This is a genomic window from Haladaptatus sp. AB643, from assembly GCF_024136975.1.
In the GTDB taxonomy this organism is placed as follows: domain Archaea; phylum Halobacteriota; class Halobacteria; order Halobacteriales; family Haladaptataceae; genus Haladaptatus.
In genome coordinates, this window is record NZ_JAMYJW010000001.1 from 894,677 (window position 1) to 941,512 (window position 46,836).

The 46,836-nt window shown below is 62.0% G+C and carries 57 protein-coding genes and 2 tRNA genes (1 of these 59 running past the window's edge); 10 read left to right on the forward strand and 49 right to left on the reverse strand.

Annotated features, from left to right (window positions below; genetic code table 11):
- Positions 1 to 79, forward strand: the final stretch of a protein-coding gene (locus NKF25_RS04620) for an SDR family oxidoreductase (RefSeq protein WP_253225525.1). 620 nt of this gene lie to the left of the window's left edge; only the last 79 of its 699 coding nucleotides appear in the window; its start codon lies off the left edge, out of view; the stop codon is at positions 77 to 79.
- Between the two features lie 53 nt (positions 80 to 132).
- Here the strand turns inward: NKF25_RS04620 and NKF25_RS04625 are convergent, their stop codons facing one another.
- Positions 133 to 816 (reverse strand): DUF2071 domain-containing protein, encoded by a 684-nt coding sequence (locus NKF25_RS04625; RefSeq protein ID WP_253225526.1) that lies wholly within the window; start codon positions 814 to 816, stop codon positions 133 to 135.
- Between the two features lie 107 nt (positions 817 to 923).
- On the opposite strand from NKF25_RS04625, the gene NKF25_RS04630 reads away from it, so the two are divergent.
- Both NKF25_RS04630 and NKF25_RS04635 read left to right on the forward strand, forming a co-directional pair.
- A complete protein-coding gene (locus NKF25_RS04630) occupies positions 924 to 1,757 on the forward strand; it encodes a ZIP family metal transporter (protein WP_253225527.1) in 834 nt (277 codons plus the stop codon).
- A gap of 68 nt (positions 1,758 to 1,825) precedes the next feature.
- Positions 1,826 to 2,263: an acyl-CoA thioesterase gene (locus NKF25_RS04635; RefSeq protein ID WP_253225528.1), complete on the forward strand. Its 438-nt coding sequence runs from the start codon at positions 1,826 to 1,828 to the stop codon at positions 2,261 to 2,263.
- Between the two features lie 3 nt (positions 2,264 to 2,266).
- Here the strand turns inward: NKF25_RS04635 and NKF25_RS04640 are convergent, their stop codons facing one another.
- Positions 2,267 to 2,776 (reverse strand): hypothetical protein, encoded by a 510-nt coding sequence (locus NKF25_RS04640; RefSeq protein WP_253225529.1) that lies wholly within the window; start codon positions 2,774 to 2,776, stop codon positions 2,267 to 2,269.
- Between the two features lie 193 nt (positions 2,777 to 2,969).
- On the opposite strand from NKF25_RS04640, the gene NKF25_RS04645 reads away from it, so the two are divergent.
- Positions 2,970 to 4,535: a globin-coupled sensor protein gene (locus NKF25_RS04645; protein ID WP_253225530.1), complete on the forward strand. Its 1,566-nt coding sequence runs from the start codon at positions 2,970 to 2,972 to the stop codon at positions 4,533 to 4,535.
- 14 nt (positions 4,536 to 4,549) lie between these two features.
- Here the strand turns inward: NKF25_RS04645 and ppc are convergent, their stop codons facing one another.
- The 13 genes from ppc to NKF25_RS04710 form a co-directional block, all read right to left on the reverse strand.
- Positions 4,550 to 7,225, reverse strand: a complete 2,676-nt coding sequence (gene ppc / locus NKF25_RS04650) for a phosphoenolpyruvate carboxylase (RefSeq protein WP_253225531.1) — start codon at positions 7,223 to 7,225, stop codon at positions 4,550 to 4,552.
- Between the two features lie 74 nt (positions 7,226 to 7,299).
- The gene (locus NKF25_RS04655) at positions 7,300 to 7,629 is read right to left on the reverse strand and encodes a transcription factor S (protein ID WP_253225532.1); all 330 of its coding nucleotides are present in this window, start codon (positions 7,627 to 7,629) and stop codon (positions 7,300 to 7,302) included.
- A 159-nt stretch (positions 7,630 to 7,788) separates the two neighbouring features.
- Positions 7,789 to 8,205, reverse strand: coding sequence for a hypothetical protein (locus tag NKF25_RS04660; protein WP_253225533.1), 417 nt, complete (start codon positions 8,203 to 8,205; stop codon positions 7,789 to 7,791).
- Positions 8,202 to 9,074 (reverse strand): hypothetical protein, encoded by an 873-nt coding sequence (locus NKF25_RS04665; protein ID WP_253225534.1) that lies wholly within the window; start codon positions 9,072 to 9,074, stop codon positions 8,202 to 8,204. Before NKF25_RS04665 ends, NKF25_RS04660 begins: the two co-directional genes overlap by 4 nt.
- Positions 9,075 to 9,175: 101 nt before the next feature.
- Entirely contained in the window at positions 9,176 to 10,012 is an 837-nt protein-coding gene (locus NKF25_RS04670; RefSeq protein ID WP_253225535.1) for an HTR-like protein, read from the reverse strand.
- Between the two features lie 24 nt (positions 10,013 to 10,036).
- A complete protein-coding gene (locus NKF25_RS04675) occupies positions 10,037 to 11,017 on the reverse strand; it encodes a beta-ribofuranosylaminobenzene 5'-phosphate synthase family protein (protein ID WP_253225536.1) in 981 nt (326 codons plus the stop codon).
- A gap of 81 nt (positions 11,018 to 11,098) precedes the next feature.
- Positions 11,099 to 12,055, reverse strand: a complete 957-nt coding sequence (locus NKF25_RS04680; RefSeq protein WP_253225537.1) for a hypothetical protein — start codon at positions 12,053 to 12,055, stop codon at positions 11,099 to 11,101.
- Between the two features lie 411 nt (positions 12,056 to 12,466).
- Positions 12,467 to 12,537, reverse strand: a tRNA-Pro gene (locus NKF25_RS04685).
- 44 nt (positions 12,538 to 12,581) lie between these two features.
- A complete protein-coding gene (locus tag NKF25_RS04690; RefSeq protein WP_253225538.1) occupies positions 12,582 to 13,640 on the reverse strand; it encodes a succinylglutamate desuccinylase/aspartoacylase family protein in 1,059 nt (352 codons plus the stop codon).
- Between the two features lie 70 nt (positions 13,641 to 13,710).
- A complete protein-coding gene (locus NKF25_RS04695) occupies positions 13,711 to 14,583 on the reverse strand; it encodes an RNA-guided pseudouridylation complex pseudouridine synthase subunit Cbf5 (RefSeq protein ID WP_253225539.1) in 873 nt (290 codons plus the stop codon).
- Positions 14,583 to 15,161 carry a (d)CMP kinase gene (cmk, locus tag NKF25_RS04700; RefSeq protein ID WP_253225540.1) on the reverse strand — a complete coding sequence of 193 codons (579 nt, stop codon included), beginning with the start codon at positions 15,159 to 15,161 and terminating at the stop codon, positions 14,583 to 14,585. The genes NKF25_RS04695 and cmk overlap by 1 nt, the downstream gene beginning before the upstream one ends.
- A 39-nt stretch (positions 15,162 to 15,200) precedes the next feature.
- Positions 15,201 to 16,115, reverse strand: coding sequence for a DUF106 domain-containing protein (locus NKF25_RS04705; protein WP_253225541.1), 915 nt, complete (start codon positions 16,113 to 16,115; stop codon positions 15,201 to 15,203).
- Between the two features lie 204 nt (positions 16,116 to 16,319).
- Positions 16,320 to 16,937, reverse strand: a complete 618-nt coding sequence (locus tag NKF25_RS04710; RefSeq protein WP_253225542.1) for an adenylate kinase — start codon at positions 16,935 to 16,937, stop codon at positions 16,320 to 16,322.
- 87 nt (positions 16,938 to 17,024) lie between these two features.
- Here NKF25_RS04710 and NKF25_RS04715 point away from each other — a divergent pair, with 87 nt between their 5' ends.
- Entirely contained in the window at positions 17,025 to 17,441 is a 417-nt protein-coding gene (locus NKF25_RS04715) for a hypothetical protein (RefSeq protein ID WP_253225543.1), read from the forward strand.
- A 15-nt stretch (positions 17,442 to 17,456) separates the two neighbouring features.
- On the opposite strand, the gene NKF25_RS04720 is transcribed toward NKF25_RS04715, so the two are convergent.
- Positions 17,457 to 18,209 carry a TrkA C-terminal domain-containing protein gene (locus NKF25_RS04720; RefSeq protein ID WP_066141808.1) on the reverse strand — a complete coding sequence of 251 codons (753 nt, stop codon included), beginning with the start codon at positions 18,207 to 18,209 and terminating at the stop codon, positions 17,457 to 17,459.
- 176 nt (positions 18,210 to 18,385) lie between these two features.
- On the opposite strand from NKF25_RS04720, the gene NKF25_RS04725 reads away from it, so the two are divergent.
- Positions 18,386 to 19,414 carry a bifunctional oligoribonuclease/PAP phosphatase NrnA gene (locus tag NKF25_RS04725; RefSeq protein WP_253225544.1) on the forward strand — a complete coding sequence of 343 codons (1,029 nt, stop codon included), beginning with the start codon at positions 18,386 to 18,388 and terminating at the stop codon, positions 19,412 to 19,414.
- A 16-nt stretch (positions 19,415 to 19,430) separates the two neighbouring features.
- Here NKF25_RS04725 and NKF25_RS04730 read toward each other — a convergent pair whose 3' ends face one another.
- The 3 genes from NKF25_RS04730 to NKF25_RS04740 form a co-directional block, all read right to left on the reverse strand.
- Positions 19,431 to 21,842, reverse strand: a complete 2,412-nt coding sequence (locus NKF25_RS04730) for an amino acid permease (protein WP_253225545.1) — start codon at positions 21,840 to 21,842, stop codon at positions 19,431 to 19,433.
- A 176-nt stretch (positions 21,843 to 22,018) separates the two neighbouring features.
- Positions 22,019 to 22,225 carry a hypothetical protein gene (locus tag NKF25_RS04735; RefSeq protein ID WP_066141815.1) on the reverse strand — a complete coding sequence of 69 codons (207 nt, stop codon included), beginning with the start codon at positions 22,223 to 22,225 and terminating at the stop codon, positions 22,019 to 22,021.
- Between the two features lie 106 nt (positions 22,226 to 22,331).
- Positions 22,332 to 22,745: a hypothetical protein gene (locus NKF25_RS04740; RefSeq protein ID WP_253225546.1), complete on the reverse strand. Its 414-nt coding sequence runs from the start codon at positions 22,743 to 22,745 to the stop codon at positions 22,332 to 22,334.
- Between the two features lie 179 nt (positions 22,746 to 22,924).
- Here NKF25_RS04740 and NKF25_RS04745 point away from each other — a divergent pair, with 179 nt between their 5' ends.
- Positions 22,925 to 23,893 carry a succinylglutamate desuccinylase/aspartoacylase family protein gene (locus NKF25_RS04745; protein WP_253225547.1) on the forward strand — a complete coding sequence of 323 codons (969 nt, stop codon included), beginning with the start codon at positions 22,925 to 22,927 and terminating at the stop codon, positions 23,891 to 23,893.
- Here the strand turns inward: NKF25_RS04745 and NKF25_RS04750 are convergent.
- Complete coding sequence (locus NKF25_RS04750) at positions 23,825 to 24,508, reverse strand: S26 family signal peptidase (protein ID WP_253225548.1); 684 nt, start codon at positions 24,506 to 24,508, stop codon at positions 23,825 to 23,827. The two genes, NKF25_RS04745 and NKF25_RS04750, sit on opposite strands and share 69 nt — an antisense overlap.
- Before the next feature lie 249 nt (positions 24,509 to 24,757).
- Positions 24,758 to 25,729 carry an mRNA 3'-end processing factor gene (locus tag NKF25_RS04755; RefSeq protein ID WP_253225549.1) on the reverse strand — a complete coding sequence of 324 codons (972 nt, stop codon included), beginning with the start codon at positions 25,727 to 25,729 and terminating at the stop codon, positions 24,758 to 24,760.
- A 347-nt stretch (positions 25,730 to 26,076) separates the two neighbouring features.
- Here NKF25_RS04755 and NKF25_RS04760 point away from each other — a divergent pair, with 347 nt between their 5' ends.
- Together NKF25_RS04760 and NKF25_RS04765 are read left to right on the forward strand one after the other, a co-directional pair.
- Positions 26,077 to 26,781, forward strand: coding sequence for a 5-formyltetrahydrofolate cyclo-ligase (locus tag NKF25_RS04760; protein WP_253225550.1), 705 nt, complete (start codon positions 26,077 to 26,079; stop codon positions 26,779 to 26,781).
- Positions 26,782 to 26,877: 96 nt separating this feature from the next.
- Complete coding sequence (locus NKF25_RS04765) at positions 26,878 to 27,900, forward strand: NosD domain-containing protein (RefSeq protein ID WP_253225551.1); 1,023 nt, start codon at positions 26,878 to 26,880, stop codon at positions 27,898 to 27,900.
- 13 nt (positions 27,901 to 27,913) lie between these two features.
- Here NKF25_RS04765 and NKF25_RS04770 read toward each other — a convergent pair whose 3' ends face one another.
- From NKF25_RS04770 to NKF25_RS04905, 28 genes are all read right to left on the reverse strand, one after another.
- Positions 27,914 to 28,912: an AI-2E family transporter gene (locus tag NKF25_RS04770; protein ID WP_253225552.1), complete on the reverse strand. Its 999-nt coding sequence runs from the start codon at positions 28,910 to 28,912 to the stop codon at positions 27,914 to 27,916.
- Positions 28,913 to 28,984: 72 nt separating this feature from the next.
- Positions 28,985 to 31,516, reverse strand: a complete 2,532-nt coding sequence (locus tag NKF25_RS04775; RefSeq protein ID WP_253225553.1) for an N-6 DNA methylase — start codon at positions 31,514 to 31,516, stop codon at positions 28,985 to 28,987.
- Positions 31,513 to 31,713 carry a hypothetical protein gene (locus tag NKF25_RS04780; RefSeq protein WP_253225554.1) on the reverse strand — a complete coding sequence of 67 codons (201 nt, stop codon included), beginning with the start codon at positions 31,711 to 31,713 and terminating at the stop codon, positions 31,513 to 31,515. The genes NKF25_RS04775 and NKF25_RS04780 overlap by 4 nt, the downstream gene beginning before the upstream one ends.
- Before the next feature lie 115 nt (positions 31,714 to 31,828).
- Complete coding sequence (gene secY, locus NKF25_RS04785) at positions 31,829 to 33,295, reverse strand: preprotein translocase subunit SecY (RefSeq protein WP_253225555.1); 1,467 nt, start codon at positions 33,293 to 33,295, stop codon at positions 31,829 to 31,831.
- A 249-nt stretch (positions 33,296 to 33,544) separates the two neighbouring features.
- Positions 33,545 to 34,033, reverse strand: coding sequence for an uL15m family ribosomal protein (locus NKF25_RS04790; RefSeq protein WP_066141831.1), 489 nt, complete (start codon positions 34,031 to 34,033; stop codon positions 33,545 to 33,547).
- Between the two features lie 2 nt (positions 34,034 to 34,035).
- Entirely contained in the window at positions 34,036 to 34,500 is a 465-nt protein-coding gene (gene rpmD, locus NKF25_RS04795; protein ID WP_066141834.1) for a 50S ribosomal protein L30, read from the reverse strand.
- The gene (locus NKF25_RS04800) at positions 34,500 to 35,141 is read right to left on the reverse strand and encodes a 30S ribosomal protein S5 (protein WP_066141837.1); all 642 of its coding nucleotides are present in this window, start codon (positions 35,139 to 35,141) and stop codon (positions 34,500 to 34,502) included. The genes rpmD and NKF25_RS04800 overlap by 1 nt, the downstream gene beginning before the upstream one ends.
- A gap of 1 nt (position 35,142) precedes the next feature.
- Entirely contained in the window at positions 35,143 to 35,697 is a 555-nt protein-coding gene (locus NKF25_RS04805; protein ID WP_253225556.1) for a 50S ribosomal protein L18, read from the reverse strand.
- 2 nt (positions 35,698 to 35,699) lie between these two features.
- Positions 35,700 to 36,140 carry a 50S ribosomal protein L19e gene (locus NKF25_RS04810; RefSeq protein WP_253225557.1) on the reverse strand — a complete coding sequence of 147 codons (441 nt, stop codon included), beginning with the start codon at positions 36,138 to 36,140 and terminating at the stop codon, positions 35,700 to 35,702.
- Complete coding sequence (locus tag NKF25_RS04815) at positions 36,133 to 36,843, reverse strand: 50S ribosomal protein L32e (protein WP_253225558.1); 711 nt, start codon at positions 36,841 to 36,843, stop codon at positions 36,133 to 36,135. The genes NKF25_RS04810 and NKF25_RS04815 overlap by 8 nt, the downstream gene beginning before the upstream one ends.
- A 3-nt stretch (positions 36,844 to 36,846) precedes the next feature.
- Complete coding sequence (locus NKF25_RS04820) at positions 36,847 to 37,383, reverse strand: 50S ribosomal protein L6 (protein WP_066141849.1); 537 nt, start codon at positions 37,381 to 37,383, stop codon at positions 36,847 to 36,849.
- A 2-nt stretch (positions 37,384 to 37,385) separates the two neighbouring features.
- A complete protein-coding gene (locus tag NKF25_RS04825) occupies positions 37,386 to 37,778 on the reverse strand; it encodes a 30S ribosomal protein S8 (protein WP_066141852.1) in 393 nt (130 codons plus the stop codon).
- Positions 37,779 to 37,780: 2 nt separating this feature from the next.
- Positions 37,781 to 37,957, reverse strand: a complete 177-nt coding sequence (locus tag NKF25_RS04830) for a 30S ribosomal protein S14 (protein ID WP_066141855.1) — start codon at positions 37,955 to 37,957, stop codon at positions 37,781 to 37,783.
- A complete protein-coding gene (locus NKF25_RS04835) occupies positions 37,954 to 38,472 on the reverse strand; it encodes a 50S ribosomal protein L5 (protein WP_253225559.1) in 519 nt (172 codons plus the stop codon). The genes NKF25_RS04830 and NKF25_RS04835 overlap by 4 nt, the downstream gene beginning before the upstream one ends.
- On the reverse strand, positions 38,469 to 39,173 hold the full coding sequence (locus tag NKF25_RS04840; protein WP_253225560.1) for a 30S ribosomal protein S4e: 705 nt from the start codon (positions 39,171 to 39,173) through the stop codon (positions 38,469 to 38,471). The genes NKF25_RS04835 and NKF25_RS04840 overlap by 4 nt, the downstream gene beginning before the upstream one ends.
- Entirely contained in the window at positions 39,170 to 39,526 is a 357-nt protein-coding gene (gene rplX, locus NKF25_RS04845; protein WP_253225561.1) for a 50S ribosomal protein L24, read from the reverse strand. Before rplX ends, NKF25_RS04840 begins: the two co-directional genes overlap by 4 nt.
- Complete coding sequence (locus NKF25_RS04850; RefSeq protein WP_049969849.1) at positions 39,523 to 39,921, reverse strand: 50S ribosomal protein L14; 399 nt, start codon at positions 39,919 to 39,921, stop codon at positions 39,523 to 39,525. Before NKF25_RS04850 ends, rplX begins: the two co-directional genes overlap by 4 nt.
- Positions 39,921 to 40,253: a 30S ribosomal protein S17 gene (locus NKF25_RS04855; RefSeq protein WP_253225562.1), complete on the reverse strand. Its 333-nt coding sequence runs from the start codon at positions 40,251 to 40,253 to the stop codon at positions 39,921 to 39,923. The genes NKF25_RS04850 and NKF25_RS04855 overlap by 1 nt, the downstream gene beginning before the upstream one ends.
- Positions 40,244 to 40,672: a ribonuclease P protein component 1 gene (locus NKF25_RS04860; protein WP_066141870.1), complete on the reverse strand. Its 429-nt coding sequence runs from the start codon at positions 40,670 to 40,672 to the stop codon at positions 40,244 to 40,246. The genes NKF25_RS04855 and NKF25_RS04860 overlap by 10 nt, the downstream gene beginning before the upstream one ends.
- A gap of 19 nt (positions 40,673 to 40,691) precedes the next feature.
- Positions 40,692 to 40,910: a 50S ribosomal protein L29 gene (gene rpmC / locus NKF25_RS04865; RefSeq protein ID WP_253225563.1), complete on the reverse strand. Its 219-nt coding sequence runs from the start codon at positions 40,908 to 40,910 to the stop codon at positions 40,692 to 40,694.
- Positions 40,910 to 41,869: a 30S ribosomal protein S3 gene (locus NKF25_RS04870; RefSeq protein WP_253225564.1), complete on the reverse strand. Its 960-nt coding sequence runs from the start codon at positions 41,867 to 41,869 to the stop codon at positions 40,910 to 40,912. The genes rpmC and NKF25_RS04870 overlap by 1 nt, the downstream gene beginning before the upstream one ends.
- Positions 41,869 to 42,330, reverse strand: a complete 462-nt coding sequence (locus tag NKF25_RS04875; protein WP_253225565.1) for a 50S ribosomal protein L22 — start codon at positions 42,328 to 42,330, stop codon at positions 41,869 to 41,871. The genes NKF25_RS04870 and NKF25_RS04875 overlap by 1 nt, the downstream gene beginning before the upstream one ends.
- 3 nt (positions 42,331 to 42,333) lie before the next feature.
- The gene (locus NKF25_RS04880; RefSeq protein WP_066141882.1) at positions 42,334 to 42,759 is read right to left on the reverse strand and encodes a 30S ribosomal protein S19; all 426 of its coding nucleotides are present in this window, start codon (positions 42,757 to 42,759) and stop codon (positions 42,334 to 42,336) included.
- The gene (locus tag NKF25_RS04885) at positions 42,756 to 43,478 is read right to left on the reverse strand and encodes a 50S ribosomal protein L2 (protein ID WP_253225566.1); all 723 of its coding nucleotides are present in this window, start codon (positions 43,476 to 43,478) and stop codon (positions 42,756 to 42,758) included. The genes NKF25_RS04880 and NKF25_RS04885 overlap by 4 nt, the downstream gene beginning before the upstream one ends.
- 2 nt (positions 43,479 to 43,480) lie before the next feature.
- The gene (locus NKF25_RS04890) at positions 43,481 to 43,732 is read right to left on the reverse strand and encodes a 50S ribosomal protein L23 (RefSeq protein WP_253225567.1); all 252 of its coding nucleotides are present in this window, start codon (positions 43,730 to 43,732) and stop codon (positions 43,481 to 43,483) included.
- Entirely contained in the window at positions 43,729 to 44,475 is a 747-nt protein-coding gene (gene rpl4p, locus NKF25_RS04895; protein ID WP_253225568.1) for a 50S ribosomal protein L4, read from the reverse strand. The genes NKF25_RS04890 and rpl4p overlap by 4 nt, the downstream gene beginning before the upstream one ends.
- Before the next feature lie 3 nt (positions 44,476 to 44,478).
- Positions 44,479 to 45,495, reverse strand: coding sequence for a 50S ribosomal protein L3 (locus NKF25_RS04900; RefSeq protein ID WP_253225569.1), 1,017 nt, complete (start codon positions 45,493 to 45,495; stop codon positions 44,479 to 44,481).
- A gap of 4 nt (positions 45,496 to 45,499) precedes the next feature.
- Positions 45,500 to 46,342: an RNA methyltransferase gene (locus NKF25_RS04905; RefSeq protein WP_253225570.1), complete on the reverse strand. Its 843-nt coding sequence runs from the start codon at positions 46,340 to 46,342 to the stop codon at positions 45,500 to 45,502.
- A gap of 214 nt (positions 46,343 to 46,556) precedes the next feature.
- Between NKF25_RS04905 and NKF25_RS04910 the strand changes: the two genes are divergently transcribed.
- Positions 46,557 to 46,627, forward strand: a tRNA-Gly gene (locus NKF25_RS04910).
- Positions 46,628 to 46,836 lie beyond the last annotated feature (209 nt).

Here is a 46,836-nt window from a genome sequence, read left to right on the forward strand (position 1 = left end):
CGCGACGGACGCGAACGCCGAGGACGTGGATGGCGAAATCATCGGACTGAAGGAGTGGCGGAAGGCAACGCGGGAGTGAGTTCGTCGGTCAGTCGGACCGATTCGGGTGGTCGGTCGAAGCGAGCCAAGTGGTCAGTCGAGTCGGGTCGGCGTATGAACGTGAAACTCCGTCTTCGGACAGTACCGAACCCGTGGCTCGGTCTCGGGTTCGGGAAGGGTGTTCGCTTCGAACAGGGAATCAGCGCGCACGTCGGCCGCCGCTCGCTGGAGGGTCCACGGGTCGTGTTCGACGCGGGCGGTCATTCCGGCCTGCGGAACGAACAGTCGATAGCGCTCGGTCAGAAAGTAATCGAGCGTCCCGGAGTCGGGAGTGGTCGCGGGTTCTTCGGGGCGATAGGTCGCCTCGAATTCGACCGGAAGCGTGTCGGGGTGAACACGCCGACCCAGCACTCGATTTTCCGTTCCCGTCTCGCTGGCGATGTCGGCGTAGTAGTACGGGAGATGGTAGAGCATTCGGGCCACGCGGGCCGCGATTCGACTGCCGGTATCGAGGCTCAGAAAGTAGACGCCCGGCGCGTTCCCCAGGCGGACGTACGTGCGAAAGTTGATCTGGGGGAACGTCATCCCCACGACGCTGGGCGTTCCGGGTATTCGCGCGTTCTCGATGGTCGATGCGAGGACGCTGACCCACGCCTGGCCATCGTAGGTGTCGAGCGCCAACGAATCCGGAACCGCGCTGTCGAGTGCGGCCGACTCGACCGGCCAGTGGACGAACAGACAGTCACGCCACGTGAACCGGAGTGCGCGAACGGTCACGGTTCCACCGACTTCGGCATCATGCTTCCTTTCCCGGTTCCGCCCCGCAATAGTTTTGCGGCGGGCGACCGACGGGTTTAACAACTCCACGAACAGTTTTAATAACAATGTCAGGACTTTCCCGTCTGGGTCTCGCCGGGTTCGTCGCCTTCGTCGTTCTCTCTGGGGTCGGAATCGTGGCTCATCTCTCGAAGGTACTCGTCATCGCGTGGGTCGCGTTCGCCGCCATGGCGGGCGGTGCCGCCCTCGGTGGCCGTGTGAACGACTCCATGCACGCGAAGCAACTCGTCTGGGCGTTCGGGTTGGCGAGCGGCGCGATGATCACCAGCGCCGCCGTGTTTCTCGTCCCGAGCGCGATTTCCCATCAGGCCGAGTTCGGCGGCTTCGGTATTGCCTTCGGCATTCTCGCCGGGTTCAGCGCCCACACCATCGGTCACCGGGCGACGCACCTCGAAACCGCACTCGACCACACGTCGATCGAACTGACCGCCCACTCGCTCGCCGCGGGAGCCATCGTCGGACTCGTTTACGGCAACATGCCCGGCCTCGGTCTGCTCCTCGGGCTCACCATCGTTTCGCACAAGGGTCCCGCCGGATACGTCGCGGCCCACCGTCTTCGGGAGAGTGGCAAATCCGTCTCCGTCCTCCTCCTCCCCGCCGCCGGAATCGGTATTGCCGCCATCAGCTCTGCGCTGCTCCACCTCCCCTCGGACCCCGCGATAAACGGCTTCGTCTTCGGGTTCGCTGCCGGGGTCTTCCTCCACGTCGCCATGGACTTCCTCCCACGCTGTGAACTCGGCGGCGAGGTGTACGAAGTCGCACAGTTGAGCGACAACGCACACCACCTCCTCGACGAACTCCGTATGCACGCGGTGGCGAGCACCCTCCTCGGCGGTGCCGTCGTGTTCGGCCTGTGGGTGGTCATCAGTCGCCCGATGTGACCGTCGGCGTACCATCATACGAAACCGACCACGCAACGACTATTGGTTCGCTTGAGGAATCCACGTGTATGCCGACGTTGATGGACACCTACATCGAAAACCGCGAACGCGTGCAACCGAACCACGCCAACAACTACGAGACCGCCCACGGGGGAATCGTGATGAAGTGGATGGACGAAATCGGGGCGATGTCGGCGATGCGCCTCGCGGGCGAGACGTGCGTCACCGCCAACGTGGATCAGATGGACTTCCAGCGACCGATTCCCGTCGGGGATACCACGGTCATCCGGTCGTACGTCTACGACACTGGACGGACGAGCGTGAAGGTGAAACTCCGCGCCTTCCGCGAGGAACCCCGGACGGGCGAGCGCGAACAGACGACCGAGTCGTACTTCGTCTTCGTCGCGGTGGACGACGAGGGACGGCCCACGGAGGTGCCGGACATTCAGGTGGAAACCGAACGCGGCGAGGAACTCCGTGAAGCCGCCCTCGCCGGTGAAAAATAACAGTCAGAGTTCCCGCGCCGAATCCGGATTCTCGACGTCCCAGAGATATTCGGGCAAAAAGGCGTCGAGGTGGTCGATGACTTTGCGCTCTCCGACGTTCATCCCCTCGCAGTGATCCCACGCCGATTCCCGGATATCGACGTACATCTCCCCATCCTCCGTGTGAATCGAGACGGGGTAGACGAAACAGCGCGCGGGTTTCCACCCGTCTTCGGCCTGCAACTCACAGAGACCGTCCCCGCGGAGGAAGTGACAGGCACAGCCGTCTTCGCCCGTTTCGTCGTGGTCCTTCGCCTCGCGGCGGACGAAATCCTCACCACGAAAACTCGTCGTCGCGTCGTTCAAATCGGCGTGCTCGCCCAACTCGAAGTACTCGCGGTCGTACAGCATCACGCCGTGATGACAGCACCACGTACAGCTATCGACGCATTCGAACGTGAGGTCGGGGTCGAACTCCACGACTGCCTCGCGGCCCGGATGCACTTCGACGCGAACCGGAGTGTCTTCGCTCACGTTCGCGGTTCTGCCGTGCGCGGGGAAAGGTCGTCCGATTCCGGTCGGTCGTCCGGACCGCCCGTCAAATAATCCCGAAAATGAACAACTTTCTACCGCAGAGCCGAATACAGCGCGTATACCTTTAGCTTTCCGCCGACTCTCCGCCTCCGAGAACGGTAATAATTTAAATACGTTTGCCTCAATTCCAGCCATGAACTCAGCGGGCGACGTATTCGGGAACTCCGCTCTCGGGAAGCGAGTGGACATGGACGAACAGCTTTCGGAGATGGGTCTCGACATGGCGGAAATCGAGCGACGCAAGTCGTTTCTCGACTTCGATAGTGCGGACGCTCGACGACTAGCGGCCCTCCGTCCCGTATTCGAGGACCATCGCGCGGAGATCGCCGACCGATTCTACGCGAACCTACAGTTGGACGAGGAAACGGACGAGATTCTCAAGAATTCCACGCGCACCATCGACTCGCTCAAGCGGACGCAAGGGGAGTATCTCGTCACGCTCGCCGACGGGTCCTACGGAACCGAGTACGTCCGCAACCGCGCGCGGATCGGAAAGCTCCACGACATGCTGGGGATGCCGTTGAACCACTACATCGGACAGTACGGCGTCTACTACGACCTGATCTCGTCCATCGTGGAAGAACGACTGCAGGACGAGATCGAAGCGATGGTCCGTGACGAGTTTTCGTCCGCGATGACCGACGGCGGGCAACTCGCCGCGTCCACGAACGCCGAGGACCTCCTCGGCGGAGTCCGGGACGCGGTACGCGAGAGCTTCGAGGAGATGCTGTCCGTGCTTCGCGTGCTCAACCTCGACATGCAGATCACGGCGGACACCTACGTCCACTCGCACAGTCGGCAGATGAAGCGGGAAATCGAGCGGTCGCGCAACCTGCGTGAATCGACCGAGGAACACGTTCTCGATGCACACGAGTCGGCGGGGGACGTCGCGGCGAGTTCCGCCGAAATCAGCGGATTGACCGAGGAGCAATCGAACAACATGGACCGAATCGCCAGCGAGGTGTCCACCCAGAGCGCGACCGTCGAGGAAATCGCGGCCAGCGCGAGCGAAGTGGGGCGACAGAGCCGCGAATCCCAGACGCTCGCCGAGGAGGGAAAGCAACTCGGGCAACGGGCTATCGGCGCGACCGAATCGACGGAGGACGCCCGTGAGAGTATGGTCGAGGACGCTGAGGAACTCCAGAACGCGGTGGGCGAAATCAGCGATGCCGTCGAGATGATAAACGACGTGGCGGACCAGACGAACTTGCTGGCGCTGAACGCCTCGATCGAAGCCGCGCGGGCAGGCGAGGCCGGCGACGGGTTCGCCGTCGTCGCCGAGGAGGTCAAATCGCTCGCAGAGGAGTCGAAGGAGCGTGCCGCCGAAATCGAGTCGATGGGTGACCGCATCCAGTCCCGGACCGAGAGCACGCTCGACAGCCTCGGCGAGAGCGAAGCCTCGATCAGCGAGACGGTCACCGCCGTCCAACGAACCAGCGAAAAACTCGAACGTATCGTCGAATCGGCCACCGAAACGGCCGTCGGGATGGAGCAAATCACCTCTGCGACGGACGAACAGGCCGCGAGTACACAGGAGGTCGCCACCATGATAGACGAGGCGGCCGAACGGTCCGCACGGATATCGAAGAAGGTGTCGTCGATAGCGGAGACGAACGAAAAGCAGGCGGCGACGATCGAGGAACTGGACGGCATCGTCGCTCACCTCGGCGAAGCTGAGAGCGATATCGACCGAATCTGAGCGATAGACGGCCGTTATCCCGTATTTTTCATCCCCGCCGCGACACCGGTCACCGTGAGACGGAGGGTTCGCCGTTCGGTCTCGGTCAGGTGCGACTGCCGGAGCAGTCGCACCTGTAGGAGGTTGAGCGGATCGACGTAGGGGTTCCGGCGGGAGAGGCTCTCCTGTAGCCACTCCCGAGAGAGAAGGTCATCGCGTCCCGTGATCTCTAACACGAGTTCGACCGAGCGTTCGTACTCGGCTTGGAGTTCGGGGAAGAACTGCTCGCGCAGTTGCTTCGGTGCGAGGTCGGCGTACTCAGCCGTGATTTCGAGGTCGGTTCGGGCGAGCGCCATCGCCGCGTTGTCCACCGTCGTCCGGAAGAACGGCCAGTTCTCGTACATCTCCCGGAGGGTGTCGATGTCGCCGTAGGCGTCCAACCCCTGGGCGAGGGAATACCATCCCGGCAGGATGCAGCGGGCTTGCGTCCACGAGAACACCCACGGAATCGCACGGAGGTCCTCGACGGTTCGTTCGCCCGAGCGCGACGCGGGCCGCGACCCGAGGTTCAAGTCCTCGATGACGGTTATCGGCGTCGTCTTCTCGAAGTACGAGACGAAGCCGTCGGATTCGAGCAGGTCGCGGTAGGCGTCGCGGGCGGCGTCCGCCGCGACATCCATCGCTTCGGCCCACTCGTCCGGAATCGTCTCCTCTCCCTCTTCGAGGGAGGCGTACCGCGCCCGAATCTGGGCGTCCAGCATCTGCTCGACGTTTCGCTCCGCGATGATGGGATTGGCGTACTTCTCGGCGATGGCCTCGCCCTGTTCGGTGAACTTGACTTGCCCCGAGACGGTCTCGCGGGGAAGCGCCAATAGCGCTTCGTTCATCGGACCGCCGCCGCGGGAAATCGACCCTCCACGTCCGTGGAACAGGCGGAGGGTGACGTCGTACTCGTCGGTTATCTCCGCGAGTCGCTTCTGGTTCTGGTAGAGGCTCCAGTTGGCCGCCAAAAAGCCGTTCTCCTTGTTCGAATCGGAGTAGCCGAGCATGATTTCCTGTGAACCGCCGCGGGCTTCGAGTGCGGCGGCGTAGGCCTCGTTTTCGAACAGGGTTCCGATGATGCGTCGCGCGCCTGACAGCGCGTACTCGGTTTCGAGCAGGGGAACCACGTCGAGTCCGGAGTAGCCGGGTAGGTCGACGATTCCGGCCTGGTCGGCGAGGAACAGCACTTCGAGGACGTGGCTGGCCTCGTCGGTCATGCTGATGCAGTACGTGTTGATGGTCTCCTGCCCGTACTCGCGCTGCCAATCGGCGGTCTCGGAGAACAGCGTGAGCACTCGGGTCGCCGTCTCCGAAAGTCCCTCGGTGTCGAGGTCGATTATCGGTTCGTCCTGGAGGATGGCGTCGGTCAACAGTTCGACCCGTTCGTCCTCGGTCATCGAATCGTAGTCGAACCCTTCGCGTGCCAGTGCCTCCGCGATGGCCGTGGTGTGGTTCTGCCGGTGGTCGCGCAAGTCGAGGGCGGCGAGCGAGAAGCCGAACGTCTCGACGCGTCGTCGAAGCGGGTCCACTTCCGTCTCGACGACGCTCTCCGCGCCGTCGGTGCGGAGGCTGTCGGCGATGGTGTCCACGTCCGCGAGCAGTTCGTCGGCGTTTTCGTACCCGCCGGGACGAACGTCGCCGACGCGGTCGATTCGCTCGCGCATCAGCGCGAGTTTCTGTCGGTACGGTTCGTCCGGGTAGCGTTCGGTCGCCCGCTCCGCAATCGTGGGCAACTGCTCGCGGTCGGCGTCGAGCGAGGAATCGAACAGGGAACTCGTCTCGACGCGGTCGCCGTCCTGACTCAGCACTCCGGAGAGGCGTTTGAGTTCGTCGCGGTAGTGTTCCAGCACGACTTCGCGCTGTCGGGCCAGCGTGTCGGCCGTGACTTCCGGCGTGACGTACGGGTTACCGTCCCGGTCGCTCCCGGCCCACGACCGGAAGGCGAACAGTTCCGGCACGTCCACGTCGAACTCCTCGCCGATGGTGCGGTCGAGTTCGTCGTACACGTCGCCCACGATGTCGAAGAGGACGTTCTCCAGATACCAGAGGATGTTCCGCGCCTCGTCGGCCACCTCCGGACGGCGTTTTCGAACCTGTCGCGTCTCCCAGAGGCCAGTGACCTCGCTCTCCAATTGGCGCTCCAGTTTGTCCTGTTCCTGATCGGTCAACATGCGCTCGTCCAGTTCAGAGAGCAGCGCTTCGACGGAGCGCAGTTTCGCCTTCACCGTCTTCCGGCGCGCTTCGGTCGGGTGCGCGGTGAACGTCGGCACGACGTTGACGTCGTCCAGTACCCGCTGGACGGTCTGCGAGTCGGCTTCGTCCTCCGCGAGGGTTTCCGCGGTCGCGCGAAGCCCATCTTCGAGCGTTCCGTCCTGCGTCCCCTCGCGGATGGCCCGCACGCGTTCGCGCTCCTCGGCGAGGTTGATGAGTTCGAAGTAGGTGGCGAACGCCCGCGCGACGTTGCCCGCGAGTTCGGGCGAGAGGTCGTCGAGTTCGTCGCGGAGCGCCTCACGCGACTCCGAATCTCCGGCGCGGTAGTCGATCGCTTCGGTTCGGGCGGTTTCCACGGCCTCGAACGCCTCGCGGGAACCGAGGCGTGAGAGTACGTCTCCCAGCAGTGCGGCGAGTTCACGGACGTCCTGTCGTACGTCCCGGGTATGTAATCTCATACCATAGCGGTGGTGGGCACCCAACGTAAAACGTCGGTCTCAGGGTAATATCTGCGAGAAATTTGAAATGAAAGTTAGTTGTATTCCCGCCAGCGGTAGCCGCATTCCTTGCATTTGAAGAAGCGCGTCGGTGCCTCGTCGGCGGACGCGGTCTGTTTGATGGTGTACCACGCGACGTCGTGACCGCACTTGTCACAGTGTACGTCCTTGGCGGTCGGTTTCCCCTCGAAGTCCGCACCCTCCTCGGTTTCGATGACGTCGGAGTCGTCCTGTGCTTCCGTCGAGACGAACTCGGCGGCGCGTTCCTCGTCCTTCTCCATCGTCGCCTGACAGTCCTCGTTCGAGCAGACCATCTTCGACCCCATCGTCCGCATCATGGAGCCACAGTCGTCGCAGAATTGCATATCACATCTTGGGTGTCGAGCCTGAAAAGCGCCACGTACGAACACGGCGGCGAGAAAATCGAGTGGTCTTCATGCGGCTCGGTAGTTGTAATCTCAGAAATCACAACATCCTCTCGTAGCGAGTGAAGACGCCGCCAAAGTCGTAGAAACTAGCGATACCTACTCCGTCGCCTCGAAATCGTCGTCTGCGACCATCGGACAATCAGCGACCCGAAGGTGGTCCATATCGCCCATCGAGAGGATGTCGGTCCCCTCGTGGGTACAGCGCAAGGTCGGCGGGTCGGCGACGTGCGGACACCCCTGACAGGTCGTCTTTGGGACGACGCGAACGTCTCGGTCGTCCTCCTCGACTCGAGGCGCGGTGACGACCAGTTCGCCGCTGTCCTCGCCCAGCAGGTCGGCCCAGACCTCGGCGGCGTCAACCTCGCCAACGTCCATCTCCACGAACGTCTCGTCGGCCGAACCCGTTTCAGAGCGCCGTTTGCGACGCTCCTCGATCTCCGCCGCGAGGTTCCCGAGCGGTTCGTTTCGGCCGGAACCGGTATCCTGACCCTCGTCCGAACCGCTCCCATTCATTCCTCGGTCACCTCGGTCAGGAACTCCTCGACGTCCGAGTCGATGTCGGTGTCGGCGTCGAAGTCATCGCCCCCGAACACGTCGCCTTCCAGGGCGGGCGGACGGCCGACGACCAACCAGTTCGCGCCGAAAAAGCCCTCCTTGGGTTCGACGTCCTCGAACGTCGCGCCGCAGTGCGGACAGGACGGTTCGGTCAACAGCGCGATGGTGACGCTCCCCTCGCAGTCGCCGCACTTCGCGCTCGTCACCCCGTGGCGGTTGGCCGTCCGGGCGAGTTCCGCCGTCGCCGCCTGCGTCGCGCTCCGCGCCGCGAGGGTGCGCGTCTGATCGCGGATGGAGACGAGTGCGCGCGCGAGAACGTCCAGGCGCTCGTCCAACTCGTCGGTCGTGTCCGTGAGATATTCGAGCACCTCCTCGTAGTTCTCGAACCCGGAATCCAACCGTTCGCGGTTGTCCGCGACGCGCTCGGAAAGTGCGTCGAGTTCGTCCACGAGTTCGTCGATGGCGACGTCGCTGCCGTCCTCTGCATTCACTGCCTTCCGGAGTTCGAACAGTTCGGTCCGGAAGCCGTCCAATTCGTTCCGAAGGTCGTCGTGTTCGTGGTCAGCGGGTGCCTTTCCGTCGGTTTCGCGCTTTATCTGTACGACGCGTTCGCGGACGTCGGTCAGTTTCTCCATGAACTCGTCGTGGAGTTCGTCGAGTCGCTCGTCGGAAACGTCCTCCTCGTGGAGGGTACGGTGTGTCGTAAACAGTTCGGAGCGGAGGCGTTGGCGGGAACAACCGAGTTCGTCGGCCGTCTCGTCTAGCCACTGGGAAATCGGTTCGGGCAGTTCGACCGCCGGTACGTGACCCACGTCTTCGCTCTCCATTCGGATGAATGACTACTTCTCACAGAACTGACTTAACGTTTCGCCTCGTAGTGATCGAGACGCTCCAGAAAGTGAATGAAATTTGATTGAATAGGATCGGGTTACCTGATCTTCCGGACGTTGCTGATGTCGAACCCGTCGCTCTGTGTCTCGGTTTCGAAACGGACGATGTTCTCCTCTTCGATGCGCGAGAGGACGCCACGGAACTCCCGGACGAACATCGTCCGCGCTCGTTCGTTACCGCCGCGTTCCCACTCGAAACAGATGGTGCCGTCGGTTGCGTTCATCAAAGCACCCATCTGTCTGTCCGTCAGGCTTTCCTGTGCGACGTGGATGAGGATCAGGCCGTCCCACGCCTGTGATGCCTTCTTCATCCCCTTGACGAGCATGACCATCTGATTCCAGTTCACTTGATCGTCGGGGAGCGAACAGAGGTCGGTCAGCGAGTCGATGACGACGAGGTTGCCGGGCGCGTTTTCGGTGAGGTACTCCCCGAGCGCTTCGAGGACGTCGCGCCGGTCGTGGCTGTTGCCGAGGTCGGTGATGGTACGGCGCTTTTCGACGTACCAATCGTGAGGGATGGGACTCAGTTGGAAATATTCGGACGAGAGATCCTCGAACGACATGGCTTCCAACGCCGGGGAGATCAGCGTCTCGTCGAGTGTGTGAGTCACTTCGTCGTATATCTCGGACGCGTTGGCGGTAAACGAGACGTAGTGAATCTCGTCGGGAAGCGCGGCGCGGGGATCGACCGACCCGTAATGGAGACCGAACTGGTCCGTATCCGCATGACCGAGGGCGTTTATCGTCGCGCTGGTGTACGCGAACTCGCGCGCGCCAGCACCGGCGTCACCAGCCAGCAATACGACGCTTCCCGGCGGGGACCCCCCACCGATGAGCGAGTCGAACTGAGAGACACCGAACGGGATTCGATCCATGCACTCCCCTCTCATTCCTGACGTTTACCGTTTACGCTCGTCCCCGTCCACGTCCGCACCTCGGTTCCGCGGCGATACGACCAGGACGTCGCCACCGATGGCCGTCGAATCGAGGGCGGTCCGGGCCGCGTCAACCGCCTCGTCGGCCAGTTGTCGCGTCGTCACGCCGTACACGGCAGGTCCCCACGACGACTGACCCGCGCCGAAAACGGCGGGTGACGTTTCCATCTCCGTTACGAGTTCGCCGACGGGTGGTCGGTACACTCCACCCTGCTCGTCGGCGTACCACGCCCCGTTTCGGCGGCCGATCTCGGCGACCGAACACCCGAACCGCTCCGGATCGTCCTCCGCGATCGACGGAAGGGTTCGCCTGACCAGTATCGACGCGATGTCGTCCGCGATGGTCGGATCCGCCCGCTCGACGGCCGAGCGCATGCTCGAGTCCTCATCGTCGCCGCTCCGACCGGGTTCGGCGTCGGGAAGGGCGAGGACGAACCGCCAATCGGCGGGAACGTCGTGGCGCGCGAGGACCGGTGGAACCGACCAGTCACCACGGGGCGGTCGGTCAGTCGTGAACCGCTCGGTCGGATGCCCCGCGTCCACGACGAACCCACCGCGTTCGAACGTCGAAACACCGATACCGCTCCTTCCGGCCCTGTCGAGCGCGGGAGCATGCTCGCGGACGGATGGCTCGCGTCCATGTGCGCGTGCGATAGCGGCGAATACGGCTAACGCGAGTTGTGTCCCGCTCCCGAGTCCGACGTGTCTCGGGAGCGTGTGAAGAACACGAACGTCCGCACCGGAAACGCCGAGCAGATCGACGGTTCGACGTGCGTACTCTCGAGCACATCGGTCGTCGCAGTACACCTCGTCGGCCGGGGTTGCCTCGACGACAACGGTCGGCGATTCGAGCGCGACTCCCAGCCCACCGTACAGTCGCTCGTGAGCGAGCGAGAGGTTCTGAAAGCCGAAATGGAGTCGGCCGCCGACCGTTACCCGTGTCATACCTACCCGTCAGTGGATGGAAAAATGGCGATTTCGACAGTGGCAAATTACCGTGCTATCCCGTCGCGGAGAGGCCGGAAACTACCCCATATGGTCGAGAACGTACTCCGCGGCCCGTGTCGCGCCGTTCTCGTATTCGGGGGACTCGGGCGGATGGCGCACCGCCCGCACGACGTGCGGGATCGAATGTTCGACCTGGAAACCCCGAAGCCCCGTGCGTTCGATGACCCGCGAGACGCCGTGTTGTTCGTCGGTGAACGGGTGAATGATACACGGCGTCCCGGCCACGGCGGCCTCCATTACGGTCGAGTAGCCGGAACAGACGACGACGTTCGCCGCTTGAATCCACGGGAGAAGCGATGGCACCGATTCCCAGTCGTCGTCGCCGACGAGCGTTACGTCGTTACCTTCCGCTTCCAACGCACGCGTGAGTTCCTTGAAGTTCGTCGTGTAGGTACTCGGAACGAGGAGCACGTCCACGTTCTCGGGTGGCTCTTCCCCGTTCGGTTCGAGCGCGATAGGAGGGATATGGACGACTCCCGCCGGGTCGCCGCGGTCCGGTGGCCACACCGAGGGGTAGAGGAACGCATGGGAGATCGAGATTTGATAGCGGTTGAGAATCCACGTGAACACCTCTTCGACGGCGGCGTCGTAGTAGGAGGCGGCGTTGTGAGTGAGAACGTACAGCGGCGTGTCGGTGCAGTGGGCCGCCATCGCGGCGAACATGTCGTCGGTGACGAGTGCGGCCGGGTCTTCGCGGCGAAGCCATCGAACGAAGTCGAAGACGCGGCGTGCACTGTTCGGAACGCTTCGGGTCAACACGTTGAATATCGACCCACCCTGATAATCACCGATGTAGTCGACCGTTGCGGGCCGATACACCTCGTAACCGTTGTGCTCGATGAACTGCGACCCCGGACCACCACCCGCGAGGACGACATCCGTTTCCGGCCCTTCCAATGCCTGTGCCACCGCCAGCATCCGGGTCGCGTGTCCCGCGCCTTCCGGATAATGTGCGACAGCAACGGTCCGGCTCATGGGAAACTGTCTACCCTGCCGTGGGAAGTAAATTTGGATTTTCAGTTTGAACGGAAAAAGGAGTCGGACGGGGTCGATTACGAGAATTTCGGTCGCGTCGCGCTGGAACTCGAATGGAATCGAACGAATTCCGACGCCGTAGCTCTCGTCACGGGAAAAGAACGAACGGCGAGTACACTCGCCGCTCACGAGAATGTCCGTCGTAAAATCATGGGACCACGGAAAGGCGAGCAAAGCTCGCCTTTCCTGCTCCCATCAAAGAGTGGGACCGCCAAGAGTCGAACACCGTCGTTCCGCTTCGCTCCACGACGAGCTTCGGACTCACTTCGTTCGTCCGACATCGCGCGTTGCGCGATGCGACGCTCGGCGGTCGACTGATTTTCCTCCTCACGTACGTTCGTCGTAAAATCATGGGACCGCCGAGAGTCGAACTCGGGTCCTACGGACCCCATCCGCAGAGGATACCACTACCCCACGGTCCCGCTACATTCCTGAAATGGTGGGTTGCCCTGTTAAGCCCTTCGTTTCACTCCCGAGACCGCGGGACGACGAGGTCGCCGTCGTCCCGGACCGCCAAACTGGTGACAGGGTCGTTCTCGTAGGCCGCGACGCCGTGATAGCGCCCGACGACGTAGCCGTCGTGGTCGGTTTTCACCGTCGCCTTCGACTCGCCGTGGGGTGTCACGATGTCGGCTATCACGTCGCTCTCCTCGAACGCGTCCCCCGGTTCGACGCGATGGCGGACGATTCCCGCCGTGTCGGTGTGCGGATGGACGGCGCGCTTGACCGGGAAATCGACCGGTGTGTCGAGTCCCGTCGGTTCGGGGTCGCCGGGGAGCATGTCGAGTTCGCGCATGACGTTCAGAAGCCCGACGACACCCTTCTCGCGGGTGTCCTCCTCCACGACCTCGAAGCCGCCGAGTTCGACCGTGAACGACGGAATTCCGGCGTTGTTCAGCGCCGCACCCGCCGTCGAACGCTGGAGGTCCTGCTCGACGTACTCCTCGGCGGCGTACTCGTTGATGACCGGGAAGTCGTACGCGTCCACGAGGCGTTCGAGTTCGTCGGCCAGTTCGTGGGCTTCGTCTTCGGTCCGTTCGGTTCCAAATAAGACTCTGTCCCGAATCACGAACGGAATCGATCCGACCTGCGCGGTGTGAAGGTCCACGAGCGCGTCCGCCGACTCGGCGAAGGCTTCGAAAATGCGCTCGTCGATGAGTTCCTGCACGCGCGGCGGGCGCGACCCGTCCGCATCCGGGTCGGGGAAGTAGCGGTTCGGGTCGTCGCCGTGGTAGTACGAAGTGCGGGTTGTTTGGCGAAGTCCTGCGGGATTCAAGTTAGGGAGACAGACGACGGTGCCGCGAACCTTCGATTCCAATCCCTCCTTCATCACGTCCTGTGCGGTGGCGAGGGCGGTCACCTCGTTGCCGTGAATCGACGCCGTGATCCAGAGCGTCGGGCCGTCTTCCTCACCCTCCGCGATGAGCACGGGGAGCCGTTCGGGCGTTCCCGTGGGGAGGTCGGTGACGTCCAACCACCCGGTGACGAGTTCGCCGGGTTTCGATTCCGCGGTGCCGACTTGCATACCGGGTGGTGACTCGCACGCGACAAAAAGACGCCCCAACCGGCAGGGGAAGCGAGAATTCCGGAAATCGCTACACCAACACGCGCTCCAGTTCCACGACCGTCCCCTCCTCCGCATCCGCATCGCCGACCATGTGACCGAGACAGACGGCCGCGCCGTTCGGCGTGTAGCAGGCGACGAGTTGGCCTTCGTCCGCTTCTTCGGCGTCGATGACGCCCGGCGCGTACACCTGTGCACCCTGTGCGACCTGCTCGGCCGCGTTGGGGGCGATGGTCACGCTTGGCAGGTGGGTCAGCGCGTCCTCGGCGGGGCGGACGACCTCACGTAGCCAGTCGTCCTCGCCCTCCTCCCGCCAGCGCGCCAGCGCGTCCGAGAGGTCGTGGAGCGTCACGAGGTCGGTGTCGTCGAACGGGCCGGTGGCGGTTCGACGGAGGTGACCCATGTGTGCGCCCGTCCCGAGCGCGAGGCCGATGTCGTGACAGAGTTTTCTGATATAGGTCCCGCTCTCGCAGCGAATTCGGAGAAGCGCCTGTCGGTCCTGCACTTCCAGGGTGTCCAACTCGTAGATTTCGCGCACGCGGAGTCGTCGCGAGACGGCGCTCTTTCGCGGCGGTTTCTGATACAGCGGTGCCTCGAACTCCGAGACGATGGCTTCGAGGTCGGCTGGCGCGGTGTCGTGCAGTTCGAGGACGGAGACGTACTCCTTCGAACCCTCCAGAAAGACCTGCGAGAGGCGGGTCGCATCGCCGGTCAGCGTCGGCAGACACCCCGTGACCTTCGGGTCGAGCGTGCCCGAGTGTGCGGCTTGCTCGACGGCACAGAGGTCCCGCACCCACGCCGCGACCTGGTGGGCCGACGGGCCGGGCGGTTTGTCGAGATTGACGACGCCGAATTCGAGGAGTTCGCGTGGCGAACGTTCGGTTGGTGGGCCGCGAAGCGTCATCAGAAATCGTACGAGATGCCTTCGGTGGGGTACTTTCCTTCGTCGGACTCTACCTCGTAGTTCTCGATGGCGGTCGTGAGCATGGCGAGAACGTCGTCGGGGTTCCAACGGGCGGTGTTGATGCTTAGGTCGTAGATAGTGAGGTCGTTGATGTCGATACCGTAATATTCCTCGTAGCGCTGTGCCTCGCTGCCCGCACGGGCGCGGGTTTCGGTCGCCGCCTGCTTCACGGACTTGTCCTCGCGGTCGGAGATACGGGCCGCACGAACGTCGAGCGGTGCGTTGAGCCAGATTCTGAAATCGGCGTAGTCCCCGGCGAGCCATCCGGCGAGTCGGGATTCGAGGACGAGGTCGTCCTCCTGCGTGGCGATTTCCCGCAGTCGTCGATCCAAATCGCGGTCGATTTCCTCGTCCTCCTCGGCCAGTTTGTTGAATTCGAGCGGCGTCAGATCGCGTTCCGCGGCGAGTTCGCGGAAGATGTCGCCGCCGCTGACGTGGTCCAGATCGAACGCGTTTGCGAGTCCCTCCGCAGTCGTGCTCTTCCCACTCCCCGGTGGGCCTGAGACGGTCAATAACATATGTGCCCTCGCACGGGCACCAAGAAAGAGGTTTTGAACTTAGGTCGGCGTCGTCTGGATGTTCAGCGCCTTCCGGATGAGTTGCGTGAACGCCATCGAGCAAAGGAAGTACCAGACGATCCACGCCATCATCGGGCCGATGACTGGCCCTTTCCACTTCGTGAGGCCGATCATCGGGAGGATGATATGATCCGGCGTTACGGGCGTCGGATTGCCGCCGATGCGCCAGTACATCCAGAGGAACGCCGGGATGGTGATGAACATCGACCAGACCATCGGGCGGAACTGCTCCTTGAACATCCCCGTCTGGTCGCCCATGGCTTCCATCTGCTCCTGGCGGATGGCTTCCATCTCCTGCTCGTTGCCGCGTTCCTTCGCTTCCTTCTGACGCTCCTGGATGTCCTTCATGCGCTCCTGATACATGCTCATCTTCTCCATGTCCATCAGGTTGTCCTGCAGGAGCGTGGTGTACAGTCCCGTCAGCATGGAGACGATCATGATGACGATGTAGAACGGGAGCGCGTGATCTATCGGGCCGAGGACGACGTTGACGACGCTCCCGACGGCGGCTTTGATGGTGTTGTTGGAGTAACCCAAGAACAACCCGATGCTCGCCACCGCCGCGAGTTTGTCCCACATCGACCATGAGGTCGATTCCATGTCGTCCAAGTCACTCGACGAAGAGGAAGTAGTCGTCGTCGCCGCCGTTCCGGAATCATCGAGCGCGTCGGCGACTTCGTCGGGGTCCGACAGTTCGAATCCGTGAATTCCATCCTCGAGAATCCCCTTCTCTATCAAGCGACCCCACTGACCGCTCGTGAGGTCGTCGTTTACGTCCTGCCATTGGACTTCGTCCGACCCCTCGTCGGTCCGCTCGTAGATGACCGAGAGGGCGTCGGCCATCGCCGGGTCCTCGGCGATGAGCGTTTCTACCTTCTTCGCTGTCCGTGCCATTACAGCACGATTAGAATTCGGCGTTAATCAACCTTCGCCATCGACACGGGCGTTACGGCAACCGACGGGAACGTCGGGAAGACGAGATACCGAAACGGTACGTAGACAAGCGGCGTTCGGACACCGACTCGATACGCTCCCCGAAACGGAATCAACGAAGCCACACGAAAAAGAACGCTCGTTTGAATACCGCTGAACGCGTCTCTACGCTTCTTCTTCTATCGTTTCACGGATATCGTCCCACACCTCGTCGGGCGTCTGCTCTCCGTCGATGCGGATGAGTTCGCCGGACTCGTCGAAGTGGTCGATGACGGGTTCCGTGTTCTCGTGGTAGACGCGGAGGCGTTCCCGAACCGTTTCCTCGGTGTCGTCGTCACGCTGGACGAGTCGTTCCTTGACCGCTTCGTCCTCTGCGGGGTTGTATTCGACGTGGTAGATGTCGCCCGTTTCGGGGTCGAGACGACGGCCGGTCAGTCGGCCGACGAGTTCGTCCTCGCTCACGTCGAGGTACAGGACGATGTCGAGGTCGGTGATGTCGGCCAGATACTCCGCCTGCGAGAGGTTTCGCGGGTAGCCGTCGAGGACGTAGCCGTCTGCCTCGGACAGCGCGGCGTTCACGATTTCGTTCACGACCGGGTCGGGAACGAGTTCGCCCTCGTCCATGAAACTCGCGGGCGTTCCGTGTTCGGTCTCCATGTGCTTGTTCGCCCGAAGCGCGTCGCCGGTCGTGACGTGTTCTACGTCGAATTCGTCGGCGATTCGCGCACTCTGTGTCCCTTTCCCAGCACCGGGCGCACCCAAAATCAGGATGTTCGGGTTCATGCAATCACCTGCGATGTCCTCGCATAAAGGCTTACGGAAAGGGAGCAGGGCACCCGGTTTTTGTCGGCACGGGACGAACCTTTCAGTATGACTCGATTCAGCGCGGACACACCGACGGAACGCCGGAAACTCGTCGTGGACGCCATCACCGCACACCGCGAGCGTACGAGCGCGTTCTGCACGCTCCAAGCCGACGTGGAAAGCGAAGCGCGGGAGGAAGACGATTCCGAGGAGGAACTGGAGTTACCGCCGTGGATCCAGTTCGGCGACCGCACGCTCAACCTGGACTGTACCGAGGAAGAACTGGAGCGACTCAAGGACCTGCTCCGGGAGTTCCCGGCCTTCAAAATCGAGCAGTTGGAGAGTCCGGAGGACGCCGATGGAACGAACGTCCGTATCAGCGCGAAGGCCGACGCCAACCGTATCGCGCAGTTCGTCGAACGCGCGTTCCGCGAGGTGTATGGCTGTTCGGAGTCGGTGACGCTGTGGGCCGTCGAAGTGTGAAATTCGTCGCGGAGATCAGACGGTCGCGGTCCCGGAAAAGCCCTCCAAGGCGTCGTCCGACACTCCTTCGCGTGAGAACACGGTAACGACGTCGTCGGGGCGGATTCGGGTGTCCCCCCGCGGCGTCAGCATCGAATCGTCGCGTTCGATGGCGATGACGAGGATGTCGTCGCCGATGAGTCCCTCGGCACCGGCCTCCTTGAGCGTCTTGTCGGCGATGGGTGAGTCCTCGCTGATGGCCAATTCCGCGACGTCGGCTTCCCCGGAGAGGCTGACGAAGTCGGTCATCGAGATGTGGCTCCCCTCCTTGTCGGGGCCGAACGGGTGGTACGGCTGGAACCGCTCGTTCTGGATGAGGTCTTCGCCCTCGATTTCCAGCCCGCGGTTCGACAGTTCGCGGGCGATACGCGAGAGGTCGCTGGTGTCCTTCCCGACTGCTTTGACCTGGATGTTCCCGCGACCGGTCATGAGTTCCCGGACGTTGACCACGCCGGGTATTTCGAGGATTCGTTGCGCGAGCGTCTCGCGGTTCGGGACCGGCGCGGTACACGTGAACTGGTTCGTCAGTCGTCCATCGACGCGTTCGAAATCGACGTTCGCGTGGAACCCCGTGAGGATACCGTGGTCTTCGAGTTGTTGAATCCGGTTGCGTATCGTCCCCGACGAGACGTTGACTTCGCTCGCAATCTGCGGGGCGGAGGTGTCACGCGCGTTCCGCATCAGATAGTAAATTATCCGCCGGTCGATTTCGTCGAGCCGATATCCCATACGGAACAGTAGTCCCAAGGACGTTAAACCGTTTTTCGCCTGCGGCCGGGATTCGTCGGCGAATCGCGTTCGAGATGCCGGGTAATCTGGGCCTACCGGGGTAACAGTTACAATCCTCGATGTTGACGACTGATTAACACGTCGTTCGGCCTCATCCGGCCGGACGGTCTCAACGAATGTCCCTCGATACGAGCCTCCGCAAACCCACAGATCGGTGCGATTCGCTGCTTTCCGTACTTGACGGTGCCGAATCCTTGTCCGTCGTGTGTCACAACAATCCCGACCCGGATAGCATCAGCAGCGCGCTCGCACTGGCCGCAATCGCGGAGTCGGCGAGCGTCGCCGACGTGGACCTGTACTACAGCGGGAAGATAACGCACCAGCAAAATCGGGCGATGGTCAACCTGTTGGACGTGGACCTGTGCCCCTTCTCCGAGGAGTGTCTCGATTCGACGGATCTCATGGGGTTCGTCGATCACGCCGTCCCCGGTCAGAACAACCGCGTGCCCGACGGCTACGTCCCCGACATCGTCATCGACCACCATCCGAACGAGTCGGTCGAGGGGGTCCACGTGGACCACCGGGAGGAAATCGGCGCGACGGCGTCAATCCTGACCGAGTACCTGGTCGAACTCGATATGGAACTCGACGCCCGACTGGCGACCGCGCTGTTGTTCGGCATTCGACGCGAGACGCTCGAATTCACGCGCGATGCCACGGAAGCGGAGTACACGAACGCCCGGTATCTCCATCCGCACGCGGACGTGGACCTGCTCCGCCGCCTCTCGGATTCGTTGTTCACCCACGAAACCCTCGACTCCATCGCCGATGCGATTCAGAATCGCGTCGTCAAAGGGTCGCATCTCGTCTCACACGCCGGACGGACGACCGAACGGGATACGCTCCCCCAGGCGGCGGACTACTTACTCAACCTTGAGGGGGTTTCCACCACGCTCGTTTTCGGCATCATCGACGAGATGATCCACCTGAGCGCACGGACGCGAAACCCCCGCGTTCATGCGGGCAACCTCATGACCGAGGCGTTCGGCGATATCGGAAGCGTCGGCGGTCATCGAGCGATGGCGGGCGGCGCGATTCCGCTCGGCCTGTTCGGCGCGCTCGACGACCGCGACGATGCACTCGTGGAACTCGTGAGCGAGGTGCTCACCGAGCGGTTCTTCGAACAGGTCGTCGGGACGCCGTAAAACCGAAAGGGGGGCGTCAGCGCAGCAAACGCGAGAGCCAAGAGGTGATACCGAGGTGGCGCTTCGCCATGATGATGGTGCTCTTCGAGCGCCAACCGACCTGCTCCGGCAGCGCGCCGAAGACGAACTGTTGGAGCAGTCCTTCCCGCGTCGCGCCGATGATGGTCAGGTCGTGCTGGCCGGTTCGTTCGACGATGGTGTCGACGACGTCGTTGCCGGTGAGCAGTTCGGTCGTGACGGTCGTCCCCTCGTCGAACGACGCCTTCGCGTCTTCGAGAATCTCCTCCGCGTCCGACCGCTCGCTCTCGCTCGCGTCCGGACGGACGACGTGTACGACTTCGACGGTCGCGTCGTTCGAACGTGCGACGTGTTCGGCCACCTCGACGGCGAGTTCGGCGTGTGGGCCACCGGCGGTCGGGACGAGGATGGATTCGACCCGCTTTTCATCCGGTCCGATTCGTTCGACCAACACGTCACAAGGGGCATTTTGGACGACTTCGTCCACGTTGCTTCCGAGGACGATATCGCGTCGGGCGCTCGTGCGCTGGCCCTTCCACCCCATCAGCACGGTGTCGCTGTCGTACTGTTCGACGGTGTTGAGGATGGCCTTCGAGATGTCGTGGCCGATCCGGATCGTCCCGCTGACGGGAACGTCGCTGTCCTTGGCGACTTCCATCGCCTCCCGCAACACCGCACGCTTGGGGTCCACGAACTTCCGACCTTCCTCGATCGGCGTCTGCTGTGGTACCGTGACGATGCTCATGACGAGAATCTCGGCGTTCCGATCACGCGCGATGCTGATCGCGGTACGCATCAATTGCGGTACGCTCTCGGGGTTGGCGATGGGGACGACGATCTGGTTGTCGGTCTCCGACGGGACGCGTTCGGTGACGATGGTCGGCGTCTCCTTCTCCAACTTCTCGACTTCCTTGTTGCGGGAGTAGCCGTAGTAGATGGCGAGACCAAGCCCCATCCAGATGACGGTCGTGACGAGCGCGACGAACCCCTCCGAATTCGCTCCGATTCCGGGTTCGAGTCCCAGTTCGAGCAGGAGGAACGGCGTCAGGAGGAACTGGAGGACGAGGCCGATGAGCGGCGGCCACGGCATGTATGGAATCCTGTACGTCCGGGGCAAGTCGGGATGCGTCTGGCGCATCCGAATGACCGTCCAGTTCACCTGCACGAACAGCAGGATGAACATGAGGTCGGCCGAGGCCGCGACGCTCTCGATGGGGAGCGTGACGGCCATGGCGATGATAAGGACCGAAGAAAGCGCGAGTGCGATGTGCGGCGTGCGCTTTTCCGGGTGGATGTTGTCGAACATCGCCGGAAGCACTCGATCACGACCCATCGCGAACGACACTCGACTGGACGAGAAGATGGTCGCGTTGAGCGCCGAGAGCGTCGCCGCCAATCCTGCGATCAACAGGAGCGGGATACCGTACGGGACGAACGACCCCGCCGCTTGGATGATACCGAGTTCTCCGAGGTCGCCGAGGAGATTCCACGTCGGGACGTTCGCGGGCGACCCGCTTATGCCTGCGATGTTGAGCAGGTGCTGGGTCACGTCGATACCGCCGATGGCGGCGAACGAGACGAGGACGTAGATGGGGACGACGATGATCATCGAGTAGAAGATTGCTTTCGGGATGTTTTTCCCAGGGCTGACGACTTCCTCTCCCGACTGAACGATGATCTCGTACCCCTCGAAGGCGATGTAGGTGAACCCCATCGCGCCGAGGATGCCGACGAAGCCGTTCGGTGCGAACGACGGATTACTGACGAACTTCGCGGTCCAATCGGGCGTGGTCAGCGTCGCTTTGATGCCAAAGACGACGAAGACGCCGAGGATTATCAGTTTGAGACCGGTGACGATAATCCCGGCAGTGCCGGTCTCCTCCGCGCCGCGGAAGTTGATGTAGGCGAAGAGGAGGACGACCAGCACGGCCATCCCCTTCTCGGCCACGATGGGCGTCACAAAGCCGAACAACGCGAAGTCGTGCGTGAGGCCGGTTCCGTAGATGACGAACTCGACGAAGAACGTCCCGAAGGTGACGGCGTACAGGGCACACGCGACGGCGTGTGCGAACCAACTCATCCATCCGGCGTAGAACCCGTTGGGGTCCACGAGCGCCTCCTTTACCCAGAGGTAGCCCCCACCGGCCTCCGGGAACGCCGCGCCGAGTTCCGCGTAGGAGATGGCGGTGAACATCGCCACGAACCCGTTGAGGATGAACGCGACGGTGAGCGCCGGACCGGCGATACCCGCCGCGAATCCGGTCAGGGCGAAGACGCCCGCCCCGATCATCGCGCCGACACCGATGAACGTGATATCGAACAGGCTCATGTCGCGCGAGAGTTCGGTCTCGACGGAACCGTCCTCGACGCCCCCACTCGCCGCGTCCGACTCGGTCGAACTACGGTCCATCTTCCTCACCTCGCTCCCCACCGAGTAAAGCTCTGCCGTGGTCGTTTGTTATCGGCACCATTATTTCGTATTCCCCAATATAGTTGGAGGTATAATACTGTTTCCGTATTCTATTTATAAGGATGTTTCTGGGAGTCCATCCCTGGCGCGAAAATAGTTCCGATGGTACCTTCGCTTTAGAGCTCTTCGTGAATCCAATAATGGGAGATTTGGGAGGCATCCACCCAGTGGACCTGGTCGTCGGCGTCGATGCGGATGAACGGCTCCTCCTCGAACTCGACATTGTGAGTGTGGAGTTCGAGCTCCTCCCCATCCCCGAGCTTGACCATTATCTCACCCTTCTCCTGAAGGCCGTCTTCCAGCCGTTGGTAAATGGATGTCATTCCATCGATTTCGACATCGGGATCACTCAAAAGATTTGTTGCCAACGGAAGGAAATATTATTAGACGAGAGTCCTTTCTGCGGAATCCGACGGTCGGAATTTCGGTTCACGCAACGCCGTTGTCCCGGAGCAGGTCAGCCAGCACGTGAAAGTACAGTACGATGGCGGTGAAGACGGCGACAGGCGGCCAGAGGACGATCAACACGCCGACGAGAACGCCGCCGATGGCGACGTGTGAGAGGATACGCAGGTGTTCCAGTTCCGCATTGTCCACGTCCTCGAACACCCAATCCTGATCACCGAACGCGTCCCGAGGGTTCGCCAGACATGCACGGAGATGCCGCCAACTGCCCGTTTCGAAACGCGTGAGAACGAAGTGATCCAGATCGATGAAGACGCTCAACAGCACCCCGTAGACGAACAGGGCGGCGAGCAGTGGCGTACCGAATCGACCCGAAAGCGGAACGAGGAGAAGCGCCGAAACCACGGCACCGATGGCGAAGTGTTCCCGCGAGTACATTGATCAGGCGAATCGACATCGTCTCCGGGCTAAAAGATGGCGTTCGTCACATCTTCCTTATCACTTTCACTAGATGGTGAATATATTTATACTATAGTTCTCCCGTGTGAATACGAACCACGGTACCGGAAAACGAACTTCGCTACGTTCAAGGTGTCTCTCCCGCAGTACTGCATTCAATGGGAGGACACAGCGCGGAGCGAATCCCGCTCGCCCGACTGCCGTCGGGCGTCGAACTCGAAACGACGATACACACTTACGAAGGTGCCGAAGACGGCCCGACCCTCTACGTGCAGGCGGCCCAGCACGGCCGCGAAATCAACGGAAGCGAAGTGCTCCGACGGTTCCACGAGGAGATCGAGACGGAGACCCTCGCGGGCCGAATCGTGGCGGTACCGGTCGCCGACCCGCTCACGTTCGACCGGGTGTCGTACACCACGCCCGAGCAGTTGGACAGCATCAACCCGAACATGAACCGGGTCTGGCCCGGCGACCCCGACGGCACGATTCACGAGCGCATGGCGGCGACGCTCTGGGAGTACGCCAGCGAGGCGGACGCCATCGTGGACCTCCACACCGGCAGCCCGAACATGATGACCCACGTCGTCTTCATGGAAGGCGACGAGGAGTCACGGGCGTTGGCGGAAGCCTTCGGCACCAACCTCCTGCTCTCTGAAGAGGCGGGCGACGACGCCGACGTGGAGTGGTCCGAGCGCAACTTCGGCGGCAAGTTCCGCGTCGCGGCCACGCGCGAAGGAATCCCGTCCATCACGCCGGAGCTCGCACACAACAAGGAAGTCGTCGAAAACGCGGTCGAAACCGGGCTTACCGGACTCACGAACGTCTGCCGACAGCTCGGAATGCTCCCCGCATCGCCGCTGGAGAACGGGGAGAAAATACTTGCCCGAAATCATCTCGGTCGCGTCGATGCCGACGATTCCGGATTGTTCGTCGTGGAGTCGAACCACGAAATCGGCGACGAAGTCGAGGCAGGAGAGCGCATCGGGACCCTGTACGACCCGGCGACGTACGAGGTTCGACAAGAAGTAGAAACCGACCGCGACGGAATCCTCTACGCGCTAACCCGCGAATCGACCGTATGCGGGGGCGGCAAGCTGTTGAGTGTGGCGCTCCTCCGCGAGGAGTGAGAGCGCCGTACCGTTCCGTTCCATCCCCGAGCCAGTTCGTGAAGAACGGGACCCCGTGAACGTCACGCTGTTCTTCGAGGAATGAGAGAGCGCCGGTGACAGTTCCCCGATTTTCGGGACGCGAACGATAGCAACGCCGATGATCCAGTCGGGACGAACCGGCGAGGAGATGCCGACCGCTTGGTCGTAATACCCGTTCGCGTCCCCTTTGGTGATGAATCCCGAATGCGGTGCCGGACAGTTCCGAAGTTGGGCACAGCTATCCGCACCCGCGACGTACGATGCATTCGCTTTGTCGTACCAGTTTTCGCCCTTCGTGACCCAGAACCGCGCTCGATGGAGGACGGGAATCGCCGAGTCGTTTCCGTACGGATGGTAGACGAGGACGTTGCCGGGACCACCGAGCGTCTCGAAACCGTCCTCCTTCCCGCTCTGTGCCGAAACGACGCCATCCCGACTGTCCGGCGGCGTGACGCGGTGTTTGTCCATCACCACGACCACGTCCGTCCGGTTGACGTGCGGCGACATGCTCCCGCTGATGACGGTGTACGCGGGCGGCCAGACGCCCAGCGTCACCACGAAGAGAATACTCACGACGAGAACGACGGCGACCACGCTGGCAATCAATCGACGGAGGCTGAACACGACACGGTGGGACGCGAACTACGAGCTTTGTTATCGTCCACCTGCAAAACGGAACGTAGTCCTTTCCGCCGAGCTAGCGAGTGACAGTGACAGCGATACTGCCGGGCAGTGACGGCGATACTGCCGGACAGTGACGACTATACTGCCGATAAGTATCGTGCGCGACAGGAACCGAAAGGCGGGACCCATCCCCCGGAAATCGAACGCTACCCGTCGTAGTCACTCGCTTCCGAAGTCGAGAAGCGACCGCTGGTGGCGCATCAACGGACGAGCGTCGTATCCGAGCTTCTGGAGGTGCCCCGCGAACTCGTCGGCGAATCCGTGTTGCGTGTAGACGATTTCGGGGTCCACCGCTTCCACGGTCGAAACGAGTTCGTCGAAATCGCAGTGATCGGAGAGCGGAAACGTCACGTCGTAGCCCCCGCGGTAGCGATAGGAACTCGTGACGGCCCAACCGGAGAAGCCGACCATCGACCCGCCGACCCGCTCAACGAGGTCCCGAACCCAGTCCGTTCGGGAGCGGTTGGACGGGAGCACGACGATTTCGTCGCCCGCGAGCCCGTTCGCCTCGAACGGTCCCGCGTCGAAGGTGATGTCCGTCGTCGCCTCGATGGCCTCGTTCACGTTCCGAATCGCGTCGCTGACGACGATGGGGCGGTTCGTCGCCCGCCGAGCGAGATGCTGGAGTTTCCCCGCCCGTCCGAGCGAGTAGCCGAACAGGAACAGCGGTTCGTCGTGGTCGGCGAGCCAATCGCAGATTTCGCCCTCCAACTCCTCCTGGGGCGGAAAGCGATACTGCGGGTCGCCGTATGTCGTCTCCATCACCAGCACGTCGGCGGGGACCGGGTCGAACCCGTCGAGGTACTGTCTGTCCCGAGTCGAGAAGTCCCCGGTGTACAGATACCGGCGGTCGTCCTCGCCCTCGACGAGCGTCGCCCGCGACCCGACGACGTGTCCCGCCGGGAGGAGTTCGATGCCCGGAACGGTGTCGGTGTACTCGAACTCCGCGCCCGTCCGCGCTCGAACGAGCGCGGCGGTTTCGGCCGAACAGAGCACCGTCTCCGGCGTCGTCCGAAACGTGTGGTCGGCGTGGGCGTGGCTCACGACGTTCACGTCACCCACGGCGCTGCGGGCGTCCGCGACGATGGTCCGGTCCGTCTCGATGTGGATGCCGTCCCGCAGTCGAATCACGGTCGATGTTGGGACGCGATGGATTTGAACCCGCCGAGACGGTCCTGCTCATCTCACGTCCGTTCGACTGCGCGGGCGTGCGACTCGTCTGCTCAAATCCCAGTGGACAGTTTCACTGACACGAGTCGTCAGCGCCACCTAGCGGCGTCGCTTACGGAGTTGCGTCAGTGAAAAGTGCGCTGGCTGGGATTTGAACTCGCCGAGACGGTTTCGTGATTCAGACGGTTTCACTTGGAATCTGCGAGGATAGTCGAGTAGGTGACAACCATTCGACTATTGTGGGCCTGTCGATCCCGCATGGCCAGTCAAGCGTTGCGTTGAAGTCGTCGTGACGAACCACTCTCCCTATGGACAAAGCCGACCTCCGCGACAGAATCTGGACGCAGTTGGAGGACGAGGGAATCGCTCGGTTTCCGTTCCCTCCACACGGTCGGATTCCGAACTTCGCAGGCGCGAAGGAGGCGGCCGACCGACTCGCCGAACTTCCGGAGTGGCAGGAGGCGTCGGTCATCAAGGCGAATCCAGACGCGCCACAGTTGCCGGTTCGACGGCGGGCGCTCCGGGAGGGGAAGGTCGTCTACATGGCCCAACCACGCCTTCGGGACGAAAAGCCGTTCATGAAACTCGACCCGCCGGAAATCGAGGACACGGACGCCGCGGCGACGGTGTCGAAGATGGACGGCTACGCCGAACCCGTCGCACCGGACGACGTTCCCCACGTGGATTTCATCGTCTCCGGGAGCGTCGCGGTGACGGAGGCGGGAACCCGGATCGGAAAGGGCGAGGGATACAGCGACCTCGAATTCGCCGTCCTGCACGCGTTGGGGGCGGCGGACGACGATACGACGATAGCGACGACGGTCCACGAAGTACAACTGGTCGACGACGCGCCAGCGCCGGAACCCCACGACGTGCCGATGGACGTCGTGGTGACGCCCGAGCGCGTCGTCCGGACGGAGACGACGGTCGAGCGACCGGACGGTATCGACTGGGAGGTACTTCCGGAGGAAAAGATCGAGGAGATTCCGCTTCTCCAGCGATTACAGCCGTGATTTCGAATCCGGTTGTCACCGCAACCCGAAGACAACGGACGGTTATACGAGGGAGATGAGCAAATAACGAACCGTGAGCACGGCGAGTGTGTTGACATGCGCCGCGACGTTCCGAGGCTACTCACGACGCTACTCATCGTTTCGCTGGTCGTCGTCTCCCTCACCGCAGGTGCTGGAGTCCGCCCCGCTGCGGGGCAGGAAAACGCCGCTGACGGCACGGGGATCGATAGCTGTACGACGATTTCGTCGCCGGGACGCTACACGCTCACCGGCGATATCCGAAACGTGACGGTCGGTACGTGCCTTCGAATCACGGCGAACGACGTGACGCTCGACGGACGCGGGCACCGAGTCGACGGCGTCCGTGCGTTCGGTACCTCCGGCGTCCTCGTGACCGGCGGATCGAACGTCACGGTCCGGAACGTTGGGGCGACCGACTGGGACGATGGAATCCGGTTCGTCGGAACCCGGAACGCGAGGGTGGCCGAAACGACCACCGCCCGCAACCGCGTCGGACTGTCCCTCGTTTCGTTTCGGGATAGCGAGGTCGTGGACAACGTCGCCCGCTCGAACGCCGTGGCTGGCGTCTTCCTCGTCGGCAGCAGTTCGAACAACACCCTCCGAAACACCACGGTGAACGACAACGCCTTGGTCGGCATCCAACTCGTGGAAGCCACTCGAAACACCGTCGTTGGCACCGTCGCGCGCGGAAACGAGTTCGGCGTCGCCCTGCTTGGTGCCAACCGAAACACGGTCCGTGGGAGCGTGGCGACCGGAAACCACATCGCTGGACTGTGGCTCTCCGCGGCGAGCGACAACCGAATCCGCAACAACCGCGTTTCGAACCGATTCTACGGCATCTACCTCGCCGACGGTGCCCGGAACAACACGATCGAATCGAACGTCGCCCGTGAGAACTCCGTCGGCATCCGGTTGCGGTCGAGCGACCGCAACGCCATTCTCGACAATCGGCTCGTGAACAGCCGAGACGCCGGAATCCTCCTCATTTCGAGCGACCGAAATCGCCTCGTCGGAAACCGAGGAACCGGAAATCGACGGAGAATCGCCGTTTCGTCGTCGTCCGACGGAAACACGCGGTCGAACAACTCCGTGGAGTAGTTTCGTCGAACATTCACACGTCGGCGTACTCGCGGGCGAACACCGTGAGCAGTATGCGGAGCATCCCGAGGACGATGGGGCCGAAGAACAGCCCCATGAAGCCGAACACGTAGACGCCGCCGAAGATGCCGACCACGAGGATGCCCGGATTCAGCTTCGCCTCCCGCCCGCTGACTATCGGTCGAAGGTAGTTGTCCGAGAGGCTGATGACGAAGGTGCCGTAGAGGAACAGGAACCCTGCCGCAACCGGCCGATTTACGAGGAGGAGGTAGGCGGACGCCGGGAGCCAGACGACGGAGGCTCCGACGAGCGGAAGCAGGGAGAGCAGCGTCGTCACGACCGTCCAGAACACCACGCCCGGGACTCCCGCGATGACGAATCCGATGCCGGTCAGGATGCCCTGTACGATTGCGACGAGGACGTTGCCGACCAACACGCCCCACATCACCCGGTCCATCTCGGAGTACAGTTCGTCCTGTACGTCGTCGTGGAGGGGCGTACACCGGCGAATCCAGGCGACGAACTCCTCCCCGCCGGTGAGCAGGTAGTAGAGCACGAACACCATCACGGTGAGACCGATGAGGGCGTTCGAGACGCCGCCGAAGATACCGAGCGCGTTGTCCACCAGACGTGAGGAACTTCCCGCTGGCAGGAGTTCCTGTAACGTTCGACCGTGGATGGTGATGCCGGTGTATCGTTCGACCAACGCGATGAGTTCGGCGACCTGCTGGTCGCCACGAGCGATCACTCGGAGGAGCGTGAGCGCCTGCCGGGCGGCGATTGCCAGGAGCGCCGTGACGGGAACGAGGACGACGAGCGTGGTGAGGACGAGGAGCGAGAGTGCGGATACCCGAGTGCCGACGCGGTGTTTCAACCGGCGTTGAACGGGGAACAGGACGTATCCCAACAGGATTGCGGCCAACACGTACTGGAGAAACGGTTTGACGAGCAGAATTGAGAGGAGGCCGAACACGGCGATGAGAAACAGTAGGAATCCGCGTTCCCGATTCATGCCGGAGAAACGACGGGAGGGCGTATAAATCAGCACGAAGGACATCGAATGGAGTCCGCGGTACCGAAGCGTTCAATCGTCGAACTCGATCTCGATGTCGTCCTCCAACGCGTCCAACGTCCGAACCGCCGATTCGACCTCACAGCCTTTCGTTCGGCGGGCCGATTTCATCGTCCGTGCGATCGTGCGTATTCGCTCGGCACTCACGTCGAGGTCGAGCACGTCGATGATCACATCGTCGATGGCGGTTTGTCCACTGTCGTCGCCAGCGGCTAATCGCTCGAACCCCTCCCGAACCGTCGCTTTCTGCTCGTCCGTCAACGCTTCCGGGTCGACGACCCGAAGGGTTCGAAGGTCGGAACTGGAGAGGTTGATCGCTCCCCCACCCGTCACCCTCCCGTGGCTCTCGATCACGATTTTCGAGAGGCTGGCGTTCAACAACCCGAGCAGGAGCGTCACGTCCCCCTGTCGAGGGTGGACGAGCAGGAACCGGTTGCTGGCAACGACTTCCCCATCAGTTCGGAAGAAGAACCGACGCGTGTCCATCGCCTGCGGGCAGACGATGGGTGCCGTTTTGTCGTCCAATCCACCCATCGCGAACCACGGGTCGTTGATCCGCACGGAGTCGTTCGTGCTCGATGGGTGATCGTCGGCCCATCGAAGATAGGCGGCCACGCCGTCGTGGCCATCCCATTCGAGCGCCGAGATGACGCGAGTTTCGTTGGAGACCGTGGCGACATCGTCGCAGTCCCCATCGGCGGATTCGGACGAGGAGAGCACCGTCTCCGCGTATTTGGCAACGTCCAGCATCCACTTCTCCGCGTCGTCCACCGAGTGCTCGTACCCATCGACTTCCTTCACGCTCTTTATCGCCGGGCGGAGGAATCCGTCTTCGATTCGGCGGACCCAGTCTCCGTCCGTATCGAGGATGAAGACGGGGTTCGCTCCGGTTTTCTTCCCCCGCGTGACGGTGGCAATCTCGGACAGCGAAACCGTCTCGGGGTGTTCGAGAACCACGGTGTAGAGTGCCGGAGCCGTGACGTAGTGATGCAATTTCCCGCCGAGACGTGCCATCAAATGCGACTGAGCGACGGTAATGGTCCGATGGCTCCGTTCGCTTCTGATTCGAAGGTTCCCGGAACCCGTCGCGTCACGGTCGATCACGTCGATGACGTCGTCCGGGTCCATCCGCTCGTTGAGACGGACGAAGTTCGTCCGCGTGTTCCGTCGTGCCGTCGCGTCGTCGGTCCGTTCCAATAGCAACAACACCGTGTCCACGAGCGCATCCTCGAACAGGCGGTTTCGAAACCCGACCACCGCTTCGACCTTGTAGTGGTCGTAGAGGAATCGCTGCAGCGACGGACCGTAATCCGCGGTCATCCACTTCGTCGGCACGATCCACGCCACCCGTGCGCCCTCCCGAAGAAAGCCCGTGACGTGCGTCAGAAAGTAACAGTACAGATCGCTCCGTCCGTCGAGCGCTTCCCCCGAATCCAGCGCTTCGAGATGCTCGCGGAAATGCTCCCGATCCGTGGCGATGGACTCCTGTCGAACGTAGGGTGGATTCGCAACCGTCGCGTCGAACGTTCCGACGGCTTCCGGGTCGAGGTCGAAGAAGTCACGGTGATGAACGAAGCGTTCGTCCGCCTGTTCGTGGCTGTTTCGCGCCGCCAGGTTCACCTCGGTCAGCAGAAGCGGGAACTCGTCGATGTCCACGGCCGTGAGTTGCCGAAGCAGATCCCGATGCGAACGGTCCCCTGACCCCAACGTATCCAGTCGCCTATAGGCCTCCACGAGAAGCGACCCGGACCCGCTCGCCGGGTCGAGTACCCTGTCGCTCGGTGACCGAACCGCCCAGCGGGCGAGCAGTCGCCCGATTTCGTCCGGCGTGTAGAACTGGCCGAGTTCCGCCCGTTCCTCGGCCGGGATGAGCTTCTGGTACACACGCCCGAGAACGTCGGTTTCGATGTCGTCCAACGGTTCGCGCTCGACGCTCCTCGCGAACCCTTCCAATCGTTCCAGCGTCCCACCGTCGTTCGGTATCTTGCTCCAAAACCCGTCGCTCGAATCCTTCCACGCCTCGGTTGCAGATTCCGCTCCCGCTTCGTTCGATTCATGGTCGACATCTCGAAGGCGTCCATCGAACACGATGCGTGCCACCAGTAAACAGCCGTACTGTTGGGCGGCGATCCGAACCGCTCGGTCGAAATCCGAATCGAGGGGATAGCCGTTTTCGTCCGCCCACGTCGCCATCGAGTCGTGAAAGCCGTCGTCCTCCTCGAACGCGTCGGCGATGAGCGACTCGTATCGCGGCACGAGGGTGGCGTGAAAGCTTCGAAGCCGACCGACGAAGAAATCGCCGAACCGAATCGGCGATTCCGTGCCCTCCTGTAGCGCCACCGCGTCCCGAAGGAGTTCCCCGCAGAATTCGGCCATCGACCGGGTTCGCAAGTTGTACCCTCGCCGGGTGAACTCCGAGACGTCGGTCGTCGGGGATGCGCTCTCGGAGTTCGGACGACGAAAGAGGAACGCGTCGTTCTCGTTGACCGTCGCAAAGACGCGGGTTCCGTTCTCACGGGCGTTCCGTATCCCTCGCTCGATCACGTCTCCGAGTGCGGGTCCACATCGGACGGTACCGCTTCGAGTACGACGGCGTCACGGCGGGACGACGGAACGAGAACGCTTGCGCTGTCACCGTCCGCACGAGATTCGTCGGGAACCTCGAACGGCGTCTCGTGTGCCGAAACGTACGTCGCCATCGCGGAACGGAGACGGGAACGAAACACGAACGCCGAGTCCATGGTCCGTGCATCACCGGCATTATTCAAGAAGTTTCCCCGGGTTCGGCTGATACGCTTTGCCAAACTGGTGGTGAAAAAACGGAACCGCAGTGAAAATCGGAAGTCTGTGACGACCTTATCCGCCGAACATCTCGCGCATCATCGGATGCATCTCCATTAGCTGCTCTTCAGCGATCTCCTCGTACAACTTGTACGTGATGGACACCGCGAGCAGCAGCGAGGTACCGGAGGTGCCACCGATGGTACCGAGCATGTTCGCCAGGACGGCCAGCAGGCCGACCAGCGCGCCGCCGAGGACGGTGACCTGCGGGATGTACCGCTCCATCACCTTCTCGATGACGCCCGTGTTCTGACGGAAACCGGGAATCTGCATCCCGGAGTTCTGGATCTGTTTCGCGGTCGATTCGGGACCCATGTCCGCCGTCTCCACCCAGAAGACCGCGAAGATGGCACCGCCGACGACCATGAACCCGAGGTCAAGACCGACGCGGACCAGGACCTGCCACCATGCTTGGGGGAGGGAGTTGGCCCACCACATCCACTGATTCGGACTCTGGATGGGTGCGAGGTAGTAGAATATCCCGCCGGTAGGGTATCCGCTACTACCGTAGACACCGAGCCACGCGGGCATGTTCCCGTGGAATTGCTGGTTCAGGATGCGCCCGAGGAACTGGATGTTCGCCTGCAGGGCGCGGACGAGGATCATCGGCAGGACGCTCGCGTAGATGAGCTTCACGGGGAAGCGACCGCGCGCACCCTTCACTCGTGCGTGGCTCAACGGTATCTCGACGCGCACGCTCTCCGCGTACACGACGACGATGAAGATGAGTATCGTCGTGGTGAGCGCGATGATTTGCCCACCGCCGAACAGGAGGTACTGGATACCTCCCGCCGTGAGCAGCGAGATGTTCTCCGCGTTCCCGGTGATGATGTCGATCCACTGCGGGATGAGGCCGGTGTAGGTACCGAGGCCCTTCGGCGAGATGAGACCGCCGACGAGGCTCTGGCTGACGTTGGCGACGATGAACAGCCCGATACCGCTCCCGACACCCCACTTGCTGACGATCTCGTCCATGAACAGGATGAGGATCGCGCCGATGAAGATCTGGGCGAAGATGAGCCACTGGACGCCGAAGTCGCCGATGCCGAGGCTGGCAGCGACCTGGTCGTTCACCGGCAGGAACCCGCCGATGAACACCATCGGCAGCCCTTCGAGACAGACCATCACGACGACCAGCAGCTTTTGTAGGCCCTGATAGAGCACTTGGTCGCGTGGGTCGTCAGTGTCCAGTCCCAACAGGTCCGCACCGCCGAGCAACTGGAGGACGATGCTCGCGGTGACGATCGGTCCGATACCGAGGTGCAGGACAGTTCCTCGTCCACCGCCGAGTATCGAACGGAAGTTACCGAAGATATCGGCACCTTGGTTCGCCCCGTATAGGTAGACGTTTGTCAGGAAGAAGTACAGCAGTAACACTCCCCCCGTCCACATCAGCTTGCGCTTGAAGGGTATGTGTCCCTCCGGGCGCTGGACGGCGGGCATTCGTGTGAGGACTGGTTCAGCAGTCTCTTTCCAACCCATGTTCAACATCAATTCGCACCTCCCTACATGTATCTCCTTCGACTCGCATCACAGACAAAAATAGATAGTATAATGTAGCGAGGGGGCCACAGAATACGGTCTCGGGCGGTTTAGGGTAATCCAAGAAACGGCCACAAAGTTTTAAGCTCGAAGCCACACTTCATTCTCAACTCAGAAAAACGCAATTATGTCTCGATCAGCGTTGCTACTCGACAGGGAACTGCATCAAAAAACGGTCAACGAACGGAGTTATTCCGCGTCGTCTTCGTCTTCGCTTTCGCCGAACTCCTCTTCCTGGGCCCGGTCGCTCAGGACGGCGTCGCCGTCCGCTTCCTCGATGAGTTCGACCGCGGATGCCGAGAAGGCGTCCGCAGTGATGTCGAGGCTGTTGCGAACCTGACCGCTGCCGAGCACCTTGACGGCGTCAGCGTCCCAGCCGTCGTCGACGACATCGCGTGCGTCGAGCTGGTAGCCGTCGTCGGTCTCCTCGGCGACTCCCTCGGCCGCGTACAGCGCGGCGTCTTCGTCGAGTTTCTGCACGGAAACGGTGAGCACCGTTTCCTTCGAGTCTTCGGGTCGGGAGAACCCGTGCTTTCCGAGCGGTTCGTAGTTGTGGAACTCGTGTTTTGCGCGACCGGCGCGTCCGCGACCACCACGGTGTCCGGCACCGCGGCGGTTCTTGTGGGTTCCGCCCCCGTGCGTCCGCGAGCCACGCTGGCGTCGTTTCTTGCTCGTCATGGTTATCGCATCGCCTTGAGGAGCGTGCTGATTTCCTCTGTCGTGTGTTTGCCGAGCTGGCCTCCTTCCTTCGTCGGGTGCTTGATACCCTCGTGTCCACCACGCGGTGGGTGAAGGCGGAGGACGGGCGTCAGGCCCTGCTCACGGAGCGTCGTCTCGTCGTCGAGGAGCGCGCTCGTGAGGTCGGCAACGTCGTCGTAGTCGGTGTTCTCTGCGATCCACTCGTCGTCGACCTCGTCGCTGCCTTCGAGCGGCTGTGCTCGCTTGGCGAGAACCGTCTCCAAGACCTCCTGGTCGGGTTCCCCGTGGGCGACGAAGTCGTTGACCTTCGTGATCATGCCGCGGTAGGTCTCCGATTCCGGAACCAGCGCGCAGTGATTGACCTTGTGGATGTTGAGCATCGACAGGGTGTCACGAATGTCCTGGTTCATGTTGACCTCACCGCGAACTTGGACGACTGCTTCCATCAGTCAGCCACCTCCGGTTCCTCGTCGGGACGGGCGCGCGGCCCACGCGCTTGGGAGGCGTTCTCCAGCGCGTTGTACGTCGCCTTGGCGAGGTTGAGCGTCGTTCGCGTGTTGCCGTGGCTCTTCGTCCAGGCGTTCTCGACTCCCGCGAGTTCGAGGATTTTGCGAACGGTGTCGGTCGCTGCGAGACCCAATCCGGCCGGTGCCGGGATGAGTTCGACCTCGACACTGCCCGCCTTCCCCTTCGTTCGGTGGGTGAGCGAGTGCGGTCGGTCGCTTCGGTCTTCCCACGACCCTGCGCCGCGGGGAACGTCGATGATGTTCAGCTTTGCAATCTCGATAGCCTTCTGGATGGCACCACCGACCTGATCGTCTCGACCTTCCGCGTAGCCGACGAAGCCGTCGCGGTTGCCGATAGCACAGACGCAGCGGAACTTCACCCGCCGACCGGAGTCGGTCATGCGCTGGACCATGTTGATGTCCAGCACTTCGTCTTCGAGACCGGGAAGGAGCTGATCGACGAGCTCCGGCTCCTTGAGCGGAAGGCCGGAGTTCAGCGCCTCCTCCATCGTCTCGATGTCGCCATCGGCGACCTTTCGGCCGAGACGAGTCTGGGGTTGCCAGCCGTTTCTGTTACTCATATTATTCGTCCTCCTGGAGCTTCGAGAGCACTTCGTCGAAGTGCTCGGGTAGTTCTGTGGCGTCGAAATCCCCGCTGTACAGCGGGTCGTCCAGCTGTTCAGCGTACTCGGCGATGTGCTCGCCGCGGTTACGCGACCAGTCAGCCATCACGCTTTCGTTGTGGGGGATGTCGAGACCAGCGTCGATTGCACCTTCCTGTACTGCGAACGCCTTACTGCCGGGCGTCGCCGTGTTGAGACCGATGTCGAGCACTGCCTCATCGTAATCAGTGTCGAGTGCGCGTTTGCCGAGCAGATATCCAGTGAGGTACGCGCTGGGGATGTTGCCCGTCGGGGCCTCCCAGCCGTACTCCGCCAGATCGCCGGAGTAAGCACTCGCAACTGTGTTGTCGCCGTCGGGACCCATCGTGACCAGCTGTGCCCTGACATGCTGGTTGCTCTTCCGAGCGACCAGACGTGGCTTACCCGATTTCAGCAGGCGCAACCTTTGATGGTAGTCAGTCCGGACCTCACGGCGGCGGCGCATCGGCACCTTGTATCGTGGTCCAGTTGCCATTGTTAGTAGTTGTTCTCTATGTAGTTCAGCAGGTATTGCACGCTACGGAACTCCCCGCCTTTGGCCTTGTCGTACAGAGCGCGGTACTGCGTCTGCGTGATTTCGCCGTCAGCACGGAGTTCGCGGAGCTTGCGTCGCTGTGCGCGGATTTGGTTCGTCCATTCCTCTTTCGAGTTCTTACGGCCGCCCTTCTTCCCTTTGCGGGTTCCGGGTCCGGTTCGATGTCCGTAAGCGCGTTTCGCGTTGCGCTCACGGGCACGGCCGCGGGAGTTGCTCTTTGCATCCTTCGACTGGATCGACCCGTCGTCGACCAGTTCGCGGATGTCCTCTCGGGTAATCGCGTCAGCGATGGCACCCTGTGCGTCGGGGTCGAACCAAACGCGGTTCTTACCGACGTCGAGGACGTCCGATGCGAGTTTCTTCTGTGCACTCAAGTCACTCATTGTCTACCTCCACTTCGACGTAGGTTGGGTTGAGCACGCGAATGCCGTCGTCCTCGGCGACTTCCTCGATACGCTCGCGTTTGCGAGCGCCGACTTTCGAGGCGATGCGAACCGCTTCGGTGTCGCCGTCCACGCCGTCGAGATCATCGACGTTGTGAACGCGAACCTCGTCGAAGCCGCTCGGGTGCTTGCCCCGAACCGCTTTCGGCGTGCGGTAGCCCGCCTCGACCATGTCGCCTTTGCCCTTGATTCCCCGGCGCTGCTTGCTGAGGTTTCCGCGCGGCTTGCGCCACGACGAGGGCGTGCGCTTTTTCTTGTGGTAGTCCTGTCGATTGAACTGCGGGGTCCCGACACGCTCTCGCTGCTTGAGCAGTCGTGCCTCCTCGTCTTCGAGGTCGGGCGTCTTCTCGGTCAGCCCGCGGGGTTGCAGTTCGGTTTCGACGTCTTCGGCCGGTTCTTCCTCCTCGGCCTCCGATTCCTCTTCTTCGATCTCGGCTTCGGTCTCCTCTTCGACTTCGAGGCTTCCGACGTCCGCCTTGATACGGGCAGCGAGTGCGTTGCCGATTCCGTCGACTTCCGCGAGGTCCGATTGCTCGGCGGCTTTGATGTCCTCGACGGACTCGAAGCCTTCCTCACGGAGCGATTCGGCCTTGCTCTCGCCAACACCGCTGATGTCTTCGATCTGTTCTGGTTCGTCTGCCATCTATCAGGCACCTCCCGTGGACGGCTTCTCGGTAATGTAGACGCCGTCCTGGAACACGCGCGTGTCTTTACCCGACACGCGGGTGAGTTGTTCGATGTCTGCGGCGGTCTGACCGACGTCTTCGATACTTGGGCCGCGCAGGCTCAGTTCCTCGTCGCTGACCTCGACGACGGTGTCCCCGTGGACGTTCGTTCGTCGTGGCGCTTTCTCTCCGAGGAAGTTCTCGATGACGACTTCGTCGCCCTCGGAACGGACCTGCATCGGGAAGTGAGAGTAGAAGACTTCCATCTTGTACTCCCACTCCTCGCTCACGCCGTGGACCATGTTTCGCACGTGGCTCTCGAACGTTCCCACCGTCGCGTTCGTTTTCGCGTCGGTGACGTCGCTCTCGATGACCACTGCGTCGTCTTCGACCGTGACACTGATGTTCGGGTACCAGAGCCGTCGCGTGACGGATCCCTCCGGCCCTTCGATGGTCACGTCGAGGTGGTCTACGTCGGCGGACACCTCGTCCGGAATTTCGATTTCTACTCGTGGCATTGTTAGTAGACGTATGCGATGACCTGGCCACCGATGCCCTCCTCACGGGCTTCGTAGTGGCTCATGACGCCGTGGCTGGTCGTGACGACGAGTGCCCCGTAGTCACGGGCGGGGAGGAACCGTTTCTCCCACTTCTCGAAGTCGTCCTTGCCCACCGAATAGCGGGGCTTGACCGCGCCACATTCGTTGATAGCGCCTTTTAGTTCGACCTCGAACCGACCGGCTTTACCGTCATCGACGAAGTCGAAGCCGTCGATGTACCCGTGGTCGTAGAAGACCTCGAGCACGCTGCCGATCTCGTTCGAAGCGGGCTGTACCGTGTGGGACAGATGACCGACACCTTCGGCGTTGTCCACGCCGGAGAGTGCGTTGCTAAGGGGGTCGTTTCCTGCCATTGTTATCGGTACTTCCTGAATCCCATGTCGCGTGCGATCTCACGGAAGCACTGTCGACACAGATTGATGTCGTACTTGCCGACCAGACCTTGCTTTCGACCACATCGTTGGCACGTTTCCATTTGGCCAGTGCGCTTGGTCGAATGCTCGCCGGTCGCATCGTTTTCACTTTCGCTCATTCATCCACCTCAACGTCGAAGCTGGCCTGGAGGAACGCTAGCGCGTCCTCGGCCGTCAGTCGGTGGTTCGACGGAATCTGGCGGGTGACCTTGTCGCGCTTTGCGACGCGGTATCCCGGCCGAACGAGGTTGACGGTCACGTCAAGCCCGTAGATTCCGACGTTCGGGTCGTACTCCTGGCTCGGGAACTCGGTGTGCTCGTTGATACCGAAGCTGAAGTTCCCGGTCTCGTCGAACTGCTTCGACGAGAGGCTCACGAGCGGGAGCGCCGTTTCGAGGAAGTCGTGTGCTTCCTCGCCACGGAGCGTCACCTTCGCACCGATCGGGTCGCCCTGACGGATACCGAAATCCGGCAGAGTGGACTTCGCCAACGTGCGGACGCTCTGTTGGTCCGTCACGTTTTCGAGGATCTCCTCGGCGTTGGCGAGTTCGCGACCACCTTCACCGACGCCCATGTGGACGACGACTTTCTCCACTTTCGGCTCTCGCATCTCGTGGAATTCGGCTTCGCTCATTCGTCATCCCCTCCCGTGAAGTTCTCGTCGATGACGACGAGGTACTCCTCGACGGTCTCGAACTCGTTCTCGTCGCCGGAAACGGCGACGGTGTTCGAACCGCTGCCGGGCGTCACCGTGATGTCGGTGACTTCGCCGATCTCGCCGGCGTGCTGCCCGCGAACGGCGGTAACGAGACTACCTTCCTCGTACGGGAAGTGGGCAAGGATTTCCTTGTCCTCCGTCCCGACGACGATGGAGTCCTTCGTGTTGTAGTCCGAATCGGACTCGACACGGAGGTTGCTGCCGTCGTGGAGATTGAGTTGCGTTTCGCCACCGGGGACGTTCGTCTTGTCCTCGATTTTCGCCAGTCGGCCGTTCGCCGCATCCTCGTCGATGGGGGTCAGCGCGAGGCGACCACCCTCGTCGGGGAAGACGCGGTAGTACTCGTCGCGTTCTGGGAACGCGAGGATATCGAACATGCCGATGGGTCGCTGTTCGTCACTCACTGATTGTCCGTTCACGAGTACGGAATCTTGGTTGAGCGCGTAGCGGGCTTCCTTCTTCGAAGCAGTGTAGCCCAGCACGTCCCGCAGGATGATGAGGAGCGGGACACCGTCACGACCGTGCGGGCCGGCGCCGGCCTTCACGGTGAACGTGGCGGTCTTTCGCTCGACCGGCCAAGAGTTCGGAACGGAGAGTCGTTTCTGATGGTTGCTCATTCGGAATCACCTTCCAGACGTGCCTCACGGCGGTCGTCGGACAGGTCGAGGTCTGTCACGCGGACGTTGCTCGCCTCGAGCGGTCGCGCGACATCCTCACCGTCGGCCTTTTCGAGGACGACGTCCTCGACGCGAATGGTCGCCGACTTCAGGTCGACGTCCACGACTTCGCCTTCTTCGCCGGCGAAATCGCCGCGCATGACTTCGACCGTGTCGCCCGCGTTGACGCGGACGCTACGCTGGCCGAACTCCTCTCGGAGGTCGTCGGACAACGGCGCTTTGACCTGTTCGTGCCGCTCGTGGAGCGGTGCGCGTTCGGTCCGGTTTCGCTGTTTGCGTGGTTGTCGAGTCATACTATCATCGTAGCTGTGCTTGCGATACTTCCGAACCGCTCTGCGACTTCCTGCGCGATGGGACCCTTGATCTCGGTCCCTCGCGGTTCTTCCACGTCGTCGATGACGACGGCCGCGTTGTCTTCGAATTTGACACGCGTGCCGTCGGGACGACGGATGGACTTTCGCTGTCGGATGATGACGGCTTCGAGCACCTGACGGCGCATCTCCGGCGTCCCCTTCGTGACGGACACGGTGATCTTGTCACCGATGCCTGCCTTGGGATGGCGGCTCTTCGTGCCGTGGTAGCCGGAAACGCTGATGACCTTGAGCTCGCGTGCGCCGGTGTTGTCGGCACAGTTGAGCAGGGAGCCTTTCTCGACGCCCTGTGTCACGTCAGCCTTCAGTGCTTCCATTATTCGTCACCCTCCTCGGTCAGGTTCTCGACGACGACGTGTGATTTCGTCTTCGAGAGCGGTCGGGTCTCTGCGATACGAACCGTGTCGCCAACTGCGAGCGACATGCATTCCGGCGCGTGGGCCGGAACGCGGGAGCGACGCTTCATCTGCCGATCGTATTTCGGCACTGCAACGTCGTACTCTCGCTCGACGACAACGGTTTTATCCATGTCAGTGGAGGCGACTTCGCCCTCGATGATCTGTCCGCGCACGGAAAGCGTTCCGTGGAACGGGCAGTCATCGTGGGAGCAGGTCTCCTCCGGTTCTGGTACATTCAATCCTAACGCCATTTCGAATTTCCTCCAATTTCGGTACGCAATGCGGGTCGTGAGAGCAAATTCGTGCCATCCACCGTAACGTAAGCCACGCCCTCGCCACCGTCGGAAGTGTTCCGACGTGTCTCCGAGCAAGACTCGGAGAAAAGACCAGACTGACCGGAGCGGACTCCAGCAGTTTCCGACCTCCGTTTGGACGCGGTCCCCGCTTCCTTGACGGAAGCGGCGGCTTCATCTGTGAGTTCGAATTCGAACGTCGTGCCCTGTTTTGGTACCTGCCACGACCGAGACGCGGACTCGACCGTAAGCGTGTTCATCGTCTCGGAAACGACCCGTCCCTCGATCGATTCGAGGGATGGGTTCGTCGCCGAGGCGACTCGCACGCGGAGACCGGCGAGTTCGTGTTTCGTTATCGTCTCGGGTGTTAGTGGCATGGTTATGAGGTGTGTGCGATTATTCGTCGTCGTCCGACGCGTCGCCTTCCTCTTGCTGAATCGTCTTGATTCGAGCGATGGTTCGACGGAGTTCCTTGATGCGACCCGGATTCTCCGGGGCACCACCGGCCGCTTTGACTGCCTTCGCGTTGAGCAGTTCCGTCTCGAGCTCTTCGAGTTCGGAACCGCGCTCTGCGGGCGTCATGTCGCGGATCTCTTCGGTGTGAAGGATGGCCATTATTCCTCAGCCTCCTCCTCGGCCTCGTCGTCTTCTTGCGATTCGTCACTCGAACTTTCCGAGGAGCCTTGCTCCTCGCCTTCCATCTCTTCGAGGAGTTCCTCGGCTTCGGCTTCGACTTCCTCTTCGAGCTCGTCGAGTTCCTCCTCGACGGACTCGGTTTCGGACTCGTCAGCTTCCGCTTCGGACTCGTCGTCGATGACTTCCTCGACGACTTCCTCTTCGACTTCGGTCTCGCCGGGTTCCGGCGATTCCTCGTCCTCGTCGGCGCGAAGCTCTTCGAGCTCCTCGTCGCTCGGCTCTTCGATGAGGTCCGCGGCCTCGTTGGCCTCGACCGCTTCCGGAACGAGTTCCTCGGGGCTTGCGCCCTCCTCGATCTGGAAGTCGTCGGGGAGGTCCGCTCCCGGCGGGATGATCTTCACGTCGACACCGATGGTGCCGAGTTTCATCACCGCGACGCCTTGACCGTGATCGACGATGGTCTGTGCGGGTTCACCGTTGTGCTTGATGTAGCCTCGGTTGAACTTCTCCACGCGCGAGCGTGCGCCAGTAACCTTGCCGGACAGGACGATCTCGGCGCCGAGTGCACCGGAGTCCATGATTCGGTCGATGGTCGTGTGACCCGCCTTCCGGAAGTACCAACCGCGTTCGAGCGCGTTGGCGAGCCGATCGGCGACGATACGAGCGTTCAGATCCGGTTCGTCGACCTCTTGAACGTCGATCTGCGGGTCGTCGAGGTTGAACCGCTCACCGAGTTCTCGGGTGATCTTCCGGATGTTCTTCCCGCCCTTTCCGATGACCATACCGGGTTTTTCCGCCTTGAGGACGATCTGGGTCCCCATCGGCGTCTTGGCGACATCCATGCCGCCGTACCCTGCGCGGCCGAGTTCTTCCGCGAAGAACTCGTCTATCTGTGACCGCTGTAGGCCGTCCTGAATGAACTGATGTTCGTCTGCCATTAGTTGTCGACCTCCTCAAGGATGAGTTCGACGTCGACCTCGGGCGTGTTCCACGCGCTTGCGCGGCCGAACGCACGGGGTTTTCGACCCTGCACTTCGCCGACCTTGTGGGCGGCGACGTGCTTGATCTTCATCGATTCGCCGTCGAATCCTTGGGCGTCCGCATTGCTCACGACGTTGTCGAGCAGCGTGATGAACGCCTTGCTCGCCTTCTCCGGGTAGCGACCTGCGTCCCAGCCGTCGATGTCCGAACGGTGACCGACGCCGCTGTTGTGCTGCTTAAACGGCACCGATCGCTCTTCGTTCACGACCTGCTGGAGGTACGCTTTCGCGTCCCTGGCGGTTTTGCCCTTGATCTCTCGGGCAATCGCCTTGCTGTGCTTGTGGCTCATGTGCTGATCCCGAAGCATCCCCTTGGCGGTGGTGTCCGGGTCGGCATCGATGCTGTAGCTGATTCCCATGGTTTATTTGAGTGGTACGAACTTCGAGGAACGGGTCGCACCGATTCCCGCCTGTCCGTGTTCGACCGATGTGCGGGTCAGCTGGAACTCGCCGAGATAGTGGCCCAACATTTCCGGCTCGATTCGCACGCGCTCGAAGTCGCTGCCGTTGTAGACGGCGAACGTCTTGTTCACGAACGATGGGAGCACGGGCATGTCGCGCAGGTGCGTCCGAATCGGGCTGTTCGCCGATTCTTCCTCGGTTTTGTCCTGGGCCTTGTCGAGCAGTTTCTCCTGTTCGACGGTCAACCCGCGAAGGATGCTTCGCCGCATTCGTGCGGGCAACAGTTCCGCGACTTCCTCAAGACTCATGTCCTGCAGTTCGTCGAGGTCGTAGCCGCGATAGGTGAACTCACCCTCGCGTCCTGTTCGGTATTCGTTTCCGCTCATTTGTTACCTCCACGTCCAGTTCGCTTGGACGCGATGTCCCCGACCTTTCGTCCCGGCGGAGCGTCTCGGGAGACACTCTTCGGGCGTCCGGGGTGCTGGCGGCCACCGCCACCGAACGGGTGGTCGACGGCGTTCATCGCCACACCACGCACGTTCGGCCACTTCGTACCGCGAGCCTTCATTTTGTGATATTTGTTACCGGCTTTGACCATCGGTTTCTCCGTCCGTCCGCCACCGGCGACGACGCCGATGGTGGCACGGCACTGGGGCGAGAGTCGTCGGACTTCGCCGCTCGGGAGTTCCACGACAGCAGCCTCTCGGTCGTGCGTGATGAGGTTCGCCCCGACGCCGGATGCGCGGGCGAACTTGCCGCCGTCACCGGGCTGACGCTCGACGTTGCACACCGGAACCCCTTCCGGGATTTCGGCGAGCGGGAGCGTGTTGCCCGGCTTGATTTCGGCGGAAACGCCGACCTGAATCTCTTCGCCAACGCCGACACCTTCGGGTGCGAGGACGAGTCGCTGGTCGCCGTCCTCGAACTCGATGGCCGCGACGGGTGCACTACGGGCGGGGTCGTGTTCGATACCGACCACCGTTCCGGTGACCAAGTCGCCGTCTTCGGCGTTCTTGTGGCTCAGTTCTGCCTTGTATCGGTGCGACGGTGCGCGGAAGGTCGGTCCACCACGTCCACGTCGCTGTCCCTGAATCCTTCGTCCCATTATCAGAACACCCCGATTCGGGAGGCGACGTCCTGTGCGTCGTCGTCGTCCGACAACGAGACGGTCGCCTTCTTCTTCCCTTTCATGGTGACTTGGGTGTTGATCTTCTCGATGGTGACATCGTAGCGGTCCTCGATTTCGTCGCGGATTTCGGGTTTTGTCGCGTCGAGCGACACGATGAACTGGAGCTTGTTCTCGAAGTCCATCTCGTTCATCGCTTTCTCCGTAACCCACGGGTATTCGACGATGCTCATCGGTCAGCCACCTCTTCAAGTGCGCTTTCGGTCCAGACGGTCAGTCGTCCTGCCTGCGTACCGGGGGCGAGGTCTTCCGTGTTGACCTCGCGCGCCGTCGCAACGTCGGCACCGGCGAGGTTTCGCGCTGCGCGCGACGGCTCCTCACTGGTGACAAAGAGGATCGACTTGGGCGTCTTGTACTTGCGGCCACGGGTCGTCCCACGGCCGGCGCGAACCTTCTTGTTGTCCTCCGCGCGTGCGATGTCGGCGTCGATGCCGACGGCTTCGAGGAAGGAAACGACCTCCTGAGTCTTCACGAGGTCTTCGAAGTCGTCGCTCACGACGAGGGGGAGTTCCGTATCCTCGTCGAAGCGGTGTCCGCGCTCCGAGACGCGTTCGGCGTCCGTCGTCGCCGCGATGGCGCTTCGGACGGCCAATTTACGCTCCTTCTTGTTGATCGAGCGGGAGCGGTCCTTCTCCGCTTTCGGCGGGTGTGCGACACGACCGCCCACGGTGAATGGAACGCGAGCACCTCGTCCGTTCGTCTGCGGGACGTGGGCCATACCGCGGCCACTGCCCGGCGACTCGGCGGAGGTACGCATCCCGGCGTGGGGGTCGGTACCGTAGTCCTGTTTCCGGTTTGCCTGTGCGGCGAGCACTGCTCGCTTGATGAGGTCGGTGCGGACGGTCGTTTCGAACACGTCCGGCAGGTCGACCGTATCAGCGTCCTCGCCATTCAGGTTACGTACTGTTGCCTGCATGGGTTATCCCTGGTTGGACTCCGTACTTACGTAGCGCACCTCGGGGTCGAGGCGCGGTTGGTCGGTCGGTCGAACGGCAGGGCGGAAGCGCACGAGGCGCTTGTTCGGGCCCGGCACCGAACCCTTGATGAGCGCGTACGGACCATCGACCTCGCCGTAGTTGACGAAGCCACCGTCGACGGAGGCTTCATCGTCGTCGCCGAGGGAGATGAGACGCTTGTTGAGTTCGGTACGCTGGTGGTAGCCCATCTGACCCAGCTGCGGAACCGTCGAGCGAACGCGCGACGGATTCCACGGGCCGAGGTTACCGATGCGGCGTCTCCAGCCTTGGCGGGCGTGTTTGCCCTTCCGCTTCTGGACGCCCCATCGCTTGACGGGACCCTGCGTTCCTTTTCCTTTCGTGACGCCGCTGGTGTCGAGGTACTCGCCTGCGCGGAACACGTCAGTGATGTCGTGTTCCCCGCCGTCTTCGAGTAGTTCGAGGGCGAAATCGGCGCGCTCGTCGAGGGAGCCGCCGCCGATCCGCGTTTCCATGACGTCCGGTCGTTTCTTCGGTACGTTCTTGAGGTCGCTGGGAACGGTGTGTGTGATGACCCGGAGGTCAGCCACGTCGCCTGCCTCGATGGCCGCGCGGAGGTCCTCCTCCGCGGCGTCGGCGTCGTGGTTCTCCGGAACGTTGAGCGTGCGGCCGAGTTCGTCGTGGAACTCGGTACCCCACACTTCCGTCAGTGGTTTCTTCCCATACGGCGTGTCTTCGTAGGCTCGAAGAGCGACGGCGCGCATTGGGGGCGTCTCGACGATGGTGACCGGTACGGTCTCCTCCATCCCTTCGCGGGGGGAGTTTGCCTCGTCGTTGACCATCACCACATGGGTCATTCCAGCCTTGTAACCCGCGAATCCCTGCAGCGACGGCTGACCGTCACTGTCGGGCCACGAGTTGAAGCGCGGAACTTCGCTCGTCGCGCGCTTTCGGGGGCCGAAGCCCAGCGAACCTTTGCGTGGTCTGCTTGTTTCTGGCATCGTATCACTCGATGTTGAGGGTAAGGCAGCCGAGGGAGGCGAACATCGCTTCTTCAGTTCGCACGACCCCGCTGCCTTGGTTTGGAACCGTATTTAGCCAGAGGTCGAACCGGGCTAGGACGCCGGATTCGACCGTGGAGATTCCTTCGGGTTCTACCCCGAACATCTCCGGCAGTCCTCGACCCGGCGAACCAAAGGCGACGGTCATTCCGTCGCGGTTGGTTCGTCTGACGACTTCGTCGAGTCGTCGAACGGAGAGTGGTTCTCCGTGACGCGACGTGCCGATTGTGACACCGGCATCGTCGCGGTCGAGGGCCGCCGAGAGGTCCGTGCGCGTCACTGTGAGACCCGGAATGGGGTCATCCACGAGCTTCGCACGGACCGGTCTTCTCGAAGAGATCCTGACGGTAACGCGTTCCCCCTCGGCGACCGTCATGGAAGACGGTACGACGAGTGAGATCGGGTGTTGCAGTCCGCAATTGACCCGAACGCGCCCTTCAGGTCCGACCTCGGTCACGATTCCCTGTCTTAACGACCCCGAACCCTCCGATTCGGAGCCGGTCTGTGATGGGGCGCGGAGCGGCGGTAGGACGCCCACGTACTCCAATTCGTCCCGCCTCCCGAATGCCTCCTTTCGGAGGTAGGGCGGTGTGGCGGCGTACTTGAGCACGGTTTCGACGAATCCACCGCCCCACTTGTTCTCGCCTTCCACGTCGTGGAAGACGGTCAAGCGGTCCGCCCGGAATACGGTCGCCGCGCGGGCGACGTAGCCGATCTTACGAGTTGCCTCGCGTTTGTCTTCGGCTTCCCGGACGAGGGACGATGGTACGAGTAGGTTGACGCTCATACCGTTACGCTTCGACGCCTCATCACTAGACTGTAGCGAAGTTTTCGTACTGACGGTTAAAAGAGTGCCGCTTCGGATTCAGCCGCGTGACGTATTCACACGCCCGGTATCCTCGAAATTACGAGAAAAAGAGTGAGTGAATAGTTCACGGGGAGAGTCCGAACTCGCAAGTCTTATACTGTAGTCGGGAATACGAAAGAGTGCAAGCAGCACTGCGCTGGTAGTGTAGTGGTATCACGTGACCTTGCCATGGTCACAACCTGGGTTCAAATCCCAGCCAGCGCATTTCTATCGGGAGCAAACCGTCGAGCACCGCGTGTAGCGCGTGCTCGCCATGGCGTGAGCGATGAAATCGTAGCTGGTGATTTGAATCCTGCGAGTCGCAAGCCCGGAAGCGCAACGACCGAAGGGAAGTGAGCATCCCGGACCGTCTTGCTCTGGTTCAAATCCCAGCCAGCGCACTTCTCTTCGAACCCAAATCCGCGAGCGACTGC

Bases quoted from the DNA above. Each gene is read 5' to 3' on its own strand.
- NKF25_RS04630 (WP_253225527.1), top strand. From the start codon at position 924: ATGTCAGGACTTTCCCGTCTGGGTCTCGCCGGGTTCGTCGCCTTCGTC.
- NKF25_RS04635 (WP_253225528.1), top strand. From the start codon at position 1,826: ATGCCGACGTTGATGGACACCTACATCGAAAACCGCGAACGCGTGCAA.
- NKF25_RS04645 (WP_253225530.1), top strand. From the start codon at position 2,970: ATGAACTCAGCGGGCGACGTATTCGGGAACTCCGCTCTCGGGAAGCGA.
- ppc (WP_253225531.1), bottom strand. From the start codon at position 7,225: ATGAGATTACATACCCGGGACGTACGACAGGACGTCCGTGAACTCGCC.
- NKF25_RS04655 (WP_253225532.1), bottom strand. From the start codon at position 7,629: ATGCAATTCTGCGACGACTGTGGCTCCATGATGCGGACGATGGGGTCG.
- NKF25_RS04660 (WP_253225533.1), bottom strand. From the start codon at position 8,205: ATGAATGGGAGCGGTTCGGACGAGGGTCAGGATACCGGTTCCGGCCGA.
- NKF25_RS04665 (WP_253225534.1), bottom strand. From the start codon at position 9,074: ATGGAGAGCGAAGACGTGGGTCACGTACCGGCGGTCGAACTGCCCGAA.
- NKF25_RS04670 (WP_253225535.1), bottom strand. From the start codon at position 10,012: ATGGATCGAATCCCGTTCGGTGTCTCTCAGTTCGACTCGCTCATCGGT.
- NKF25_RS04675 (WP_253225536.1), bottom strand. From the start codon at position 11,017: ATGACACGGGTAACGGTCGGCGGCCGACTCCATTTCGGCTTTCAGAAC.
- NKF25_RS04680 (WP_253225537.1), bottom strand. From the start codon at position 12,055: ATGAGCCGGACCGTTGCTGTCGCACATTATCCGGAAGGCGCGGGACAC.
- NKF25_RS04690 (WP_253225538.1), bottom strand. From the start codon at position 13,640: ATGCAAGTCGGCACCGCGGAATCGAAACCCGGCGAACTCGTCACCGGG.
- NKF25_RS04695 (WP_253225539.1), bottom strand. From the start codon at position 14,583: ATGACGCTTCGCGGCCCACCAACCGAACGTTCGCCACGCGAACTCCTC.
- cmk (WP_253225540.1), bottom strand. From the start codon at position 15,161: ATGTTATTGACCGTCTCAGGCCCACCGGGGAGTGGGAAGAGCACGACT.
- NKF25_RS04705 (WP_253225541.1), bottom strand. From the start codon at position 16,115: ATGGCACGGACAGCGAAGAAGGTAGAAACGCTCATCGCCGAGGACCCG.
- NKF25_RS04710 (WP_253225542.1), bottom strand. From the start codon at position 16,937: ATGAACCCGAACATCCTGATTTTGGGTGCGCCCGGTGCTGGGAAAGGG.
- NKF25_RS04715 (WP_253225543.1), top strand. From the start codon at position 17,025: ATGACTCGATTCAGCGCGGACACACCGACGGAACGCCGGAAACTCGTC.
- NKF25_RS04720 (WP_066141808.1), bottom strand. From the start codon at position 18,209: ATGGGATATCGGCTCGACGAAATCGACCGGCGGATAATTTACTATCTG.
- NKF25_RS04725 (WP_253225544.1), top strand. From the start codon at position 18,386: ATGTCCCTCGATACGAGCCTCCGCAAACCCACAGATCGGTGCGATTCG.
- NKF25_RS04730 (WP_253225545.1), bottom strand. From the start codon at position 21,842: ATGGACCGTAGTTCGACCGAGTCGGACGCGGCGAGTGGGGGCGTCGAG.
- NKF25_RS04735 (WP_066141815.1), bottom strand. From the start codon at position 22,225: ATGACATCCATTTACCAACGGCTGGAAGACGGCCTTCAGGAGAAGGGT.
- NKF25_RS04740 (WP_253225546.1), bottom strand. From the start codon at position 22,745: ATGTACTCGCGGGAACACTTCGCCATCGGTGCCGTGGTTTCGGCGCTT.
- NKF25_RS04745 (WP_253225547.1), top strand. From the start codon at position 22,925: ATGGGAGGACACAGCGCGGAGCGAATCCCGCTCGCCCGACTGCCGTCG.
- NKF25_RS04760 (WP_253225550.1), top strand. From the start codon at position 26,077: ATGGACAAAGCCGACCTCCGCGACAGAATCTGGACGCAGTTGGAGGAC.
- NKF25_RS04765 (WP_253225551.1), top strand. From the start codon at position 26,878: ATGCGCCGCGACGTTCCGAGGCTACTCACGACGCTACTCATCGTTTCG.
- NKF25_RS04770 (WP_253225552.1), bottom strand. From the start codon at position 28,912: ATGAATCGGGAACGCGGATTCCTACTGTTTCTCATCGCCGTGTTCGGC.
- NKF25_RS04780 (WP_253225554.1), bottom strand. From the start codon at position 31,713: ATGGACTCGGCGTTCGTGTTTCGTTCCCGTCTCCGTTCCGCGATGGCG.
- secY (WP_253225555.1), bottom strand. From the start codon at position 33,295: ATGGGTTGGAAAGAGACTGCTGAACCAGTCCTCACACGAATGCCCGCC.
- NKF25_RS04790 (WP_066141831.1), bottom strand. From the start codon at position 34,033: ATGACGAGCAAGAAACGACGCCAGCGTGGCTCGCGGACGCACGGGGGC.
- rpmD (WP_066141834.1), bottom strand. From the start codon at position 34,500: ATGGAAGCAGTCGTCCAAGTTCGCGGTGAGGTCAACATGAACCAGGAC.
- NKF25_RS04800 (WP_066141837.1), bottom strand. From the start codon at position 35,141: ATGAGTAACAGAAACGGCTGGCAACCCCAGACTCGTCTCGGCCGAAAG.
- NKF25_RS04805 (WP_253225556.1), bottom strand. From the start codon at position 35,697: ATGGCAACTGGACCACGATACAAGGTGCCGATGCGCCGCCGCCGTGAG.
- NKF25_RS04810 (WP_253225557.1), bottom strand. From the start codon at position 36,140: ATGAGTGACTTGAGTGCACAGAAGAAACTCGCATCGGACGTCCTCGAC.
- NKF25_RS04815 (WP_253225558.1), bottom strand. From the start codon at position 36,843: ATGGCAGACGAACCAGAACAGATCGAAGACATCAGCGGTGTTGGCGAG.
- NKF25_RS04820 (WP_066141849.1), bottom strand. From the start codon at position 37,383: ATGCCACGAGTAGAAATCGAAATTCCGGACGAGGTGTCCGCCGACGTA.
- NKF25_RS04825 (WP_066141852.1), bottom strand. From the start codon at position 37,778: ATGGCAGGAAACGACCCCCTTAGCAACGCACTCTCCGGCGTGGACAAC.
- NKF25_RS04830 (WP_066141855.1), bottom strand. From the start codon at position 37,957: ATGAGCGAAAGTGAAAACGATGCGACCGGCGAGCATTCGACCAAGCGC.
- NKF25_RS04835 (WP_253225559.1), bottom strand. From the start codon at position 38,472: ATGAGCGAAGCCGAATTCCACGAGATGCGAGAGCCGAAAGTGGAGAAA.
- NKF25_RS04840 (WP_253225560.1), bottom strand. From the start codon at position 39,173: ATGAGCAACCATCAGAAACGACTCTCCGTTCCGAACTCTTGGCCGGTC.
- rplX (WP_253225561.1), bottom strand. From the start codon at position 39,526: ATGACTCGACAACCACGCAAACAGCGAAACCGGACCGAACGCGCACCG.
- NKF25_RS04850 (WP_049969849.1), bottom strand. From the start codon at position 39,921: ATGGAAGCACTGAAGGCTGACGTGACACAGGGCGTCGAGAAAGGCTCC.
- NKF25_RS04855 (WP_253225562.1), bottom strand. From the start codon at position 40,253: ATGGCGTTAGGATTGAATGTACCAGAACCGGAGGAGACCTGCTCCCAC.
- NKF25_RS04860 (WP_066141870.1), bottom strand. From the start codon at position 40,672: ATGCCACTAACACCCGAGACGATAACGAAACACGAACTCGCCGGTCTC.
- rpmC (WP_253225563.1), bottom strand. From the start codon at position 40,910: ATGGCCATCCTTCACACCGAAGAGATCCGCGACATGACGCCCGCAGAG.
- NKF25_RS04870 (WP_253225564.1), bottom strand. From the start codon at position 41,869: ATGGCAGACGAACATCAGTTCATTCAGGACGGCCTACAGCGGTCACAG.
- NKF25_RS04875 (WP_253225565.1), bottom strand. From the start codon at position 42,330: ATGGGAATCAGCTACAGCATCGATGCCGACCCGGACACCACCGCCAAG.
- NKF25_RS04880 (WP_066141882.1), bottom strand. From the start codon at position 42,759: ATGAGCGGAAACGAATACCGAACAGGACGCGAGGGTGAGTTCACCTAT.
- NKF25_RS04885 (WP_253225566.1), bottom strand. From the start codon at position 43,478: ATGGGACGAAGGATTCAGGGACAGCGACGTGGACGTGGTGGACCGACC.
- NKF25_RS04890 (WP_253225567.1), bottom strand. From the start codon at position 43,732: ATGAGCATCGTCGAATACCCGTGGGTTACGGAGAAAGCGATGAACGAG.
- rpl4p (WP_253225568.1), bottom strand. From the start codon at position 44,475: ATGCAGGCAACAGTACGTAACCTGAATGGCGAGGACGCTGATACGGTC.
- NKF25_RS04900 (WP_253225569.1), bottom strand. From the start codon at position 45,495: ATGCCAGAAACAAGCAGACCACGCAAAGGTTCGCTGGGCTTCGGCCCC.
- NKF25_RS04905 (WP_253225570.1), bottom strand. From the start codon at position 46,342: ATGAGCGTCAACCTACTCGTACCATCGTCCCTCGTCCGGGAAGCCGAA.